This is a genomic window from Luteimonas sp. A501 (assembly GCF_054052085.1).
In genome coordinates, this window is the sequence record NZ_JBSVRI010000001.1 from 1,129,765 (window position 1) to 1,186,373 (window position 56,609).

General features: G+C 70.4%; 48 protein-coding genes (2 of these 48 only partly in view). 14 read left to right on the forward strand and 34 right to left on the reverse strand.

Going from position 1 to position 56,609, the window contains the following annotated elements; genetic code table 11:
* Both ACW7G5_RS05160 and ACW7G5_RS05165 read right to left on the reverse strand, forming a co-directional pair.
* Positions 1-1,132, reverse strand: partial view of a M13 family metallopeptidase gene (locus tag ACW7G5_RS05160; RefSeq protein WP_457002381.1) — the 5' portion only. 872 nt of this gene lie to the left of the window's left edge; the window shows 1,132 of its 2,004 coding nt (coding positions 1-1,132); the start codon lies at positions 1,130-1,132; its stop codon lies off the left edge, out of view.
* Positions 1,133-1,378: 246 nt separating this feature from the next.
* A complete protein-coding gene (locus ACW7G5_RS05165; RefSeq protein ID WP_457002883.1) occupies positions 1,379-3,457 on the reverse strand; it encodes a M13 family metallopeptidase in 2,079 nt (692 codons plus the stop codon).
* A 411-nt stretch (positions 3,458-3,868) separates the two neighbouring features.
* Between ACW7G5_RS05165 and ACW7G5_RS05170 the strand changes: the two genes are divergently transcribed.
* On the forward strand, positions 3,869-5,257 hold the full coding sequence (locus ACW7G5_RS05170; protein ID WP_457002383.1) for a DEAD/DEAH box helicase: 1,389 nt from the start codon (positions 3,869-3,871) through the stop codon (positions 5,255-5,257).
* A 5-nt stretch (positions 5,258-5,262) separates the two neighbouring features.
* On the opposite strand, the gene ACW7G5_RS05175 is transcribed toward ACW7G5_RS05170, so the two are convergent.
* The 3 genes from ACW7G5_RS05175 to trxA all read right to left on the reverse strand — a co-directional run bounded on the left by ACW7G5_RS05175 (position 5,263) and on the right by trxA (position 8,747).
* Positions 5,263-7,314 carry a bifunctional serine/threonine-protein kinase/formylglycine-generating enzyme family protein gene (locus tag ACW7G5_RS05175; RefSeq protein ID WP_457002385.1) on the reverse strand — a complete coding sequence of 684 codons (2,052 nt, stop codon included), beginning with the start codon at positions 7,312-7,314 and terminating at the stop codon, positions 5,263-5,265.
* Positions 7,315-7,389: 75 nt separating this feature from the next.
* Positions 7,390-7,860 carry a DUF4442 domain-containing protein gene (locus tag ACW7G5_RS05180; RefSeq protein WP_457002386.1) on the reverse strand — a complete coding sequence of 157 codons (471 nt, stop codon included), beginning with the start codon at positions 7,858-7,860 and terminating at the stop codon, positions 7,390-7,392.
* 2 nt (positions 7,861-7,862) lie between these two features.
* On the reverse strand, positions 7,863-8,747 hold the full coding sequence (gene trxA, locus ACW7G5_RS05185; protein ID WP_457002388.1) for a thioredoxin: 885 nt from the start codon (positions 8,745-8,747) through the stop codon (positions 7,863-7,865).
* A gap of 101 nt (positions 8,748-8,848) precedes the next feature.
* On the opposite strand from trxA, the gene ACW7G5_RS05190 reads away from it, so the two are divergent.
* Together ACW7G5_RS05190 and leuS are read left to right on the forward strand one after the other, a co-directional pair.
* A complete protein-coding gene (locus tag ACW7G5_RS05190) occupies positions 8,849-9,499 on the forward strand; it encodes a DUF998 domain-containing protein (RefSeq protein ID WP_457002389.1) in 651 nt (216 codons plus the stop codon).
* Between the two features lie 31 nt (positions 9,500-9,530).
* Entirely contained in the window at positions 9,531-12,290 is a 2,760-nt protein-coding gene (gene leuS / locus ACW7G5_RS05195) for a leucine--tRNA ligase (RefSeq protein ID WP_457002391.1), read from the forward strand.
* A gap of 2 nt (positions 12,291-12,292) precedes the next feature.
* Here the strand turns inward: leuS and ACW7G5_RS05200 are convergent, their stop codons facing one another.
* Entirely contained in the window at positions 12,293-12,466 is a 174-nt protein-coding gene (locus ACW7G5_RS05200) for a hypothetical protein (RefSeq protein ID WP_457002393.1), read from the reverse strand.
* Positions 12,467-12,560: 94 nt separating this feature from the next.
* On the opposite strand from ACW7G5_RS05200, the gene ACW7G5_RS05205 reads away from it, so the two are divergent.
* The 5 genes from ACW7G5_RS05205 to rlmH are packed head-to-tail and all read left to right on the forward strand — an operon-like array spanning position 12,561 to position 15,793.
* Complete coding sequence (locus tag ACW7G5_RS05205; protein ID WP_457002395.1) at positions 12,561-13,103, forward strand: LPS-assembly lipoprotein LptE; 543 nt, start codon at positions 12,561-12,563, stop codon at positions 13,101-13,103.
* Between the two features lie 16 nt (positions 13,104-13,119).
* Positions 13,120-14,157, forward strand: coding sequence for a DNA polymerase III subunit delta (gene holA / locus ACW7G5_RS05210; RefSeq protein WP_457002397.1), 1,038 nt, complete (start codon positions 13,120-13,122; stop codon positions 14,155-14,157).
* Positions 14,154-14,831 carry a nicotinate-nucleotide adenylyltransferase gene (gene nadD / locus ACW7G5_RS05215; protein ID WP_457002399.1) on the forward strand — a complete coding sequence of 226 codons (678 nt, stop codon included), beginning with the start codon at positions 14,154-14,156 and terminating at the stop codon, positions 14,829-14,831. Before holA ends, nadD begins: the two co-directional genes overlap by 4 nt.
* A gap of 30 nt (positions 14,832-14,861) precedes the next feature.
* On the forward strand, positions 14,862-15,317 hold the full coding sequence (gene rsfS, locus ACW7G5_RS05220) for a ribosome silencing factor (RefSeq protein ID WP_457002401.1): 456 nt from the start codon (positions 14,862-14,864) through the stop codon (positions 15,315-15,317).
* A 5-nt stretch (positions 15,318-15,322) separates the two neighbouring features.
* Positions 15,323-15,793 carry a 23S rRNA (pseudouridine(1915)-N(3))-methyltransferase RlmH gene (gene rlmH, locus ACW7G5_RS05225; RefSeq protein ID WP_457002403.1) on the forward strand — a complete coding sequence of 157 codons (471 nt, stop codon included), beginning with the start codon at positions 15,323-15,325 and terminating at the stop codon, positions 15,791-15,793.
* A 13-nt stretch (positions 15,794-15,806) separates the two neighbouring features.
* Here rlmH and ACW7G5_RS05230 read toward each other — a convergent pair whose 3' ends face one another.
* Together ACW7G5_RS05230 and ACW7G5_RS05235 are read right to left on the reverse strand one after the other, a co-directional pair.
* The gene (locus tag ACW7G5_RS05230) at positions 15,807-16,517 is read right to left on the reverse strand and encodes an energy transducer TonB (RefSeq protein WP_457002404.1); all 711 of its coding nucleotides are present in this window, start codon (positions 16,515-16,517) and stop codon (positions 15,807-15,809) included.
* 74 nt (positions 16,518-16,591) lie between these two features.
* Positions 16,592-17,335: an SIMPL domain-containing protein gene (locus ACW7G5_RS05235; protein ID WP_457002405.1), complete on the reverse strand. Its 744-nt coding sequence runs from the start codon at positions 17,333-17,335 to the stop codon at positions 16,592-16,594.
* A gap of 122 nt (positions 17,336-17,457) precedes the next feature.
* On the opposite strand from ACW7G5_RS05235, the gene ACW7G5_RS05240 reads away from it, so the two are divergent.
* From ACW7G5_RS05240 to tldD, 4 genes are all read left to right on the forward strand, one after another.
* Complete coding sequence (locus ACW7G5_RS05240; protein WP_457002407.1) at positions 17,458-18,054, forward strand: Maf family protein; 597 nt, start codon at positions 17,458-17,460, stop codon at positions 18,052-18,054.
* The gene (gene rng, locus ACW7G5_RS05245) at positions 18,051-19,550 is read left to right on the forward strand and encodes a ribonuclease G (protein ID WP_457002409.1); all 1,500 of its coding nucleotides are present in this window, start codon (positions 18,051-18,053) and stop codon (positions 19,548-19,550) included. The genes ACW7G5_RS05240 and rng overlap by 4 nt, the downstream gene beginning before the upstream one ends.
* A 27-nt stretch (positions 19,551-19,577) precedes the next feature.
* On the forward strand, positions 19,578-23,513 hold the full coding sequence (locus ACW7G5_RS05250; protein WP_457002411.1) for a YhdP family protein: 3,936 nt from the start codon (positions 19,578-19,580) through the stop codon (positions 23,511-23,513).
* A gap of 63 nt (positions 23,514-23,576) precedes the next feature.
* Positions 23,577-25,019, forward strand: coding sequence for a metalloprotease TldD (gene tldD, locus ACW7G5_RS05255; RefSeq protein ID WP_457002413.1), 1,443 nt, complete (start codon positions 23,577-23,579; stop codon positions 25,017-25,019).
* Between the two features lie 19 nt (positions 25,020-25,038).
* Here the strand turns inward: tldD and yjgA are convergent, their stop codons facing one another.
* Positions 25,039-25,608 carry a ribosome biogenesis factor YjgA gene (yjgA, locus tag ACW7G5_RS05260; protein WP_457002415.1) on the reverse strand — a complete coding sequence of 190 codons (570 nt, stop codon included), beginning with the start codon at positions 25,606-25,608 and terminating at the stop codon, positions 25,039-25,041.
* Positions 25,609-25,688: 80 nt separating this feature from the next.
* Here yjgA and pmbA point away from each other — a divergent pair, with 80 nt between their 5' ends.
* Positions 25,689-27,029: a metalloprotease PmbA gene (gene pmbA / locus ACW7G5_RS05265; RefSeq protein ID WP_457002885.1), complete on the forward strand. Its 1,341-nt coding sequence runs from the start codon at positions 25,689-25,691 to the stop codon at positions 27,027-27,029.
* Positions 27,030-27,137: 108 nt separating this feature from the next.
* Positions 27,138-27,575, forward strand: a complete 438-nt coding sequence (locus ACW7G5_RS05270) for a DUF4870 domain-containing protein (RefSeq protein WP_457002417.1) — start codon at positions 27,138-27,140, stop codon at positions 27,573-27,575.
* Between the two features lie 13 nt (positions 27,576-27,588).
* Here the strand turns inward: ACW7G5_RS05270 and ACW7G5_RS05275 are convergent, their stop codons facing one another.
* The 25 genes from ACW7G5_RS05275 to ACW7G5_RS05395 form a co-directional block, all read right to left on the reverse strand.
* Positions 27,589-28,920: a M48 family metalloprotease gene (locus tag ACW7G5_RS05275; protein ID WP_457002418.1), complete on the reverse strand. Its 1,332-nt coding sequence runs from the start codon at positions 28,918-28,920 to the stop codon at positions 27,589-27,591.
* Positions 28,896-30,755: a CHASE2 domain-containing protein gene (locus ACW7G5_RS05280; RefSeq protein WP_457002420.1), complete on the reverse strand. Its 1,860-nt coding sequence runs from the start codon at positions 30,753-30,755 to the stop codon at positions 28,896-28,898. Before ACW7G5_RS05280 ends, ACW7G5_RS05275 begins: the two co-directional genes overlap by 25 nt.
* A gap of 92 nt (positions 30,756-30,847) precedes the next feature.
* Complete coding sequence (locus tag ACW7G5_RS05285; protein WP_457002421.1) at positions 30,848-31,759, reverse strand: polyprenyl synthetase family protein; 912 nt, start codon at positions 31,757-31,759, stop codon at positions 30,848-30,850.
* Positions 31,752-32,018, reverse strand: a complete 267-nt coding sequence (locus tag ACW7G5_RS05290) for an exodeoxyribonuclease VII small subunit (protein ID WP_457002423.1) — start codon at positions 32,016-32,018, stop codon at positions 31,752-31,754. Before ACW7G5_RS05290 ends, ACW7G5_RS05285 begins: the two co-directional genes overlap by 8 nt.
* 10 nt (positions 32,019-32,028) lie before the next feature.
* Complete coding sequence (gene tilS / locus ACW7G5_RS05295) at positions 32,029-33,441, reverse strand: tRNA lysidine(34) synthetase TilS (RefSeq protein WP_457002425.1); 1,413 nt, start codon at positions 33,439-33,441, stop codon at positions 32,029-32,031.
* Positions 33,442-33,490: 49 nt separating this feature from the next.
* On the reverse strand, positions 33,491-33,775 hold the full coding sequence (locus ACW7G5_RS05300; RefSeq protein ID WP_457002427.1) for a hypothetical protein: 285 nt from the start codon (positions 33,773-33,775) through the stop codon (positions 33,491-33,493).
* A 71-nt stretch (positions 33,776-33,846) separates the two neighbouring features.
* Complete coding sequence (locus ACW7G5_RS05305; protein WP_457002428.1) at positions 33,847-34,806, reverse strand: acetyl-CoA carboxylase carboxyltransferase subunit alpha; 960 nt, start codon at positions 34,804-34,806, stop codon at positions 33,847-33,849.
* 110 nt (positions 34,807-34,916) lie between these two features.
* Entirely contained in the window at positions 34,917-38,495 is a 3,579-nt protein-coding gene (gene dnaE / locus ACW7G5_RS05310) for a DNA polymerase III subunit alpha (RefSeq protein WP_457002430.1), read from the reverse strand.
* 107 nt (positions 38,496-38,602) lie between these two features.
* Positions 38,603-39,259 (reverse strand): ribonuclease HII, encoded by a 657-nt coding sequence (locus ACW7G5_RS05315; RefSeq protein WP_457002432.1) that lies wholly within the window; start codon positions 39,257-39,259, stop codon positions 38,603-38,605.
* Positions 39,256-40,440, reverse strand: coding sequence for a lipid-A-disaccharide synthase (lpxB, locus tag ACW7G5_RS05320; RefSeq protein WP_457002434.1), 1,185 nt, complete (start codon positions 40,438-40,440; stop codon positions 39,256-39,258). The genes ACW7G5_RS05315 and lpxB overlap by 4 nt, the downstream gene beginning before the upstream one ends.
* Positions 40,437-41,222, reverse strand: a complete 786-nt coding sequence (gene lpxA, locus ACW7G5_RS05325; RefSeq protein ID WP_457002887.1) for an acyl-ACP--UDP-N-acetylglucosamine O-acyltransferase — start codon at positions 41,220-41,222, stop codon at positions 40,437-40,439. Before lpxA ends, lpxB begins: the two co-directional genes overlap by 4 nt.
* Before the next feature lies 1 nt (position 41,223).
* On the reverse strand, positions 41,224-41,685 hold the full coding sequence (gene fabZ / locus ACW7G5_RS05330; RefSeq protein ID WP_457002436.1) for a 3-hydroxyacyl-ACP dehydratase FabZ: 462 nt from the start codon (positions 41,683-41,685) through the stop codon (positions 41,224-41,226).
* Positions 41,682-42,704, reverse strand: a complete 1,023-nt coding sequence (lpxD, locus tag ACW7G5_RS05335; RefSeq protein WP_457002437.1) for a UDP-3-O-(3-hydroxymyristoyl)glucosamine N-acyltransferase — start codon at positions 42,702-42,704, stop codon at positions 41,682-41,684. Before lpxD ends, fabZ begins: the two co-directional genes overlap by 4 nt.
* Before the next feature lie 18 nt (positions 42,705-42,722).
* Positions 42,723-45,173 carry an outer membrane protein assembly factor BamA gene (gene bamA / locus ACW7G5_RS05340; RefSeq protein WP_457002439.1) on the reverse strand — a complete coding sequence of 817 codons (2,451 nt, stop codon included), beginning with the start codon at positions 45,171-45,173 and terminating at the stop codon, positions 42,723-42,725.
* A 67-nt stretch (positions 45,174-45,240) separates the two neighbouring features.
* Positions 45,241-46,593, reverse strand: coding sequence for an RIP metalloprotease RseP (rseP, locus tag ACW7G5_RS05345; protein ID WP_457002440.1), 1,353 nt, complete (start codon positions 46,591-46,593; stop codon positions 45,241-45,243).
* A gap of 10 nt (positions 46,594-46,603) precedes the next feature.
* Positions 46,604-47,788: a 1-deoxy-D-xylulose-5-phosphate reductoisomerase gene (locus ACW7G5_RS05350; protein WP_457002888.1), complete on the reverse strand. Its 1,185-nt coding sequence runs from the start codon at positions 47,786-47,788 to the stop codon at positions 46,604-46,606.
* Positions 47,773-48,597 carry a phosphatidate cytidylyltransferase gene (locus tag ACW7G5_RS05355; RefSeq protein ID WP_457002441.1) on the reverse strand — a complete coding sequence of 275 codons (825 nt, stop codon included), beginning with the start codon at positions 48,595-48,597 and terminating at the stop codon, positions 47,773-47,775. Before ACW7G5_RS05355 ends, ACW7G5_RS05350 begins: the two co-directional genes overlap by 16 nt.
* The gene (gene uppS, locus ACW7G5_RS05360; protein ID WP_457002443.1) at positions 48,594-49,358 is read right to left on the reverse strand and encodes a polyprenyl diphosphate synthase; all 765 of its coding nucleotides are present in this window, start codon (positions 49,356-49,358) and stop codon (positions 48,594-48,596) included. Before uppS ends, ACW7G5_RS05355 begins: the two co-directional genes overlap by 4 nt.
* A gap of 11 nt (positions 49,359-49,369) precedes the next feature.
* Complete coding sequence (gene frr, locus ACW7G5_RS05365) at positions 49,370-49,927, reverse strand: ribosome recycling factor (protein ID WP_457002445.1); 558 nt, start codon at positions 49,925-49,927, stop codon at positions 49,370-49,372.
* 69 nt (positions 49,928-49,996) lie between these two features.
* Positions 49,997-50,914: a cation diffusion facilitator family transporter gene (locus ACW7G5_RS05370; protein ID WP_457002446.1), complete on the reverse strand. Its 918-nt coding sequence runs from the start codon at positions 50,912-50,914 to the stop codon at positions 49,997-49,999.
* A gap of 109 nt (positions 50,915-51,023) precedes the next feature.
* The gene (gene pyrH / locus ACW7G5_RS05375; protein WP_457002448.1) at positions 51,024-51,746 is read right to left on the reverse strand and encodes a UMP kinase; all 723 of its coding nucleotides are present in this window, start codon (positions 51,744-51,746) and stop codon (positions 51,024-51,026) included.
* Between the two features lie 103 nt (positions 51,747-51,849).
* Complete coding sequence (tsf, locus tag ACW7G5_RS05380; protein ID WP_457002449.1) at positions 51,850-52,719, reverse strand: translation elongation factor Ts; 870 nt, start codon at positions 52,717-52,719, stop codon at positions 51,850-51,852.
* An 85-nt stretch (positions 52,720-52,804) separates the two neighbouring features.
* Positions 52,805-53,689 (reverse strand): 30S ribosomal protein S2, encoded by an 885-nt coding sequence (gene rpsB / locus ACW7G5_RS05385; RefSeq protein ID WP_457002451.1) that lies wholly within the window; start codon positions 53,687-53,689, stop codon positions 52,805-52,807.
* 279 nt (positions 53,690-53,968) lie between these two features.
* Positions 53,969-54,991, reverse strand: coding sequence for a Csu type fimbrial protein (locus tag ACW7G5_RS05390; protein WP_457002453.1), 1,023 nt, complete (start codon positions 54,989-54,991; stop codon positions 53,969-53,971).
* Positions 54,988-56,609, reverse strand: partial view of a fimbria/pilus outer membrane usher protein gene (locus tag ACW7G5_RS05395; RefSeq protein ID WP_457002455.1) — the 3' portion only. Its footprint extends 766 nt past the window's final position; 1,622 of the gene's 2,388 nt are visible here — the last part of the coding sequence; its start codon lies beyond the right edge, outside the window; its stop codon occupies positions 54,988-54,990. Before ACW7G5_RS05395 ends, ACW7G5_RS05390 begins: the two co-directional genes overlap by 4 nt.

A 56,609-nucleotide genomic window follows, 5' to 3' on the forward strand; every position in this document is an offset into this window, starting at 1 on the left:
CGTCCCCGGCCACCGCTTCGGCGCGGCTGCGGCTGGCCGGCGGCAGGTAGCGGGCGACGTACTCGCGCGCGAGCATCTGCCCGGCGGCGTGGTTGATCGCCTGCAGGACCAGCTGTTCGCGCGACGGCTGCGCGGCCTCGCCGCGCAGCACGCGGCCGCGGAAGTCGAAGGAGGCGTCGCGGAAGCCCTTGGACAGGTAGGGCGCCATCGCGTCGCCCACGTGGAAGCGCAGGTAGGTCTTCCACTGCGCCGGCTTGAGGCTGCCGACGATGCCGTCGAGGGCGGTGAACAGTTCGGGGTTGGCGATCGAGACGCTGTCGTCGGCGACGCCCTGGGCGGCCAGGAACTCGGACAGCTGCAGGCGCTTGTACGCCTTGTCCAGGCCTTCGGTGGGCACCAGCGCGTAGTTCCTGCGCGGGTCGCGCAGCGAGGCCACCGGCAGCGATGCGCGCGCGATGCGCGTCTCGATGTCGATGACCGCCTGCGCCTCGGCCGCGAGGTCGGCCTCGGCGGTGCCGGTCAGCGCCAGGATCTTCTGCACGTAGCTGTTGTACAGGCCCAGCACGGCGCGGGAATCCGCGTCCTCGCGGGTGTAGTACGCGGGGTCGGGCAGGCCCGTTCCGCCCTGGGCGAAGTAGCCGATGTGGCGGTCGAGGTCGGCCAGGTCGAGGTCGGCGCTGAAGTTGAACACCACCGGGATCCCGACCTGGTGCAGTGCGGCGATCGCCGGCGGGATGTCCTTCGCGCGCTTGATTCCGTTGATGCGGTCGAGCAGGGGCGCGATGGGCCGGGCGCCGTCGGCCTCGACCGCGGCCTGGTCAAGGCCGCTGGCCCAGAAGTCGCCGAGCAGCGTCTGCACGGGGCCCTGCGGGGCGTTCATCGCCGTGGACAGCAGTTCGCGTTGCTGCTCGAGCACGCGCGCCTGCAGTTGGCCCAGCGCGGATACCGCGCCGGCGTCCTGGACCGGGTTGGCGGCCAGCCAGGCCTGGTTGGCGAAGGCGTCGAAGTCGCCGCAGGCGGTGGGGCCTGCGGGTGCGCGCGAGGCGCGGCGCTGTGCTTCGGCATCCGGGGACACCAGGCCGATGACGAGGCTGGCGGTGAGCGCGAAGGCGAGCGGGGCGTACTTGGGCATCGTTGGATCCGGCGAAAGGGCGGAGGCAGTCTAGCAAGTGGGCGGGCGCGTAAAGACAACCACCCCGGCCGCGAACAGGAATCGGGGCGGCGAACCGCGACGGGGGTCCGCGCTGCCCGTCCCGCACACAGGGGGTGTGCTCCCCCGGCCTGTCCGAAATCAACCGCAAGCCCCACGCAATCGGGATTAGCGCCACAAAAAAAGGCCCGGCATGGGCCGGGCCTTTTTCGCAGTGCGTGTGCTGCGTTACCAGATCACGACCTGGGACTCGCCTTCGCGGACCATGGCGCTGCCGGGGGTGCACTGGAACGCAGCGGCGAAGGCCGGCAGGTTCGAGGGCGCGCCGATCGCGCGGAAGTTCGCCGGGGCGTGCGGGTCGGTGGCGATGCGCACCTTCAACTCCTCGTCGGTGAAATTGCGGCGCCACACCGTGGCCCAGTTGGCGAAGAAGCGCTGGTCGCGGGACAGGCCCTCGATCATCGGGTCCTCGCTGCCGGCGGTGGCCTTCTTCATCGCGTCGTAGGCCGTGGCCAGGCCGCCGAGGTCGGCGATGTTCTCGCCGAGCGTCAGCTTGCCGTTGACGTGCAGGCCGGGCGCGGCCTCGTAGTCGTTGAACTGGGCGATCAGCTTGTCGGTGCGTCCCAGGAAGCCCTTGGCATCGGCCTCGGTCCACCAGTTCTGGAACTTGCCGCTGGCATCGAAGCGGCTGCCCTGGTCGTCGTAGCCGTGGGTCATTTCATGCCCGATCACCGCGCCGATGCCGCCGTAGTTGAGCGGATCGTCGGCCTCGGCGTCGAAGAACGGCGGCTGCAGGATCGCGGCCGGGAACACGATCTCGTTGGCCAGCGGGTTGTAGTAGGCGTTGACCATCTGCGGCGGCATCGCCCATTCGGTCTTGTCGACCGGCTTGCCGATCTTGCCCAGCATCCACTTGTAGTTGAACTCGTTGGCGGCCAGCACGTTGCCGATGTAGCTGTCGCGCGAGGTCTCCAGGCCCGACCAGTCGCGCCACTTGTCCGGGTAGCCGATCTTGGGCGTGAAGCTGGCCCACTTCTCCATGGCCTTGGCCTTGGTCTCGTCGGACATCCAGTCGAGGTTCTCGATGCGCAGCTTCAGCGCCTCGCTCAGGTTGGTGACCAGGGATTCCATCCGCTCCTTGGCTTCAGGCGAGAACGCGACGTCGACGTACATCTGGCCCAGGGCCTCGCCTGTCTGCTGGCCGATGGTGTCGAGCACGCGCTTGCCGCGCTCCTTCATTTCCTTCTGCCCGCGCATGGTGGCGGAGTAGAAATTGAAGTTCTCTTCGGCGAAAGCGTCGGCGAGGTAGGGCGAGGCGCCGTCGACGGTATGGAAGCGCAGGTAGGACTGCCAGGTCGCGGGGTCGACGTCGGCGATCATGCTGCTGACCTCGGAGTGGAACTCAGGGATCGCGAGCGAGAACTTCTCCGGGATCTCCAGGCCCTGGGATTCGAAGAACGTGGTCCAGGCGAAGTCCGGTGCGAGCGCGTCGGCGTCGGCCGGACTGACCGGGTTGTAGAACAGGCCGACATCGCGCGACATCTCTTCGCTCGACTTCGACACCTTGGCCAGGCGGGTTTCGAACGCGACCACGTCCGCGGCCTGGCTCGTGGCCTCGGCGGCGGGCACGCCGGAGAGCTCCAGGACCTTGGCGACGTGCGCCTGGTAGGCCTCGAGCTTGTCCTTCTTGTCAGCGTCGAAGTAGTAGGTCTTGTCGGGCAGGCCGAGGCCGCCCGGGAAGGCGTAGGCGATGTTCATGGACGAATCCATGAAGTCGGCCTCGGGGCCGAAACCGAAGATGGTGAACTGGCCCTTGGCCGCGCTGCTGCGCAGGTAGTCGGCGATCGCCGCCGGGGCGTCGAGCGCGGCGATGGCGGCAAGCTCGGATTCCAGCGGCGCGATGCCCTGGGCGTTGATTGCCTCCGCGTCGAGGCCGGTCGACCAGATGTCGCCGACGATCTTGTTGACGCCGGTCGCGCCTTCAACCGCCGCGGCCTGGTCGGCCAGCTGGCGCTGGATCGCCTGCGAGCGCTCGTCGAGCATCTCGAAGGCACCCCATGAAGTGCGGTCGCCGGGGACCGGGTTGGCCGCGAGCCACGTACCGTTCACGTACGCGCCGAAATCGGTGCAGGCGTTGCCATTGGGGTCGAAGTCGCTGGCCATGAAGCTGTTGACGCCGGGAAGCGTGGATTCGTCGAGGGTGAACGCGGCGGTGGCGGCGGGCGGGGCGTCGACGGCCGCGGTTTCGGTCGCGGCGTCGCGCTGGCAACCGGCCACCGCAGTGGCAACGGCCAGCGACAACAGCAGGAACTTGGGTGCGGACTTGGAAAAATGGCTCACGGCGAACTCCGCCCTGGTGGGCATGGGTGATGGGATGGATCGGCCACGCGAGCGGGCCGGCCCCTGAATTTACGCCTGCACTCCCGTTGTCGGGGGTGCAGAAGGTCATGGCGGGTCATAGCGGGCATGGCTGCCGCCATCGATCATGCTCCTCCCACATTCATCTTTCTGCCGTATGATGGCGGGGTTGGCGCACGGCAGTCCGTTATCCGGTCATTGCCCAGCCGCGGTCGCCCCAGGCGGCCCGGCCCTTTAACTCCCGCACGTCTCTCGTCGCGCAGACACGGCCCCGGACATCTCCGGTGGCCGTCAAAATTATTGTCCGCCGCGCGGTTCACGGAAAGCGCCGGGCAAGCTGCGAACCAGGAGTTCAAATCCATGTCCGATACCCGGACCTTCGAGACCCTCGGGCTCTCGTCCGCGCTGCTGCGCGCGCTCGATACGAGCGGCTACACCATTCCCACCCCGATCCAGGAGCAGGCCATCCCGCTCGTGCTGGCCGGGCATGACGTGCTCGGCGCCGCCCAGACCGGCACCGGCAAGACCGCCGCGTTCGGCCTGCCGATGCTGCAGCGGCTGGCGAAGGAAACCCCGCCCAAGGGCCCGCGCAAGCCGCGCGCGCTGATCCTGGTGCCGACCCGCGAGCTCGCGGTGCAGGTCGCCGAAAGCATCAAGGACTACGGCCGCCACCTGCGCCTGAACGTCACCACCATCTTCGGCGGTGCCGGCATGCAGCCGCAGATCGACAACCTGCGCCGCGGCGTCGACATCCTCGTCGCCTGCCCGGGGCGCCTGCTCGACCATATGGAGAATGGCCACGCCAAGCTCGACGCAGTCGAGGTGCTGGTGCTTGACGAGGCCGACCGCATGCTCGACATGGGCTTCCTGCCGTCGATCAAGCGGATCATCGGGCGGGTGCCCAAGCAGCGGCAGACGCTGCTGTTCTCGGCCACCTTCGAGCCGCGCATCAAGGCGCTTGCGCTGGACTACATGCAGTCGCCCAAGCAGGTCGAAGTGGCGAACCGCACCAGCATCGCCGACACCATCGTGCATCGCGCGCACCCGGTCGATTCCGGGAGCAAGCGCGACCTGCTGATCGACATCCTCGCCGCCCGCCACACCGATCGGGTGCTGGTGTTCGGCAAGACCAAGCACGGCTGCAACCGCCTGGCCGAGCAGCTCGAGACCGCCGGCCTGCCGGCCGTCGCGATCCACGGCAACAAGAGCCAGGCGCAGCGGCAGAAGGCGCTGGACGCGTTCAAGGCCGGGCGTGCCCGGATCCTGGTCGCGACCGACGTCGCCGCGCGCGGCCTGGACATCCCCAACCTGCCGCTGGTGATCAACCACGACCTGCCGATGGTGGCCGAGGACTACGTGCACCGCATCGGCCGCACCGGCCGTGCCGGCGCGACCGGCGAGGCGCTGTCGCTGGTGTCGCCGGAGGAGGGCGGGCTGCTGAACCAGATCCAGAAGATGCTCAAGGCCGAGATCCAGATGGATGTGGTGCCCGGCTATGAGCCGAGCCGGCCGATCCGGCTGGATGCGCCGATGCCGCCTCAGGGTGGTCGCGGCCAGCGCCAGGGCGCGCCGCGTCCCGGCGGCCAGCGTCCGCCGCGGGCCCCGGGCGCCAAGCCCGGCTACCGCCAGGGTGGCCATGGCAAGGCGCAGCCGGCGATGGCGCATGCCCACGCCGGGCCGAAGGCACCGGGCACCCGCGGACGCGGCGGGCGTGGCCACGGCGGCAGCAGGAGCGGCTCCAGCGCCTGAGCGCGCTAACCGCCGCCGAGGTCGCGGACCAGGCGGAAGCCGAGATCGTCGAAGCCACGCTCGGCTTCGTGGGCCTCGGGGCCGGCGGCGCCTTCGTTGCGCCAGCCGGCACCGCTGACCACGCGCTGCGCGCAGCTGCCGCTGCAGTCGATGTTCCATTCCGAGATGCGGCGGTCGCCAGCGGTTGTCGGCAGGCGGCTCCATTCCGATGCGGTGGCCAGGCGATACGCCAGGCCATCGCGCTTGCCGAGCCACGCCGCATAGGCGCTGGCGTCGTCCCACGACACGCAGACCACGGGGTCGGCTCCGCGCTGGTCGAACCCGGGCGAGCGCCAGTTGCGCGGCGCAAGCATGCGCAAAAGCGATGCCCGCTCGCGACAGCGCGCGGGCTCTCGACGCGTTGCGTCGGCGAAGGCCGCGTACTCATCGCGGCTGACCAGGCGGCGCATCGCGCCCACGCGGATGCCACCCTGTTGCACCAGGACCATGTCGATACCGGGCCCGCCCAGGCGTTCGCCCGGGATGGGAATGGCTCGTGCGCGCTTCTCCAGCGCAGCGAGCGCCGGGGCTTCCAGGCCCATGCGGCGCGCGGCTTCGACCGCGTCGAGGCCGGCGGCCCGATCGAAATCGGCCGCGGCGTGCTCCACCCGCGCAGCGACCACCTTGTCCATGCCCTGTTTGGCCTTGCGCAAGGCCGGACCGTCCGCGCGCGCGGTCCGCGACGCCAGCTGGCTCGCCTGCATGATGCTGGTGCGGGCCGGGTCGGTGCGGCCTGATGCGAAGTCGCGTGCGGCCCTTTCGCCCAGGGTGGTGATCATGGCGTCGATCGCCGGCGCCAGGCGGAGGTGGTTGGGGTCGGCCTGCCAGGCATCGAGCAGGCTGGTGTAGGCGTTGTCGCCCGCGGGCGACGTCAGCTTGCCGGCGCGCAGCTGCCGCTCGGCAAGGACCAGGAAGCGCTCGGCTTCGGACGCGGGTGCGGCGCGCAGGAGTGCATCGTCGGGATTGCCCAGCAGCGTTGCCGGGCGGCGGGCCGGCACCGGATTGCCGGCGGTGGCGGCATCGCCTGTCGCGTTGGCGCGATAGAAGCCGGGCGAGTCGCTGCGATGCTCGAAGTACAGCCCGGCGCCGAGGCTGCCCACGGCCAGCAGGCCGGCAGCCGCCCATGCGCGGGCGGGCAGGGCGCCGAGCCGGGCGCCGAGATCGCGAAGCAGGCCGCCAGCACCGCGTCGCTCCGCGGCTGGAACGCGATCCAGCGCGGCCAGCATCTGTGCCGCGTCGGAGAACCGGTGTCCCGCCGACTTGGCCAGCGCGCGGTCGATGAACGGTTGCCAATGGCGCAATCCGCGCGGCAGGCGCGGGATCGGATCCTGCACGTGCATCACCGCCATCGACAGCGCGTCGGCGGCGTTGTAGGGCAGGGCCCCGAGCAGCATCTCCCAGGCCAGCACGCCGACGCTGTAGAGGTCGGCGCGGGCATCCACGCCTTCGCCGCGCGCCTGTTCGGGCGGCATGTAGGCGGTGCTGCCCACGGCCAGGCCGGCGGTGGTCACGCGCGAGCCGTAGCCGCGCCGCAGGGCGATGCCGAAGTCGGCCAGGAGGGGCCGGCCGGTGTCGTCGAAGAGAACGTTCTCGGCCTTGACGTCGCGGTGCACGATGCCGCGCGAGTGCGCGTACTGCAGCGCCGACAGCAGGCTGCGCAGGATCTCGCGCGTCGCGGCTTCGTCGCCGCGCAGGTCGCGCTGCCCCAGGTGGCCGCGGGCCAGGTAGGGCATGGAGTAATAGGGCAGCCCGTCGCGGGTGCGGCCGACGTCATGGATGCCGACGATGTTGGGATGGTCGAGGCGGGCGATGGTGCGGGCTTCGTTCTCGAAGCGGCGCCGGCTGACTTCATCGCCGAGCGCTTCGGGCAGCATCACCTTGATCGCCACCTCGCGGTTGAGCGAAAGTTGCTCGCCAACATAGATCGTCGACATGCCGCCGGCGCCGACTACCCGGTTGATCCGGTAGCCGGCAATGTCGGGCAACGGCGTGTCCGCGCTGCGTGTCCTGTCGTGCATGTCCCGACCCCCCTCAGGCGTGGACGAGGATAGCGCCCCCGCGTCGGGATGTGATGAACGCCGGTGCGACGCCGGTCACGGGCCTGCGTCGGAGGGTTGGCTGGCCGGCTTGCGGCGGACGTAGACCTGCTTGCGCACCGCGGCGACGACATCTCCGTCCGCGTCGCGCACTTGGGTGTCGAACCAGTGCAGGTACTTGGCTCCGGTCGCGGTGGCGGTGCGCATCGCGTCGAGCACCTCATCGCCGAGATCGAAGCCGGCATGCACGGTGCCGCGGCCGGGCTTGAGGAAGCGGATCTCGGCGGCCTGGTCCCAGACGTAATAGTCACGCCCCAGCGAACGCATGGTCAGCAGCATCCAGAACGGATCGGTCATCGCGAACAGGCTGCCGCCGAAGTGGGTGCCGACGTAGTTGCGGTTGTACCAGCGCTGGCGCAGCTCCACGTGGGCGTGGCGGAAGTCGTCGCTGATCGCGGTGATGCGGATGCCGGCGAACAGGAACGGTGGCCACGCGTTCATGCCGCGGCGCAGGGTCGATGCGCGCACGCTCAGGACAGCAGCAGTGCCGACATCTGCCTGCGGTAGCGCGAGACCAGCCCGGGGTCGTCGATCACCCGGAAGGCTTCGATCAGCGCCTTGCGCGGCAGGCCGTCGTCGAAGTCGCGGTCGTGGCGCAGCATGGCCATGAATTCCTCCAGCGCGGCCTCGTGGCGGCCGGCGACCATGTGATGGGCACCAAGGAGGTGGCGCGCGCGCAGGTCCGCGGGATCGGCGGCGAGCGCGGCCTCGAGCACGGCTGCCTGGGGTGCGTCGCGGAGCAGGGCGGCGAAGCCCAGCGCGGCACGCGCGCGCAGGGCACGGTCGTCGGTGGCGAGGTTGGCCGGCAGCCCGTCGAGCAGCGGGCCGGCCTCGGCGGTGGCGCCGGTGGCAAGCAGGGCGACGGCCAGGTCGAGCTTGAGGCCGTCATTGTCCGGCGCGGCCTCGACTTCGCGACGCAGGCGCTGGACTTCCGCCTGCGGGTCGACGGGCGCGACGGGTTCCGCATCGGCCGCGGCATCGGCATCCGCCGGGGCGTCGGCGGGCACGATGCCGTGGCGGGCGAGGAACTCGCGCAGCTCGCCTTCGGGCAGCGCGCCGGGGAAGCCGTCGACCGGCTGCCCGTCCTTGACCAGGATGATGGTCGGGATCGAGCGGATCTGGAACGCGCCGGCAAGCTGCTGCTCGCTCTCGACGTCGACCTTGGCCAGCAGGAAGGCACCGTTGTAGTCGGCGGCGAGCTTTTCCAGCACCGGACCGAGGGTCTTGCACGGCCCACACCATTCCGCCCAGAAGTCGATCAGGACCGGCGTCTGCAGCGAACGATCGAGGACTTCGGCTTCGAAGTTGTCGGTGGTGACATCGAGGACGTGGGGTTTGGCGTGTTCGGGGGACATTGCGCGATCCGGTATGCGATGAACCGGAGATTGTGCCAGCGCTTGCCGATTGCAAGCCCGGGAGGCGAGGATGCCGGGCCTTGCCAGGAGCCCGCGTGCGCATGATCGAAGCAGTGGAAGCATCCCGGGCACCGGGGACCAGGGCGCGATGTGCGGCGGGCTTTGCCGCGGGCATCTGCTTCGCGCTGGCGCTCGCGGGCTTCGGTGCCGCGCTCACCGGCTACGGGCAACTGCACTATCCGGTGGCACTGCTGGGAGCTGCCGGCGTTCCGCGTGCGACCGCGTTCAACCTGCTTGGATTCCTGTTTCCCGGGTTGCTGGCGGCGTTCGTCGCCCTGCATCGTCGCGGCGGGCTGCCGCCTTCGGCACCGCTGTCTGCGCGCCTGGGCTGGACAATGGCGCTGTTCGCAGCGCTGGCGTTCGCGGCACAGGGCCTGTTGCCGCTTGATGGCTCCGCGCCCGATGCCGGCCGGGGCCGCCTGCACGGCGTGGCCTGGGGACTGTGGGGCATCGCATTCGCGGCGGCGGCGACGGCGCTGTCCATGGCGGCGTTGCGGATGTGCAGATGGCGTGCGGCCGCCGGCCATTTCATCGCGGGCGCCCTCGTTTTCAGCCTGGCGTGGCTTGCCGCCGACCTGGTGCCGGCGCCCTTGGCGCAGCGCGCGGCGTTCGCCTGCTGGTTCGCATGGATCGCCTGCGTCGGCCTTGCCGGATCCGGCGGCGCATGGCGGTGGCATCGTCCACTGCGGTAGGCTTGACGGCCCTGTTTTGCTGGCGCCCGACGTGTCCGAAACTCCCGCTGCGACCGACCCGACCTCCTACCGTCCCGCCGACGTCGAACGCGCGGCCCAGGGCTTCTGGGAGCGTACGCGCGCGTTCGAAGCAACCGAGGACCCGGGCCGGCCGAAGTATTTCTGCCTGGCGATGCTGCCGTACCCGTCCGGCGCGCTGCACATGGGGCACGTCCGCAACTACACCATCAGCGACGTCATCAGCCGCCACAAGCGCATGGGCGGCTTCAACGTGCTGCAGCCGATGGGCTGGGACGCCTTCGGCCTGCCGGCTGAAAACGCCGCGATCAGGAACCGCACCGCACCGGCGAAGTGGACCTACGCCAACATCGACCACATGCGCGGGCAGCTGAAGATGCTGGGCTACGCGATCGACTGGTCGCGCGAGTTCGCCACCTGCAGCCCGGACTACTACGTCCACGAACAGCGCATGTTTACCCGACTGATGAAAAAGGGCCTCGCCTACCGCCGCAATGCGGTGGTGAACTGGGATCCGATCGACCAAACCGTGCTTGCCAACGAGCAGGTGATCGACGGCCGCGGCTGGCGCTCCGGCGCGCTGGTGGAAAAGCGCGAGATCCCGCAGTGGTTCCTGCGCATCACCGACTATGCCCAGGAGCTGCTGGACGGGCTGGACACGCTCGACGGCTGGCCGGACTCGGTCAGGACCATGCAGCGCAACTGGATCGGCCGCAGCGAGGGCCTGGAAATCCAGTTCAGGGTCGATGGCGAAGACGAGCCGCTGACCGTCTACACCACGCGCCCGGACACGCTGATGGGCGTGACCTTCATCAGCATCGCGGCCGAACATCCGCTGGCGCTCAAGGCGGCGGACAAAAACGCGGAGCTCGCGGCCTTCATCGACGAGCTGCGCAAGGGCGGCGTCTCCGAGGCCGAGGTCGAGACCCAGGACAAGCGCGGCATGGCGACCGGCCAGTGGGCGATCCATCCGCTCACCGGCGAGGACGTGCCGGTCTACGTCGCCAACTTCGTGCTGATGGGCTACGGCACCGGCGCGGTCATGGCGGTGCCCGCGCACGACCAGCGCGACTGGGAGTTCGCCAAGATCCATGGGCTGCCGGTGCGGCCGGTGGTCGTGCCGCCGGGCGTGGCCGACGCGCTGCGCGAGGTCAGCAGCGACGTCGCGCACGATGTCGATCCCTTCCAGGCGGCGCTGGCCGGCGGAACGGTCGACGCCTACGACACCTCGGCGGCGGTAGCCGTGGTCCGCGACTATTTCGAATCGATCCGCAGCGGGGGCGCGTACACCGATCGCGGCATCCTGGTTGCCTCGGGCGAGTACAGCGGCATGGATTTCGACGCCGCCTTCGATGCGCTGGCCGCGCGTTTCGACGCCGACGGCAACGGCCGGCGCCGGGTCAATTTCCGCCTGCGCGACTGGGGCGTGAGCCGCCAGCGATACTGGGGCTGCCCGATCCCTGTGGTGTACTGCGACGGCTGTGGCGCGGTGCCCGTGCCCGACGACCAGCTGCCGGTGATCCTGCCGGAAGACGTCGAGGACGCCTTTGCATCCGGGACCGTGCAGTCGCCGATCAAGGCCGATCCCGAGTGGCGCAAAACGACGTGCCCGGAGTGCGGCGGCAAGGCCGAGCGCGAGACCGACACCTTCGACACCTTCATGGAGTCGAGCTGGTACTACGCACGCTACACATCACCGGGCGCGGCCGACATGGTCGACGCGCGCGCGAAGTACTGGACGCCGGTCGACCAGTACATCGGCGGCGTCGAGCACGCGATCCTGCACCTGCTGTATTTCCGCTTCTACCACAAGCTGCTGCGCGACCAGGGCCTGGTGGACAGCGACGAACCGGCGGTGAACCTGCTCACCCAGGGCATGGTGGTGGCCGACACCTACTACCGCGAGGACGCCAACGGCGCCAGGGAGTGGTTCAACCCCGCCGATGTCGACGTCGAGCGCGACGAGCGCGGTCGCATCAGCGGCGCGCATCTCGCCGCTGACGGCCAGCCGGTGCGCGTGGGCGGCATCGAGAAGATGTCGAAGTCGAAGAACAACGGTGTCGACCCGCAGTCGATGGTCGACAAATACGGTGCCGACACCGTGCGCCTGTTCTCGATGTTCGCCTCGCCGCCGACGCTGTCGCTGGAGTGGAACGAGGCCGGCGTCGAAGGCATGTCGCGCTTCCTGCGGCGCGTCTGGCGCCTGGTCCAGGAGCATGCGGCAACGCTCGCGGCCGCGCCCCCCCTTTCCCTGTCCGCGGGCGACCTCACCTCCGAACAGAAAACCCTCCGCCGCCACCTGCACGAGACCATCCAGAAGGTGGGCGACGACTATGGCCGCCGCCACAGCTTCAACACCGCCATCGCGGCGCTGATGGAAATGCTGAACCACCTGGTGAAGTTCAACGACGCCAGCGAGGCGGGCCGCGCTGTTCGCCACGAAGTGCTTGAAGCGATGGTGCTGATGCTGAACCCGGTGACGCCACACACCTGCCACGCGCTGTGGCAGCTGCTGGGCCACGCCGAGCAGGTGGTTGACGCTGTCCCGTTCCCGGTCGTCGACCCGGAGGCACTGGCGCGCGACGCGATGACGCTGGCGGTGCAGGTCAACGGCAAGCTGCGCGGCACGATCGAGGTCGCCGCCGATGCCGCGCGCGATGCCATCGAGGCCCGTGCACTGGCCGAGCCGGGCGTGGTGAAGGTGCTCGAGGGCCTCACCGTGCGCAAGGTGATCGTGGTGCCGGGCAAGATCGTGAACATCGTCGCCGGCTGAGTTCAGTCGCCGTCGCAGGGCGCGCTGGTCAAGGTGCGCCGGGCCAGCGGCTTGCCCGCGTTCGACACCAGGGTGGCGGTCAGCCCGTCGCTCGCCCATGCGCCGGTGTCGGCTTCGCCCACGTGGGTGGTGGCCCGGCGCCAGCTCTCCATGGGCTTGCCCGGGCCGTTGACCATCAGCGATGCCGGCGGCCGCGCCGTGGCACGCCTGGCTGCCCGGGGCGCCGGGATTGTTGATAAGCAGACGCCGCGTCGTTCACACTGCGGCACTATGAAACGACTCCGCACGTTGCTTGCCGTCGCCCTGGTCCTGCTGCTGCCGGCCTGCGGCTTCCATCTCCGCGAACCGCTGCAGTTGCCGCCGGAGCTCACTGGCGTGCAGGTGACGGCGCGCAACCCCTACAGCCCCCTGCGGCAGTCGCTCACGCGCACGCTCGAGCGCGCCGGCTTCGATGTCTCCGAGCGCGCGGGCGAGGGTATTGCACGGCTTCAGATCCATTCCGAGCGCTGGGAGTCGCAGGCGATCAGCGTCGACCAGTTCGGCCGCGCCCAAGAGTTCACCCTGCGCTATGCGGCCGTGTTCAGTCTGCTGGATGGCGACGGTGAGGAACTGGTGCCGGAGCAGGTGATCGAGCTGTCGCGGGACTACGTGTCCCTTCCGGCGAATTCCTCGGGCTCGGAAAGCGAGCGCGAGATGCTGTCGCGCGAGATGGAGCGCGAGATGGCGGCCGCCGTGCTGCGCCGGATCGATGCGGTGAACCGCGCGCAGCAGCAGGACCAGGTGCCGATGCCGGTGCCGCCGGCCGGCGGCTGAGCGGCCACGCCCGGCAATGGCTCGCGACCTGAGTCCCGAACAGCTGGCCGGTGGCCTTTCCCGCGGCCCATTGGCACCCGTGTACCTGGTTGCCGGCGCAGAACCCTTGCGCGTGCTGGAGTGTGCCGACGCGATCCGCGCCGAGGCTCGCGCGCAGGGCTATGCCGAGCGCGAAGTGTTCGAGGTCGAGACGCGCGACATCGACTGGGACGGTCTCGAGGCCAGCCTGCGTGCGCCCAGCCTGTTTTCGTCGCGTCGACTGATCGAGGTCCGCCTGCCGACGGCGAAGCCGGGCAAGCGCGGCGCGGACGTGATCGCCGGCTACTGCGCCGCGCCGCCGCCCGACACCTGCATGCTCGTCACCGGCGGTGAGTGGAGCGGCAAGCACGGGGGCAAGTGGAGCCAGGCGATCGCCGCGGCCGGCGCGGTCGCGGTGGCCTGGCCGGTGAAGCCGCATGAACTGCAGGGCTGGCTTGAAGCGCGCCTGCGCCGTCAGGGCGTGCGCGCCGACCGTGGAGCGGTGCAACTGCTGCTGGAACGCGTGGAAGGCAACCTGCTTGCGGCCGCCCAGGAAATCGACAAGCTGGCCCTGGTTGCCGGCGACGACACCCTGGACGCGGCGCGGATGCAGGCCCTGGTGGCCGACGCCGCGCGCTACGACGTGTTCCGGCTGGTCGATTCCGCGCTCAACGGCGAGGGCGTGCACGTGCTGCGCATGCTGGCCGGGCTGCGCGCCGAGGGCGCCGCCGTGCCTGCGCTGATGGGCATGGTGGTGATGGAGCTGCAGCGTGCGGCGGCGCTTGCGCGGGTCAAGGCGCGCGGCGGCAACCTGGGGTCCGAGTTCAAGGCCCAGCGTATCTGGGATTCAAAGGAGGCCGCCTACCGCCGCGCCCTGGATCGCCACCCGGCCGCGCGCTGGGAGCGCTTCGTCGCGATGGCGGGCGAAGTGGACCGGGTCGCCAAGGGCCGCGGCGACGGCGACGAGTGGCTGATGCTGGAACGGCTGCTGCTTGCGGTCGCCGATCCGCGCGCGGTTCCGCTGCTGGTGGCATGAACCTGCTGGCCTGCTACGGCGGCAGCTTCGACCCGGTCCATCTCGGCCATATCGCAGTGGCGCTTGCGGTGCGTGACGGTCTCGGGGCCGAGGTCGCGCTGGTGCCGGCCGCTGATCCGCCGCACAAGGACGCGACCCACGCCACGGCCGCCCAGCGCGTGCGGATGCTCGAACTGGCCATCGCCGGCAAGCCTGCGCTGCGCGTGGATGGGCGCGAGCTTGACCGCGAGGGCCCGTCGTACACCGTCGACACCCTGCGCCTGCTGCGGGCGGAGCAGGGCCCGCATCGCCCGATCGCCTGGGTGGTGGGTGGCGACTCCCTGCTGCAGCTTGACCGCTGGCACCGCTGGCGGGAAATCTTCGCCCACGGCCACGTGCTGGCGGTCGCGCGCCCCGGCTCGCCGCTGGGCGAAGACGAGATCGCCGCGCGCGCGCCTGCGGTTGAGCGCCAGCTGGGCTTCCGGCGCAGGCCCGTCGCGGCGCTGGCGCGATCCCCCGCGGGTGGCTTCGCGACGCTTGAACTGCCCCGCCTGCGCCCCGAGTCCTCGACCGGCGTTCGGCGGCTGATCGACGATGACGGGGACTGGGAGCCTATGTTGCCGCCGGCGGTGGCCGGATTCATCCGCGAACACCGCCTGTATGGATACGGGGCCGCGACGCCTCCTTCGCTATAATCCACGTCCCCGCCAACGAGCCACCGTCCCTTGTCCAGCCAAGCGCAAGTCATCAAGACCAGCCTCCCCAGCCCGCCGCCGTCCGTGGATGTCCTGCTGTCCACGGTCCTGGAGGCCGTTGCCGAACTGAAGGCGGTGGATGTCACCGAGATCGACGTGCGCGGCAAGACCAGCGTGTGCGACTACATGGTGGTCGCCTCCGGCACGTCGACCCGCCATGTGAAATCGATCGCAGATGAAGTGGTGAAGTTCGCCAAGCGCCTCGGCTGCCAGCCGCTGGGCGTGGAGGGCGAGCGCGAAGCCGAATGGGTGCTGGTCGACCTCGGCGACGTCGTGGCGCACATCATGCTGCCGCGGGTGCGCGAGTTCTATGCGCTGGAGCGGCTGTGGACGGTTGGCGACGAGCCGCCGGGTGGCGGCGATGATGGCGACGAGTTCGACCATCTCCGCGGCCAGGGCCGCAACCCCGGCCGCGACGACGGCTGAGGCCGGTGAAGGCGCGCCTGGTCGCCGTGGGCGAACGCCCGCCGGGCTGGGTCGCGGAAGGTTTCGCCGAATATCGCAAGCGGCTGTCGCACTGGCTGCCGCTTGAGCTCGTGGAAGTCGCCCCCGGCCTGCGCGGCAGGGGCCGCGACGCCGTGCGCGCCACCCATGATGAAGGCCAGCGCGTGCTGGCGGCGCTGCCGCGTGACGTGCACGTGGTCGCGCTGGATGGCCGCGGCCGCGCCTGGGATTCGGAAGCGCTTTCGACGCGACTGGAACACTGGCGCGGGCAGGGCCGCGACCTCGCGTTCCTGGTCGGCGGGCCCGAAGGCCACGCCGACGACGTGTTGGCCCGCGCCGACGAATCCTGGTCGCTGGGTCCGCTGACCCTGCCGCACATGCTGGTGCGGCTGGTGCTGGCCGAGCAGCTGTACCGCGCCGCGGCGCTGCTCGCCAACCATCCCTACCACCGGGCCTAGGCCCGGGTCGCGCTCAGCCGCGGTCGAGCCTGAAGTCGATGGGGACCAGGCCGATCGCCTGTACTGCGTGGCCGTCGCGCATCGCCGGCTGGAAGCGCCAATGCCGCTGCACGTGGCGGCGCGCGGCCTCGTCCAGCTGGCGATGGCCGCTGCCTTGCTGCACTGCGACCCGCAGCGGCCGGCCATCGACGTCCACCAGGACCTGCAGCATCACCGTGCCCTGCAGCCCCGCGCGCAGCGCCTCGCGCGGGTAGGGCGGTGCGCTGGCCTCGGCATAGGCCAGGCGCATGCCGGTCAGCGGGCCGGACGCCGGCGGTGCGATGTCGGCACCGCCGTGCTCCAGCGGCGGGGCCGGATCGGCGGCGATGGTTCCGCCATCGACCAGCGGGGGCGCGACCGGGGCCGGGTCGGGCGCGACCACGCGTTGCGCGGGAGCGGTCGGCGTGGATGGGACGACCGGACGCTCCACCGGCACGATCTCCGGCGGTGGGGGCGGCGGCACCGGCCTGGCCTCGAACCACTCGGTCTCGAGGCCGCGCGGCGCCGCGGGTTCGGAGGTGGGCCGGGACAGCGGGACCAGCATCAACAACAGCAGCGCACCGTTGAGCAGCAGCGTGCCGGACACCCCGGCGATGCGCACCGGATCGGGCCGGCTGGCGGCATGCGGCTCGTGGCGCGCATGCGGGACGGACGACGGACTGCGGACTTCGGGCTGCAGGACCATGGACCACCTCCTCGTTGTACCGGCACGGTGCCGGTTGCACGGGGGCCAACGCGCGGCCGGCGGCCGCGGGGTTGTCAGCGCCCCAGTTCGAACACTACCTCCAGATTGACTCCCAGGGTGTTCTCGCCCGTCGCCACCGGGGTCGACTCCGCGTCCATGGCCACCCTCGCGCGCATGGCATACATCGGCCGCGGCTGCGGGATGCTGCCGCCTTCGCTGATGCTCACGATGCGGCGCACGCGCAGGTCCAGCGCCTTGGCATACATGTCGGCACGGGCGCGGGCGAGTTCGAGCGCCTTGCGCCGCGCCTCGTCGTAGACCACCTCTGGCTGGTCGATGTCGAAGCTGGGGCCGTTGACGTTGTTGGCGCCGCTGGCCACCAGGGCATCAAGCACTTCGCCAAGCTTGGCGATGTCGCGCACCGTCAGGTTCACCGTGTTGCTGGCGTTGTAACCGGAGATCCGCGGCTCTTCGTTCTCGACGTGCCGGTAGCTCGGATGGATGTTGATGCCGGAGGTCTGGATGTCCTTTTCGGCCACGCCCGCGGCGCGGATCGCAGCCATCACCCGCGACATCTGCGCGGCGTTCTCGCGCATCGCCGTATTGGCGTCGGCGGCCTGGGTGACCACGCCGGCCGAGGCAGTGGCGATGTCGGGCGCGCGGCTGGATTCGCCGCGGGCCGAAACCGAGAGCAGGGTGCCGTCGCTGCTGGCTCCGGCGTAGGTGGCTTGCGCGGACGCGGTCATGGCAAGGCTCCCGAAGGCAAGGGCGGTGGCAAGGGCGGCGGCGGATGCCGTACGCAGGATGGCTGGGCTCATGTGGATCTCCGGAAGCGATGGAAACAGGGTCGAGGCGTGGGAGTGAACGGGTCGTGAGCCGGAACGGGGTTGCGGCCGCGGCGCGCCGGCTGGCCGCATCCCCGGCACGGTATCCTTCCGGGATGCTCCACCTTGCCTCCAAATCACCCCGCCGACGCGAACTGCTGGCGCGCCTGGGACTCGACTTCGGCGTGCTCGACGTCGACGTGCCGGAGGAGCGTGCGCCCGGCGAATTGGCGGAAGGCTATGTCGCCCGCGTTGCCCGCGACAAGGCCGGCGCCGGGCTGCTGCGCGTGGTCGCGGTTCCTGGCGCGGTGGTGCTGGGCTCGGATACCGAAGTGGTGCTCGACGACGAAGTGTTCGGCAAGCCTGCCGATGCAGCCGCGGCCGAGGCCATGCTGCGCCGCCTGTCGGGCCGCACGCACCGGGTGCTGACCGCCGTGTCGCTGGTGTCCGCCGGGCGCGAGGCACGGGTGATGGTGGCCAGCGAGGTCGCCTTCGCGCCGCTGTCAGACGATGACATTGCCGACTACGTCGCCAGCGGCGAGCCCATGGGCCGCGCCGGTGCCTATGCCATCCAGGGCGGCGCCGAGCGCTTCGTCAGCCGCCTGGCCGGCAGCTATTCCGGGGTGATGGGCCTGCCCTTGCACGAGACCGCCGCGCTGCTGCGCGAATTCGGCATCCACGCGTGCACGCCGCGCGCGGATGGCGGCACATGAGCGAGGAGATCCTGGTCAACGTGACCCCGCGCGAGACCCGAGTGGCGGTGGTCGAGAACGGAATGCTCCAGGAGCTGCACATCGAGCGCGGCTGGAGCCGCGGGGTGGTCGGCAACATCTACAAGGGCCGCGTGCAGCGGGTGATGCCGGGCATGCAGGCGGCGTTCGTCGACGTCGGCCTGGAGCGCGCGGCCTTCCTGCATGCCAACGACGTGCTGCGGCCCGGCCGCGCCGAGGGCCTCACCGTGGAAGAACCCGGCCCGGGTCCCGCGCAGCCGGCGCCGCAGGCCACCCCGCCGATCAGCGAGCTGCTTCGCGACGGCCAGGAAGTCGTGGTGCAGGTGGTGAAGGATCCGATCGGCGGCAAGGGTGCGCGCCTGACCACACAGATCAGCATTCCTTCGCGCTACCTGGTGTTGCTGCCGCAGTCGCGGGTGATCGGCGTCTCGGCGCGGATCGAGGATGAAGCCGAACGCGCGCGCTTGAAGTCACTGGTCGGTGAACGCGCACTCGTGAACGGCCACGGCTACATCGTGCGCACGAACGCGGAAGGCCAGCCGGCCGAAGCGCTGGCCGAAGACATCGCCTACCTGGCGCGTGCCTGGGCGCTGGTCGAGCGCGGCGTCGCCGGGGCCCGCGTGGGTGCCTGCGTCTACGAGGACCTGACCTTGCCGATGCGCGCGGTGCGCGACCTGATGCGCCGCGACGTGGAAAAGGTGAAGGTGGATTCGCGCGAGACCTGCGACCGGCTGAAGGCCTTCGCCGCGCAGTACATGCCGGAGCTGGCCGAGAAGATCGAGCATTACAGCGGCGCCCGCCCGGTGTTCGACCTGTACGGGGTGGAAGACGAGATCGGCCGCGCGCTGGAAAACGAAGTGCCGCTGAAGTCCGGTGGCTACCTGGTGATCGACCAGACCGAGGCGATGACCACGGTGGACGTCAACACCGGTTCGTTCCTGGGCCAACGCAACCTCGAGGAGACGGTGTACCGCACCAACCTGGAGGCCGCGCAGGCGGTGGCGCGCCAGCTCAGGCTGCGCAACCTGGGCGGCATCATCATCATCGACTTCATCGACATGACCGATCCCGAGCATCGCCGCCAGGTGCTGCGCACGCTGGAGAAGTCGCTGGCGCCGGATCATGCCAGGACCACGGTCTACGACTTTTCGCCGCTGGGCCTGGTGGAGATGACGCGCAAGCGCACGGTCGAAAGCCTGGAGCGCCAGCTCAGCGAGACCTGCCACGAGTGCGGCGGCCGCGGGATGCTCAAAACCGCGGAAACGGTCACCTACGAGGTGTTCCGCGAGATCGTGCGCGCGGTGCGCCAGTTCGACGCCGAGCGCCTGCTGGTGATCGCCTCGCCCAAGGTGGTGGTGCGGATCACCGAAGAGGAGTCGGCCGCGGTGGCCGAGCTCGAGGAGTTCCTCGGCAAGAGCATCCGCTTCCAGGCCGACGAGCAGTACCTGCAGGAGCAGTTCGATGTCGTGCTGCTCTGAGCCCCGCGCACGGCGCGCAGGCCGCTGATGCCCGGCCGGCTCCGCCGCGGCCTGCGTCGCGCGCGGCGCGGCGCCTGGTATGTGTCCGCCGTCGGCCTGGTGCTGATGGCGCTGGGCGCCGGCCTCACCAGCCAGCTGCTGCCGCTGGCCGAACGCCATCCCGACCGGATCGCGGAGTGGCTAGGCAAGCGTGCCGGGCGGCCGGTGTCATTCGACGGCCTGGAGACGGCGTGGACGCGGCGCGGCCCGCTGCTGCGCCTGGACGGACTGCGCATCGGCGAGGGGCCCGACGCGATCCCGGTCGGCGAGGCCGAAGTGCTGGTGGCGCAGTACGCCGGCCTGCTGCCCGGGCGTTCGTTCACCGAGCTGCGCCTGCGCGGGCTCGAGCTCAGGCTGGAACGCAGCGACGACGGTCGCTGGCAGGTGCGTGGGCTGCCCGGCGAAGCGCAGTCCGACGGCGATCCGTTTGCCGCCCTGGAAGGCCTGGGCGAACTGCAGGTGGTGGACGGGGTGCTGGAGGTGTCGGCGCCGGGCCTGGGGATTGCATCGCGCCTGGGCGAGGTCGACCTGCGCCTGCGCGTGGACGGCAACCGTGTGCGCGCTGCGGCGCGCGCCTGGATGCGCCCGGGGGTATCGCCCCTGGACATCACCGCCGAGCTTGATCGCGACAGCGGCGATGCACGCGCCTGGATGGCGCTGCGCCGTGCGGACTTGTCGGCATGGTCGGAACTGCGCGCCGGCGGCATTGGTCCGGTGTCGGGCTCGGGCCGGATCCAGGCCTGGGCGCGCCTGCGCGGCTATCGCGTGGAGTCGTTGACGCTGCGCGCAGGGCTCGAGGGGCTGCGCCTGGATGGTGGCGGCGATGCCGGCGACCCGCGGCGCGAGGTGGGCATCGGGCCGCTCGATATCGACGCGCGCTGGACCGCGCTGGACGGCGGCTGGCGCCTCGATGCGCCGCGGCTGCGCCTGGGCAAAGGCGGGCAGGAGCAAATGCTCGACGGGCTGCTGCTGGCGGGCGGCGCGCGCCGCGCGCTGGTCGCCGATCGCGTCGATGCCGGGGCATTGCTGTCGTTGGCGCCGCTGCTGCCGTCGATGCCGTCCCCGCTCGTGGACTGGCTGCGCGAGGCGCGGCCGGCAGGCGTCCTGCATGAGGTGGACGTGGCCGGCGAGGCGGGCGGCGCGCTGCGCGCAAGCGCGCGCATCGAGGGGGTCGGGTTCCTGCCACGCGGCGGCGCACCCGGCGTGTCCGGGCTGGCCGGCAGCGTCCGCGGCGATGCAGCCGGGCTGGTCTTCACTTCCGATCCGGAGGCGACGGTGCATGTCGACTGGCCGATGGGCTTTGGTCCGCCGCCGCATGCGATCCGGCTGCGCGGCGAGGTGGCGGCCTGGGCTGCCGACGGTGGGTGGCAGGTGCACACCGCCGCGCTGCGGATCGATGGTCAGGGCTATGGCGCCGACGTCCGCGGAGGCCTGGCGTTCGAAGGTGATGGAACCCGGCCGCGCATCGACCTGGCCGCCGACATCGACGCTGCACGCGTACCGGTGGCCAAGCGCTTCTGGGTCCGCCACATCATGCCCGCGGCGGCGGTGGACTGGCTGGACTCCGCCCTGGTCGACGGCCGCGTGCTCGATGGTCGCGCAGTGGTGTCGGGCGACCTTGATGACTGGCCATTCGACTCCGCGGACGGCTTGGCCGGGCGCGGGCTGTTCCACGCATCGGGCAGGCTCGAGGACGCCGTGGTCCGCTTCGATCCCGACTGGCCAGCCGCGGAGGCGCTCGCGGGGCGCGTGGACTTCATCGCCAATGGCTTCACGCTCGAAGGCAGCGCGGAGCTTGGGGGCGTGCCCATGGAATCGCTGCGCGCCGGCATCGCCGATTTCGGACAGGCGCCGCTGCGGCTGTCGGCCGAATTCGCGTCGGACGCGGCACCCGTTCTGGCGCTGCTCCGTGCCAGTCCGCTCCGCGAGGGGCGCGAGGAGCTGCTGGACGCGCTTGATGTTTCGGGGCCGCTGAGCGCCACCTACGCCATGACGCTTCCACTGGGTGATGGCGACGGTGGGGACGGATTGCAGGTGTCCGGCCGGGTGGCGCTGGCCGGCGCGAAGCTCGCGGAAACGCGATGGGAAATCGCCTTCGACGATGTCCACGGCGAGGCCCGCTACGATGAGTCGGGCTTCGCTGCCGATGGCCTCCGGGTGCGTCGCGAGGGCCAGCCGGGCCGCCTGTCGCTGCGTGCGGGCCAGCCGCATGTGCGCGACCATGCAATGGCCTTCGAGGCCGAGCTTGAGGCGAGCGTGGCGTCGTCCGAACTCGCCGCGCGCGCGCCGGAGCTGGCGTGGCTGGGCGCGCACATGGACGGACGCTCTTCGTGGACGGTGGCCCTGGGCCTGCCCGGGGACGCCGGCAGCGATGGCGCCGGCGGCAGGCTGCAGCTGCGCTCGGACCTGGTGGGGACGCGGCTCACGCTGCCCCGGCCGCTGGACAAGCCGGCCACCCGGCCGCTGGCCACGCGCATCGAGCTGACCCTGCCGATGGGCGAGGACGACATCGACGTAGTGCTGGGTGACCGTGTCGCACTGCGCGCGCGCAGCCGCGCCGGGCGCACGGGCGTACTTGCGGTGCTTGGCCGCGATCGCGTCGACGCGGCGCCGCCCGATTCGGGCATCCGGATCGAGGGCCGCACGCCGATGCTTGATGCGATGGAATGGGCGGGGATGTTCAGCGGCGGCGGCCAGGGCGGCACCGATGGCCTCGCGCTGCGCGGGATCGACCTGGTCGCCGGCAGGCTGCAGCTGCTGGGCGCGAGCTTTCCGGAGACCCGCGTGGTGGCGCGGCCGGAGCGCGGGGCCACCGCGGTCCGGTTCGATGGCGAGGCACTGGCCGGCAGCCTGCGCATCCCGCATGCCGAGGGCGCGGTGCTGTCGGGCCATCTGCAGCGGCTGTACTGGCGCAGCGCCGACGGAGCGGAGCGGACTGCAGGCACCGCCGGGCCCCGCGACCGGCGGTCAGGCGCGGCGGATCCCGATGGCGCGCTTGCTGCAGATGCCGACATCGACCCTGCAACCATCCCGCCACTGGCGCTTGTGATCGACGAACTGCGGGTTGCGAAGGCATCGCTCGGCAAGCTGGACCTGCGCACGCGCCCGATCGCCAACGGCCTGCAGGTCGAGTCGCTGCAGCTGCGTGCACCAGAACAATCGATCGATATCGAAGGCGCCTGGACCGGCCGCGGCGCCCAGGCGTGGACCCGGGTGCAGGTGGCCGTGGACAGCGGCGATTTCGGCGCCCTGCTTGACGGCTTCGGCTTGGCCGGGCGCATGGACGGCGGCAACGGCACGGCGCGCTTCGAGGGTTCCTGGTCCGGTTCGCCGGCGGGCTTCAGGATAGGCGGGCTCGAAGGCCGTCTTGCGCTCACGATCAAGGATGGACGCCTGGTGGAGGTCGAACCCGGTGCGGGCAGGGTCCTGGGCCTGCTGAGCGTTGCCGAGTTGCCGCGGCGGCTGATGCTTGATTTCCGCGACTTCTTCTCGCGCGGCTTCGCCTTCAACCGCATCGGCGGCGGCGTCGAGTTCGCCGATGGAATGGCGCGCGGCGACGAGCTGGTGATCGAGGGGCCTGCCGCCGAGATCCGCATCGGCGGCAGCGCCGACCTGCGCGCGCAGGCCTATGACCAGGTGATCGACGTGTTCCCGCGCACCGGCAGCCTGCTCACCGCGGTCGGCGCGATCACCGCCGGCCCGGTCGGTGCCGCGGTGGGTGCCGTGGCCAACGTCGTGCTCGAAAAGCCGCTTGGCCGCATGGGCGCGCGCCGATACCACGTCACCGGGCCATGGAAGGATCCGAAGGTCGTGGTCGAGGGCCGGGAGATGCCGGCGCCAGCGGAGGATGCACCCGTGCCCGGGCCGGAGCCTGCGCCCGGGCCGGAGCCTGCGCCCGGGCCGGCCGATGACCCGCGGCCTTGATCCGCGGGCCAGCGCCCGCACGTCTATGTGATGACTTCCCGTGACCCCGAGCCGGACCCGACCATGAGCCAAGCCCTAGCGATTGCCGAATCACGCCTGCTGCTGCCCGCGGGCCTCGACGGCGGCGGCCTGGACCGCGCCTTCGGAACCCTTCTGGGCCCGGGCATAGATTTCGGCGACATCTATTTCCAGCACGCGCGACGCGAGAGCTGGACGGTCGAGGACGGCATCGTCAAGGACGGTGCGCATTCGATCGAACAGGGCGTGGGCGTGCGCGCGATCAGCGGCGAGAAGACCGGCTTCGCCTATGCCGACGACATCAACGCCGAATCGCTGCTGTCGGCGGCGGGCTCGGCGCGGGCGATTGCCCACAGCGGCGCCGAGCAGCGCGTGCAGGCACTGGTTCCGGCCGGCGCGCGTGCGCTGTATGCGCCCGAGGACCCTGTCGACGGCATGGCCAATGACGCCAAGGTCGAGGCCCTGCGCCGGGTCGACCGCCTGCTGCGCGCCGCCGACCCGCGGGTGAAGCAGGTGATGGTGAGCCTGTCGGGCGGCGTGGACACCATTTTCGTGGCGCGCTCGGACGGCGTGATGGCTGGCGACGTGCGGCCACTCGTGCGGCTCAACGTGCAGGTGATCGTGGAGCAGGGTGGCCGCCGCGAAAGCGGCTACGCCGGCTACGGCGGGCGCTATTCCTACGCCGAGCTGCTGGGCGACGGGCAGCCGGAGAAGTTCGCGCGCGAGGCGCTGCGCCAGGCGCTGGTGAACCTGGAGGCGATCGACGCGCCCGCAGGCGTGATGCCGGTGGTGCTCGGTTCGGGCTGGCCCGGCGTGCTGCTGCACGAAGCCGTCGGCCATGGCCTGGAAGGCGACTTCAACCGCAAGGGAACCAGCACCTATGCCGGGCGCATGGGCCAGCGCGTGGCGGCACCGGGCGTGACCATCGTCGACGACGGGACGCTCGACAAGCGCCGTGGATCGCTCAACGTCGATGACGAAGGCACGCCCACGCAGTGCACGACCCTGATCGAGGACGGCGTGCTGGTCGGCTACATGCAGGACACGCTCAACGCGCGGCTGATGGGCGTGGCGCCGACCGGAAACGGCCGCCGCGAATCCTTCGCGCACCTGGTGATGCCGCGCATGACCAATACCTACATGCTGGCGGGGAAGGATGATCCGGCCGACATGATCCGCTCGGTGAAGAAGGGCCTGTACGCGGTCAATTTCGGCGGTGGCCAGGTCGACATCACCAGCGGCAAATACGTGTTCTCGGCCACCGAGGCCTATCTGATCGAGGACGGCAGGGTGACGGCGCCGGTGAAGGGCGCGACGCTGATCGGCAGCGGGCCGGAGACAATGCAGAAGGTGCGCATGGTCGGCCACGACATGGCGCTTGACGACGGCGTCGGCATCTGCGGCAAGGACGGCCAGAGCGTTCCGGTCGGCGTCGGCCAGCCCTCGTTGCTGATCGACGGCATCACCGTCGGCGGCACCAGGGCCTGATGCCCGCCACGCCAATGGGTCAGTCGGTGGCGGTGGCGTCGGCGTCGTCCGCGCCAGCGGCTTCGGCCTGGCTGTCTAGCAGTGCGCGGATTTCGCGGTACAGCTCGCGGAAGGCGCGCGGCGGCTTGGTCGCCTTGCGCTCGGCCAGTGCGTTGCGCACCAGTTGCCGCAGGCGCTGGCTGTCGGCGCCGGGGAATTCGTCGATGAGCGCCGCCAGTGCGGCATCGCCTTCGTCGCCAAGCAGCCGCTCGCGCCATTCCTCGGCGCGGTGCAGGCGCGCGGTATCCAGGCGCGCGGCCTCGCCGCCGACGTCGAGCGCGTCATGCAGCGCGTCCAGCGCCTTGTCGTCTTCGCGGCGCAGTTGCTTGGCCAGGAAGGCGATCTCGCGCTTGCGCGCGATGTGCGAGCTGATGCGCCGCGCCTGCGCGATATGCGGCAGCATGTGCTCGCCCAGCGGCAGCTTCGCCAGCTTGCCCGGGTCCAGGTCGACCAGTTGTTTGGCCAGTTCCAGCACGTCCAGCGCCTCGCGGCGCTGCGCGCTGCGGCTGGGGCCGAGGAATTCGCCGCTGTCTTCGTCCTTGCCGCGCATGTCGTTCCAGCCGCCCGTTGAACCGTTTCAAGAAACCCAAGGATAAGGCATTGACCACCGCGATCACCGACGCCAGCCCCATGAACGACGACAGCCGCGAGCGCCTGGCGCGGCTGGAGGCCATCGCCGGGCAGCTGCTCGACCGCTGCCGCGATGCCGGAGCGACCCAGGCCGAGGTCTCTTCAAGCGAGGACCGCGGCCTCAACGTCAACGTGCGCATGGGCGAAGTGGAATCGGTGGAATCCACCCGTGACCGCGGCATCGCGGTCACCGTGTACTTCGGCAAGCGCAAGGGCAGCGCCAGCACCGCCGACCTGCGCGAAGAGAGCCTGGCGGCGACCGTCGAACAGGCCTGTGCCATCGCGCGCCACACCGAAGACGACGCCGCCGCCGGCCTGGCCGACGCTGCGCTGATGGCGCGCGACTTGCGCGACTTCGATGCCTGGCATCCGTGGGACATCGATGCGCAGGGCGCGGTCGCGCTGGCGCTGGCGGCCGAGCAGGCCGGTCGCGACGCCGATGCCAGGATCACCAACTCCGACGGCGCCGGCGTCGGCAGCGGTACTTCGCTGAGCGTGTACGCGAACTCGCACGGGTTCATCGGTGCCGAGCGCGGCAGCCACCACAGCGTGTCCTGCGCCTTGATCGCCGGTCGCGGTGAAGACATGCAGCGCGACGGCTGGTACAGCTACGCCCTGGCCGCGGACGACCTCGAACCCGCGGCCGCCATCGGCCGCGCAGCGGCGCAGCGCACGCTCGCACGCCTGGCCCCGGCGCCGTTGCCCACCGGCCGCTACCCGGTGCTGTTTTCGGCCGAAGTCGCACGTTCGCTGGTCGGCCACCTGCTGGGCGCGGTGTCCGGCGGTGCGCTGTACCGCGGTGCCAGCTTCCTGGTCGATGCGGCCGGCACGCAGCTGTTCCCGGACTGGTTCGCGATCCGCGAGCGCCCCTTCCTGGCGCGCGGCCTGCGCTCCGCCTCTTTCGATGCCGAAGGCGTGGCCACGCGTGAATCGGCCCTGGTCGACGCCGGCGTGCTGCAGCGCTACGTGCTCGGCAGCTACTCCGCGCGCCGGCTTGGCCTGGAGACCACCGCCAACGCCGGCGGCGTGCACAACCTCGAGGTCGCGGCGAACGCCGGCGGCTTCGACGAGCTGGTCCGCGGCATGGGCCGCGGCCTGGTGGTCACCAGCCTGATGGGGCAGGGCGTGAACACCATCACCGGCGACTATTCGCGCGGGGCGTCAGGCTTCCTGGTCGAGGACGGAGCCATCGTGCGTCCGGTCGACGGCATCACCGTGGCCGGCAACCTGCGCGACATGTTCACGGCGATCGAAGCGGTGGGCAGCGACGTCGATCCGCGCTCGCACATCCGCACCGGCTCGATCCTGGTCGGCGGGATGACGGTCGCGGGCAGCGACTGAAGCCGCGGCGTCATCGCAGCCGGGCCTGGCCCATCAGTTGGGTTGCCTGCGCACGCCGCGACCCCATCATTGCCTCGGGCCGGACTGTTTCCGGCTGGAGCCGGACCAATGGGTAATCCACTTCCTCTCGTCACCAGCACGCCGTCGGAGCGCCAGTGGGCCGCATTGGCGCATCTGGCTGCGCTGGTCCTGGCCCTGTGCACGGGCTGGATCGCAGGCGCGGCCGGCATGCTTGGTGCGGGCGCGATCTACCTGTTCAAGCGCGGCGAGTCGGAGTTCGTTGCCACCCATGCCCGCGAAGCGCTGAACTTCAACCTGAGCATGTTCATCTATGCCTGCGTCGCCACGGCGATCGGCATCGTGCTGGTCGGCGCCACCGTGCTGACCCTGGGCCTGGGTGCGATCGTGACCCTGCCCGCGGGACTGCTGCTCCTGCTGGCCTACTGCGCGATCGCGATCATGTGGCTGGTCTGCAGCGTGATCGCGATCGTCCGCGCATGGAACGGGCAGGCCTATCGCTACCCGTTGACGCTGCGCCTGCTCTGACCCCTGCCGACGCTCAGCGCCGGCCGCCGCGTTCGGCACCCCGGTCCAGCCGGTCCATGCGCTCGTCGAGCGGCGGGTGGGTGCGGTAAAGCTGGGCCAGGCGCGCCGGACGGCTGCCGAACGAAGCCATCTTCTGCAGTACCGAGTAGAACGCCAGCGGATCGAAACCGGCGCGTTGCAGATAGACCCCGGCCGCCGTGTCGGCACGATACTCGGCCTCACGGTCGAGATCGGTCAGCAGCACCGCGGCACCGTGCCGGTCGACGTAGTCCTTCACATGGGCCGCGGCGCCGGGCGCGCTGACCTGCGACAGCGCTACGTCCTTCCCGGCCTCGCGCACCTGCTGCCTGCGGATCACATCGAAGTGATCGCGCTGGACCACGTGCCCGAGCTCATGGGCGATCACCGCGGCCACCTCGGCATCGTCGGCAAGCAGCCCGTACAGGCCACGGGTCAGCAGGATGTATCCGCCGGGTGCCGCGTAGGCGTTGATCTCGCCGTCGTCGATGATGCCGAACGTCCAGGGCAGGCCGGGGCGCGATGTCTGCGAGGCCACCCAGCGCCCGATCAGGTTGACGCGGCGCTGCGCGGCATCGTCGTTCCACAGCGGTGCCGCGCCGAGCACGCGAGCGCTGACGGCGGGGCCGAAGGCCCGCTCTTCTTCGGCGATTTCCTGGTTGGACTTGCCGATCGCACGGTCCGCGATGCGGCTGCTCGCGGAGTCGCTGATCATGCCGCCACCGAGCTTGGACAGCAGGCCGCGCGCGGCCTTGAGGCTGCTGCGCTTGTCGGCCTGCGTGGCCTGGGTTCCGGAGACATCGAGTTCCTGCGCTTCACCCGGCAGGGGCACGCTGCGCGCCTGCCAGCCCTGCGCGCGTGCGTGCGCCGCGGCGGTGCCGGCATCGATGCGATGGGCCTCCAGCCGCGCCAGGCCGGCGGCGTCGTGGCGGCCAGCGGCCAGGACGCTGGCATCGATGCCGCGCACGGTCGCGGTTTCGGTGACGCGACCCTTGCCCGCCGTGCCCTGGAACAGCGCGCGCCGTCCGTCTTCATCGGACTCCTGGCCGGCCTGGGCCACGCGCACCTCGTTGATGCGGACATAGCCGCTGCGCCCGCCATCGAGCGCCAGCCGGTACCAGAGGCCCTGTTGCGCGCTGATCGCGACCGGTGCGTCGCGGCCCAGGGTGGTGATGGCCGGTGATTCGAAGTCGGGTGCCGCGCGCACTTCGACCGAGTGCTTGTGCACCACGGCGGGAAGATCCGCGGCGTGCGCGGGTACAGCCAGGCAGGCGGCCGCCGCGAACGCCAGCAGGCCCAGGCTCAGGGATCGGATGTTGTTTCGCATGGAGTTCCCTCCTCGGGCAACGGGTTTGGATGGATCCAGGTGTTGTGTTTCGCCAACGGCCAATGCGGGAGGCGGTCCAGGTCCTGGCCAAGCAGCGCGCGCAAGCGCAGCCGCCGGTCGCGAACGCCCTGGATGCCATGGGCCTTGCGGTCCTCGATCGTCGTCGTGGCGGCGCAGGCCATCACCCGCCCGATGCCGTCCCCGTCCAGGCGTTCGCCGCCAGCATTGAGCAGGGCGTGGAGCGCATCGAGGTCGGCCTGCGCCATCGCGCGCGCGGCGGCTTCGCCCTCAGCAGCCCAGGCCAGCAGGACCAGGTCGTCGAGCAGCGCCTGCATCCAGTGCTTGCGCTCGATCACGCCTTCGATCATCACGATGCGATCGCTGGAATGGACCAGCCTGCGCAGCCTGCGCCGGTATTCCCGGCGCGCGCGCTTGGCGCGCTGCGGCGACAGCGAGGGATCGGCTTCGAAGCGCAGGCGCGCAAGCAGCAGCCAGGGGCGCGCGGTGGGGTCGTATTCGCGCAGGTAGTCGGAGTTGCCGGTGGCGCGTCCGCGCTGCACCGCCGCGTAGCCCCGGCACAGTCCGAAGCACAGTGCGCCGAACGCGAGGCTGGCGAAAATGTCGATGAACCAGCCGAACAGCGTCAAGCCGACGAAGGCGACGGCAAGCAGCACCAGGTTGAGGGCGACGAACACCGGGTCGACGTCCTGGTGCGGTTCGCCGCGCCAGAAGACGAAGCAGGACAGCAGGACCAGGATCGCGGCCAGGGCGTATTTCAGCCAGCCGGGCGGCATCCGGATCCAGCTGCCGGTGAGCAGGGCCTCGGCGGCTTCGGCAAGGATCTCGACCCCGGGCATCGCCATGTCCACCGGCGTTGGCTTGCTGTCGTTGATCCCGGCGGCGGTGTGCCCGACCAGCGCGACCGCATCGCGCAGCGGTGGCAGCCCGCTGCCGCAGACCGGGACGCCTTCGATCAGGTCCGCGGCGCTGGCATAAGGCAGGCGCGAGCGCTCGCGCCAGTTGATGCGCAGTGCGCCGCCGCGTGCGGCCACGGCATCGGCGGTATCCGCGCCCGCGGCCTGTGACACGCGCAGCGCCATGGCCGGGATCGCCCAATCTCCGGCGGATTCGTACAGGCGGACGTCGCGCAGCACGCCATCCCTGCCGCGCTCTATGTTGACCAGCCCGGAATGCCGCGTCATGGCGGCACCATAGGGCTGGATCAGTGCGACGCCCGGTCCGGGCGTGGCGGCATCGGCAACGCGCCGCACCGCGCCTGGTGCTTCGGCGGCGGGCAGCGTCGCCAGGGAGTCGAAATCCGGGTGCATGCGGCTGGCCGCGAAGACGAACCTGCCGTCGCCGGCCGCGGCCATGGCTTCAAGCATGGCGTCGCCCACGGGGTCGGCGGGAGCGCGGTCGGCGTACAGCACGTCGATTCCGACTGCGCGAACGCCCGCGCGGTCCAGCGCATCCAGCAGGTCGGCATGGCGCTCGCGGCTCCAGGGCCAGCCGCCTTCGCCGCGGGCGCGGTAGTAGTCGATCGAGCAGTCGTCGATTTCGACCACCACGGTGCGCCCGCTGGGCACCGGCTCGATCGGCCGCCAGCCGATGATCTGGTCGAACACCGCGTCTTCCGCGGCGTCGAGCGCGCGCGCGTGCTGCATGTCCCAGCCCAGCCAGCCCAGCATCAGCACGGCCAGCAGGGGATAGAAGGCGAAGCGCAGCCGCTGCGAAATCCACGCCAGGGGTCGCCGGTAGCCACGTTCCACCACCGCCCACGCATCCATGAAGCTGATGCCGGCGCTCGCCATCATGCTGTCGATGGCAGCGCGCACCCTATGTCCGAACGACCCTCTCACCCCTGTCGCTGCGCCTCTTGCACCGGTTCAGGGGGTATACGACAAACGCGGGAGAAACCCGCCAGTGATCAGTACGAGCGGTGGATCGCCAGCGTGGCCAGTGCGGCCAGTGGCGCGGCGCGAGGGCCGATCGGCGCGAGCGCGGCGTCCATGACCGCGGCCAGCTCCGCGAGCCGCGCGCGTGATGCCGTGGCGCCGATCAGGGCGGGGAAGGTCGCCTTGTCCTGCGCCGCGTCCTTGCCGGCGGTCTTGCCGAGCACGGCGCTTTCGCCCTCGACGTCGAGCAGGTCATCACGGATCTGGAAGGCCAGGCCGAGGGCGCCGGCAAAGGCGTCCAGGTGCTGGCGCCGGTCGTCGCCGGCGTCGGCCGCGATCGCGCCCATGCGCAGCGCGGCGCGGATCAGGGCACCGGTCTTGAGCGCATGCAGGCGCTCGAGGGCCTCGAGGCTGGACGCGGAGCCAGTGCCGGTCGCTGCCAGGTCCAGGGCCTGGCCACCGCACATGCCGGCTGCGCCGGCGGCCTGCGCAAGTTCGCGCAGCATCGCCACGCGGGCGGCGTCGCCGACATCGGGATGGGCGCCGGCAAGCACGGCGAAGGCCAGCGACTGTAGGGCGTCGCCGGCCAGGATCGCGGTGGCTTCGCCATACGCGACGTGCACGGTGGGCTGGCCGCGGCGCAGGGCGTCGTCGTCCATCGCAGGCAGGTCGTCGTGGACCAGGGAATAAGCGTGGACCAGTTCGATGGCCGCCGCGGGCGCATCAAGCGCGGACTCCGCTGCGCCGAATGCGGTGCCGGCGGCGTAGACCAGCAGCGGGCGCATGCGCTTGCCACCGAGCAGCACGGCGTGGCGCATGGCTTCGCCCAGGCGCTGTTCGGCCGCGGGATGATCGGCGAGGGCGGCTTCGAGCACGCCGTCGATGCGCTGCCGCCAGTCCTCGAGCCGTGCCGCGGTGGCGCCCGCGGCGTTGGCGTCAGGCATCGTCGCCGCTGGCCGGGAATGCCGTGGCCGAGTCCGGCTGCTGGGGATCGGTGAGCAGGCGTACGCGCAGCTCGGCCGCTTCCAGCGCCTGCTGGCAGCGACGGTACAGGCCGACGCCGCGTTCGTAGGCGGCGAGCGAGTCTTCCAGGCTCATTTCGCCGCGCTCCATCTTTTCGACCAGCTGCTCGAGCGAGTCGAGCGAGACTTCGAAGTCGGCGACGGGGGACGTGGCGTTGGCGGGTTCGGGCGTGCTTGGCATGGGTGCCAGTTTACGCCAAGTCCCGCCAGCGCAGCCTGGCACCGCGCAGCTGCAGCCAGTCATGCAGCGCAGCGTCGAGGAACCGGTTGCCGGCGGCGAGCAGGCGACCGTCGGCAGCGGACAGGAGCGGCATGCGGGCGCGCTGCCACGGCGGAATCCCCGCGTCCTGGAGCAGGTGCTTGAGCGCGTGCGAGTGCATGCGGCCCGGCAGGCGGATGCGTTCGCCGCCGCGGCGGGCATGGGCGTGCAGCGGCTCCCCGAAGGCATCGGCGCCTTCAAGCGCGAGGCTTCCGCCCCCGGGCAGGGGCAGCGGCGCGCGACCGTCCCAGTCCTGAATCCAGTCCGCCCGGAGCGGCGCCAGGGCCTGCAGCGGCAGGGCGTGGAGCCGGCCGCGCCATGCGCGCAGGCATGAGTCCGCCCAGCGGTACATGGCGGCGCTGTCGCTACCGGCGTCAAGCAGGCCGGTGATGCCGGTGATGGCCGATGCCGGCAGCGGCGGCAGGCCAAGGTCTGCGACCCAGGCGCGGAGCAGGCGTGCGCGCTGCGCGGATGGCAGCGTCTTCAGCGGGCCGATCGGCAGGGTCCGGTCGTCGCGATTCCGGTCACCCCCGCGGTCGTCGTCGCCGGCCGCGGCGTCGCGCCCGTCGCTGTCGGTCGGTGTGGCCATCAGGCCGTCCAGCGCGGCGGCATCATGCACGGCGAGCAGGTCCGCCGCCTCGGCGCTCAGCGCGGCGCTGCGCGCCAGCGCCGCATCGGCGCTCGGCCAGCGCTGGCGCAGCAGCGGCAGCACGGTCCGGCGGAGAAGCGTCCGGTCGTGCATCGGGTCGGCGTTGGCCGGATCTTCGATCCAGGCCAGGTCGCGGCCACGCGCCCAGGCTTCCAGGCGTGCGCGTGGCAGGCGCAGCAGCGGGCGCCACATCCATCCGGCGGCGAAGCGGCGCCAGGGACGCATCGCCGCCAGTCCATCGGGGCCGGAGGCGCGCAGGGCGCGCAGCAGGAAGGTTTCGGCCTGGTCGTCCTGGTGGTGGGCGAGCGCGAGCACCTCGTCCTTGCCGAGGGCTGCGGCGAAGGCCGCGTGTCGCGCCGCGCGCGCCGCGCCTTCGAGGCCCAGGCCGCTGTCCCGTTCCACCGCGACCCGCTGCACCGCCAGGGGCACGTCCAGGGCGGCGCAGGTCGCGATGCAGTGGGCGGCCCAGGCATCGGCATCGGGATGCAGGCCGTGATGTACATGGAGTGCGCGCAGGCCGCGCGCGCGGATCACGGGCAGCGCCGCAAGCCGGTGCAGGAGCACGCTGGAATCGAGCCCGCCGCTCAGGGCGACGGTGATCGCTGTGCCGTTGCCGGTGTCGTGGTCCGGGACCGTGAACACATGCTCCGGGAGCAGGCTTTCCGGTAGCGGGCCATCGGGCAGGTCGTGGTTCATCGGGTGCGCCGCGGCACGCGACGGACAGGCCGCCGCGTGCCGCGCCGTTTCACTCGGTTTCGACGCGGATGCCGCCGATGAAACCGGCCGCCAGGTTGTAGATGAGCGCCTGGATCGCGCCGCCGACGAAGCCGAAGATGCCGTACATGATCGGCAGGACGATGATCCCCATGAATCCGCCGACCGCGGCGAAGATACCGCCACCGTCACCCATCAGGCTGCCGAACAGGCTGCTGAACAGGAACATGATGACGCCTGCGAGCAGGCCAAAGGCCGCCGCGATGATGCCGGTGATCTTCGCCGCTGACAGCACGTCGATACGCTTGATGATCATTCATTTTCTCCCCTTGCCGGCGGATTGCCGGCAGGGGAAGTCTATGCGATCAGGCGTGGCAGGCCAGGCGCTCAGGCGGCTTCGTAGGCGCCATAGCCGCGCAGGCGCCGGTAGCGCTTTTCCAGCAGGGCGTCGACGGGCAGGCCTTCCAATGCGTCGATTTCGTTGACCAGCACCGCCTTCAGGCGAAGCGCCATCTGCCGGGGATTGCGGTGCGCGCCGCCGATCGGCTCGCGCACCATCTTGTCGACCAGGCCCAGGCCCAGCAGGCGCTTGGCGGTGAGGCCCAGCTGCTCGGCCGCGTCCTTGGCCTTGGCCGCGTCCTTCCACAGGATCGAGGCGCAGCCCTCGGGCGAGATCACCGAATAGGTGCTGTATTCCAGCATCACCGTGCGGTCGCCGACGCCGATCGCCAGCGCGCCGCCGGAGCCGCCTTCGCCGATCACGGTGCACACGATCGGCGTGCGCAGCTCGGCCATCTCCATCAAGTTGCGGGCGATGGCCTCCGACTGGCCGCGCTCCTCGGCGCCGATGCCGGGATAGGCGCCGGGGGTGTCGATGAAGGTCAGCAGCGGCAGCTTGAAGCGCTCGGCCATCTTCATCAGGCGCAACGCCTTGCGATAGCCCTCGGGCCGCGGCATGCCGAAGTTGCGGCGCACCTTGGCCTTGGTGTCGCGGCCCTTCTGGTGGCCGATGATCATCACGCTGCGGCCGTTGATGCGGCCGATGCCGCCGACGATGGCGGCGTCGTCGGAGTAGGCGCGGTCGCCGGCGAGCTCATGGAACTCGTCGCAGACGTAGCGGATGTAGTCGTTGGTGTAGGGCCGCGCGGGGTGGCGCGCAAGCTGCGACACCTGCCAGGGACTCAGGTCGCGGAAGATCTGCGCGGTGCGCAGGCGCAGCTTGTTCTGCAGGGTGCGGAGCTCGGCATCGATGTTGACGCCGGGGCCGGAACTGGCCTGGCGCAGATCCTGGATCCTGGCTTCCAGGTCCGCGATGGGCTGTTCGAAATCTAGGTAGTTGGGATTCATCGGCGGCTGCGGTCGTGAAAGGGGCCAGTCTAGCGGAGTCGCTCCCGGGAGGCCGGGAAGCATGCTTTTGTGGGAGCGGGAACTCCAACTGCGTTGATGCTTGCAAGTGCTCAGCTGGCCCAGGGGCGGGTACCCATGGCGACGTGCACGGCGCGCACGCCGGGTTCCACGCGCAGCTGGCCCAGGAGGTCCGGTTCGACGCGCACCGAGCCGGCGCCGTCGATGTCGAGGCTGCCGGCGGCACCGGTCGCCAGCAGCAGGTCCAGGCGCAGCGGCGTGGTCCCCGGGCGGTGGCTGGCCAGCAGCGTGTCGATGCGGTCGAGGACGCCCATGGACTTCAGGTCCAGGCGCAGTGACAGGCGCTGTGCGGACTGCCTGCAGACCTCGTGGAAATCCCAGGCCCGGCGCGCGCGCAGCGAGAAGCCGCCGCTGAACTCGTCCTCGCGCAGGCCGCCTTCGACGATCACGATGCGGTTGCCGCCCAGCAGCGATGCGTACTCCACCCAGGCTTCCGAGAAGAACGCGCACTCGATGCGGCCACGGCCGTCTTCAAGCTGGACGAAAGCCTGGCTTTCGCCGCGCTTGCGGATGCCCATGACCTGGCCGGCGACGATGGCCGTGACCTCCTGCCGCCAGCCGCCACGGCCGCCTTCGCCATTGCCGTTGCCGCCCTTGCGCATGCTGCTGCCCGACTCCCAGAGCTGGTCGAGCTGGCCGAGGTCGGCGCCCACCAGGGTCTTGAGTTCGCTGCGCCATGGATCCAGCGGATGGCCGCTGAGGTAGTGGCCGAGGGTGTCGCGTTCGCCGGCGAGCTTCTGTGCCAGCGGCCATTCGGCGACCTCGGGCAGGGTGATCTGCGCCGCGGCGGCCGCGGGCTCGGCGAAGCCTCCGAACAGCGAGGCCTGGCCGGCCTCGCGCTCGCGCGCCAGCTGGTCGGTGGCCTTGAGCACTTCGGGTAGCTGCAGCATCAGCGAAGCACGGTTGAGCCCGAGCGCATCCAGCGCGCCCGCGTTCACCAGCGCCTCGAGCGTGCGCCGGTTCAGGCGCGCGGATTCGATCCGGCGGCAGAAATCCATCAGGTTGGCGTACGGGCCATCGCGCTCGCGCTCGGCGGCGATCGCCTCGCAGGCGCCCTGGCCCACGCCCTTCACCGCGCCCAGGCCGTAGCGCAGGGTGCGCGCGTCCATGGCTTCGAACATGTAGCCCGAATGGTTCGCGTCCGGAAGCAGTACTTCGAGCCCGAGCGCGCGCGCCTCGGCGAGGAAGCCGACGACCTTCTCGGTGCTGTCCATGTCGCTCGACAGCACCGCGGCCATGAACTCGGCCGGATAATGGGTTTTCAGCCACGCGGTCTGGTACGACACCAGCGCATAGGCGGCGGCGTGCGACTTGTTGAAGCCGTAGCCTGCGAATTTCTCGAGCAGGTCGAAGATGGGCCCGGCCACCTTGGGCGCGATGCCGTGGGTTTCCAGCGCACCGGCCTCGAACTTGGCGCGTTCGCGCGCCATTTCCTCGACCTTCTTCTTGCCCATCGCCCGGCGCAGCAGGTCGGCGCCGCCCAGCGAATAGCCGCCCAGGATCTGCGCGGTCTGCATCACCTGTTCCTGGTACACCACCACGCCGTAGGTCGGCGCCAGCACCGGCTCCAGCAGCGCGTGCGGATACTGGACCTCGGCGCGCCCGTGCTTGCGCTCGATGAAGTCGGGGATCAGGTCCATCGGCCCCGGGCGGTACAGCGACACCAGGGCGATCAGGTCGTCGAAGCGGTCGGGCTTCGCGCGCTTGAGCAGCTCGCGCATGCCGCGCGATTCGAACTGGAACACCGCCACGGTGTCGCCGCGCGCGAACAGCTCGTAGGTCCTTGCGTCGTCGAGCGGCAGCTTGGTGATGTCGACCAGCGCCGGGGCGTCTCCGCCCGCCGTGGCCTGTCCGGCCAGGCGCTTGTTGATCGCCTTCACCGCCCAGTCGATGATCGTCAGCGTACGCAGGCCCAGGAAGTCGAACTTCACCAGGCCCACGGCTTCGACGTCGTCCTTGTCGAACTGGGTCACCGGGTTGCGGCCGCCGCCGTCGCCGTCGTGTTCGGCGAACAGCGGGCAGAAGTCGGACAGCGGCGAGGGCGCGATCACCACGCCGCCGGCGTGCTTGCCGGCGTTGCGGGTCAGGTTCTCGAGCTGCAGCGCAAGGTCGATCAGGTCGCGGACATCATCCTCGTCCCGGTAGCGCGCGATCAGCTCGTCGGAGCGCCAGGCGTCGTCCTTGCGTCCCTTCTCGGTGAGGCCCAGCGCGTCCTGCAGCGACACGCCCAAGGTCATCGGCACCAGCTTGGCGATGCTGTCGACCAGCCCGAAGGGATAGCCCAGCGCACGCCCGGCATCGCGCACGACGGCCTTCGCGGCCATGGTGCCGTAGGTGATGATCTGGCTGACGCGGTCGCGGCCGTACTTGGCGGCGACGTAGTCGATCACCTCGTCGCGCCGGTCCATGCAGAAGTCGATGTCGAAGTCGGGCATCGACACGCGTTCGGGGTTGAGGAAGCGTTCGAACAGCAGGTCGTAGGGCAGGGGGTCGAGGTCGGTGATCTCCAGCGCCCAGGCCACCAGCGAACCGGCGCCGGAACCACGGCCGGGGCCGACGGGAATGCCCTGTTCCTTGGCCCAGCGGATGAAGTCCGAGACGATCAGGAAGTAGCCCGGGAAGCCCATCCGGATGATGACGTCGAGCTCGGTCTCCAGGCGCGCGTCATAGCTGGCGCGGTCGTGGCCAGCGGCCAGCGGCGCGTGCTCAAGCCTGCGCGCAAGGCCGGCGCGGGCCTCGCTGCGGATCCAGGAGTCGAGCGTGTGCTCGCTGGGCACCGGGAACGCGGGCAGGTGGTAGGTGCCCAGCCGGAGTTCGAGGTTGCAGCGCTGCGCCAGCGCCACCGTGTTGGCCAGCGCGTCGGGCACGTCGGCGAACAGCGCCGCCATCTCGTCATCGGACTTCAGGTACTGCTCGGCGGTGTAGTCGCGCGGCCGGCGCGGATCGTCCAGCACGCGCCCCGACGAGATGCAGACCCGCGCTTCGTGGGCGTCGAAGCCCTCGCGGTCGATGAAGCGCACCTCGTTGCCGGCCACCACCGGCACCGAGCACAGCGAGGACGCCTGCAGCGCGAAGTCGTTGAATGCCGCCTCGTCGGCGAAGCCGCAGCGCGCCAGGGCCAGGTGCAGGCCGTCGTCGAACACGCCGCGCCAGTCCTTCACCCAGGCCTCGGCCTGGTCCGGCCGGCCGGCGGCGACCAGGCGACCGGCTGGCGACTGGCGCCCGGCGAGGGCGAACAGGCCGCCGTGCACCTCGCGCAGCCATTCCGGACGGACCACCACGCCGTCGTGGCGCTGGCCCTCCATCCAGGCGCGCGTGAGCAGCCGCGACAGCGACAGGTAGCCCTCGTGGTCGCGGCAGAGCAGGGTGAGCGTCGCCGGCGCCTCGTTGCCTTCGGCGATGCTGATGTCGGCACCGGCGATCGGCTTGATGCCGGCGCCCTCGGCCGCACGGAAGAACTTCACCAGCGAAAACAGGTTGTTGCGGTCGGTCACCGCCACCGATGGCTGGCCCAGGGCCACGCAGCGCTTGACGAGCTCCGGGATGCGGATCGTCGAGTCGGCGAGGGAATACTCGCTGTGGAGCGTCAGATGGACGAAGCGTCGGGACATCGTGGGGCCGGAGTTGCAGCCAAGCAGGTTAGGTCCCAGCCACCGCGCGGACAAGGCTTGACAGCCCTGCCCGCGCGGTCCGGCGTTCCAGGACGGAGCTGCCCGACTCAGCGCGGCTCGAACAGATCGGGTACGCCGGCCGCGTGCACCGGCGCGAAGCTCCTGCGGTGCTGGGGGCAGGGCCCGTGCGTGCGCAGCGCGGTGAGGTGGGCGGGCGTGCCATAGCCCTTGTGTTCGTGGAATCCGTAGGCGGGATAGTGCCCGTGCAGCTCGTGCATGGCGCGATCGCGGGTGACCTTGGCCAGGATGGATGCGGCCATGATGCTGCGATCGCGCGCATCACCGCCCACCCAGGCTTCGGCCGCGCAGGGCAGGCCGGCGGGGATCGCGTTGCCGTCGATGCGCGCCATGCCGGCCACGTGCGCCACGGCTTCCATTGCCAGGCGCATGCCGAGCATGGTGGCGTGGTAGATGTTGATGCGGTCGATGTCCTCGACGCCGATCGCGACCACGTGCCAGGCCAGGGCGCGGTCGATGATGCGTTCGTAGAGCTCGTCGCGGCGCGTGGACTTCAGCGCCTTGGAATCGTCCAGGCCGTTGATGCGCGGGCGCGCCGGGTCGAAGACGACGGCCGCGACCACGACCGGCCCGGCCAGCGGGCCGCGGCCGGCCTCGTCGATGCCGGCCACCAGGTCGGACACCGCGGTCGCGCCCGGTGGTCCCGGCTGCGCGCGGACCCCCGCCAGCGCAGGCCGCTGCCTCATGGCGCGGCGCCGGCGTCTGCGGCGAGATGCCGTGGGTCGAGCAGCTCGACCACGGCCGCGGCCGCTTCGCGCGAGGCGTCGCGGCGAAGCAGGATGTGCAGCTCGCGGTAGCGCGGCTCGAGCGCCTCGATCGCGGCGGGATCGGAGAACCAGGCAAGCACAGCTTCGGACAGTTGCAGCGGCGTGCAGTCGTCCTGCATCAGCTCGGGCGCGATGGTTTCGCCGGCAAGCACGTTGGGCAGGGCGTAGCGGTCCACCTTGAGCATGCCCAGGCCCTTGACGATGGCGTGGGTGGTGGGCGAGATGCGATAGCCCACGACCATGGGGCGCTTGGCGAGCATCGCCTCCAGCGTCGCCGTGCCCGAGGCCAGCAGCACGACGTCGGCGGCGACCATGGCGGCGCGTGCGGAGCCGTCCAGCAGGCGCACCGCAGTCGCGTCCGCGGCCGGCAGCATCGCCGCCAGCGCTTCGCGGCAGGCTGCGTTGGCGGCGGGCACCAGCACCTGCAGGCCCGGGATGCGTTCGGCCACCAGCGCCGCGGCCTGCAGGAAGGCGGGACCCAGGCGCTCGATCTCGCCCAGGCGCGAGCCGGGAAGCACCGCCAGCACGGGCGCGTCCTGGTCCACGTCGAGCGCTGCGCGGGCTGCGCGGCGGTCGGGATTGAGCGGCATGGCATCGGCCATCGGATGACCGACGAAGCGCGCGTCGACGCCGTGGCGGGCGTAGATCGGCGGCTCCATCGGGAACAGGCAGAGCACGCGGTCGGCGCTGCGCCCGATCTTCGCCGCGCGGCCCTGGCGCCAGGCCCAGACCGAGGGGCTGACGTAGTGCACGGTGCATACGCCGCGCGCCTTGAGCTGGCGTTCGAGGCCGAGGTTGAAGTCGGGCGCGTCGATGCCGATGAAGGCGTCGGGCTTCCAGTCGAGGATGCGGCGGCGCAGGCCGCGGCGCAGGCGCAGCAGCCGTGGCAGGTGCGAGAGCACTTCCGCCAGGCCCATCACCGCCAGCTCCCCGGCGTCGTGCCAGGTATCCATGCCGGCGGCGCGCATCGCGTCGCCGCCGATCCCGGCGAACTCGGCATCGGGAAAGCGCTCGCGCAGGCGTTCGACCAGCCCGGCGCCGAGCAGGTCGCCGGACGCTTCGCCGGCGACCAGCGCGAAGCGCGGCCCGCCGCCGGTCACCGCAGCAACGGCCGTTCGCCGCCGTCGATGAAGTCGAGCATCAGCCGCACGTCGTCGCTGCCCGATGCCAGCTCCGCGAGCTTGCCGCGGGCGTCATCCAGCGTTTCGCCCGACATGTAGACGGCGCGGTAGGCGCGGCGGATGGCCGCGATCCGGTCCTGGTCGAAGCCGCGGCGCTTCAGGCCTTCGGCGTTGATCCCGCGCGGCCGGCCGTAGCCCTCCTGCGCGACCATCAGGAAGGGCGGTACGTCGCCGTTGACGAAGGCCCCCATGCCGATGAAGGCGTGGTCGCCGATGCGGCAGAACTGGTGGATGCCGGCGAACCCGCTCAGGATCACGTGGTCACCGACCACGACGTGCCCGGCCAGCGTCGCGTTGTTGGAGAAGATGCAGTGGTCGCCGACGATGCAGTCGTGCGCCACGTGGGTATAGGCCAGCAGCCAGTTGTCGCTGCCGATGCGGGTGATCCCGCCGCCGTCGCCGGTGCCGCGGTTGATGGTGGTGAACTCGCGGATGACGTTGCGGTCGCCGATCTCGAGCCCGACGCGCTCGCCGCGGTACTTCTTGTCCTGCGGCTCGCCGCCGATCGCGGCGTGGCCATGGATGCGGTTGTCGCGGCCGATGCGGGTCGGCCCTTCCACGCTGCAGTGCGGACCGACCTGCGTGCCCGCGCCGATCTCGACGCCGGCGCCGACGATCGTGAACGGCCCGATCGTGACGCCCTCGCCGATCACGGCGGACGGGTCGACGACCGCACTGGCGTGGATCGACGCCGCGGCCATGTCAGGCATCGACCTCGGCACAGAGGATGTCGGCGCTGGCCACCTTTTCGCCATCGACGGTCGCGACGCCGCAGTACAGGGTCATGTTGCGGATCTCGCGCTTGATCGTGACCTCGATGTCGAGGCGGTCACCCGGCACGACCATGCGCGCGAAGCGTGCGTTGTCGACCTTGACCAGGTAGGACAGGCGGCCGACGTGGCTGGCGCCGCCGCGCGCGATCTGGGTCAGCAAGCCGCCGGCCTGCGCCATGGCCTCGATCACCAGCACGCCCGGCATCACCGGCCGATCGGGGAAGTGGCCCTGGAAATAGCTTTCGTTCGCGGTCACGTTCTTGTACGCAAGCACGCGCTTGCCGTCCTCGAAGGCCACCACGCGGTCGATCAGCAGGAACGGGTACCGGTGCGGGAGCATCTCGCGGATGCCCTCCACGCCGATGGGAAAGCTCAGGGTGCCCGCCGTCATGTCTTCTCCTTTTCCAGCGCCTGCACCTGGCGGGCGAGCGCGTCGAGTTGCTTGAACCGCGCCGCGCTCTTGCGCCAGCTGCGGTTGTCCATGATCGGCGTGCCCGACGAGTATTCGCCGGGCACGTCGATCGAATGCGTGACCAGGGCCATCGAGGTGACCACGACCCGGTCGCAGATGGTGAGGTGGCCGAGGATGCCCGCGCCGCCGCCGATCAGGCAGTAACGCCCGATGACGGCGCTGCCGGCCACGGCGGAACATCCGGCCATGGCCGTGTGCGCGCCGATGCGGACGTTGTGTCCAATCTGGATCTGGTTGTCCAGGCGGACGTCCTCTTCGAGCACGGTGTCCTCGATGGCGCCGCGGTCGATGGTGGTGTTGGCACCGATCTCGCAGTCGTCGCCGACCAGCACGCCGCCCTGCTGCGGGACCTTGATCCAGCGCCCGGCATCCATCGCCAGGCCGAAGCCGTCGGCGCCCAGGACCGCGCCGGGGTGGACCAGCACGCGTTCGCCCAGGCGCACGCGGCGCACCAGGGTGGCGCGCGCCACCAGCCGGCTGCCGGCGCCGACCACGCAGTCATCGCCGATGACGCAGCCCGGGCCGATGATCGCGCCGGCGCCGATGCGCGAACGCGCGCCGATGCAGGCGAGCGGACCGATCTCGGCCGATGGGTCGACCTCGGCCGAAGCGTCCACCACCGCGGAGGCATGCACGCCGGCGTTGGCACGCGGCGCCGGATCGAACAGTGCCGCGATCTTCGCGAACGCCACGTATGGATCGCGCGCGACCAGCACGGTCCGGTCAAGTCCTTCGGCGTCGCCTTCGCGGACCACCACCACGCCCGCGTCCGAGCCGGCCAGCTGGCCGCGGTAGCGCGGATTGGCCAGGAAGGACAGCTGCCGCGGGCCTGCGCCGGACAGCGTCGCGACCGAGTCGACCGCCACCCCGCCGTCACCGCACAGGACAAGGCCGAAGCGCTCGGCCAGTGCCGCCGCCGTTTGCGTGGTCGCTGCCATCATTCCGTGCCCGGGCGGCTAGAACGCGCCGCCGAAGGTGAACTGCAGGCGCTCGAGTTCGTCGCCGTCCTGTTCGCGCAGCGGCATCGCGTAGCTGATCGAGATCGGCCCCACTGGCGCGCGCCACATCAGCGCAACGCCCGCCGAGGCGCGAAGCTCGCCGGCGTCGAAGGCATCGACGTCCTTGAACACGTTGCCGAAGTCCACGAAAGCGGACACGCGCGCGGCGGGCGAATCGAACAGCGTGGGGAAGAACATCTCGAACGAGCCCACGGTCTTCACCGCGCCGCCGATGACCTGCTGGTAGCTGCTGTTCCAGGCGGCCTCGCGCGGGCCAAGGGTGTTGTCGCGGAAGCCGCGCACCGAGCGCGCGCCGCCGGCGTAGAAGTTCTCGAAGAACGGCAGGCCGTCGGCCATCGCGGCGCGGGCTTCCGGCAGGTCATCCGTGTCTTCGGGGGAGTCCGGGTCGTAGACGGTGCCGTAGCGCGCATCGCCGTAGCTGTCGCCATAGCCGAACTCGAAGCGGGTGTTGAGCACCAGCGCGCGGGAAATCTGCCAGTACTTCGAGAACTCGTAGTTGAGCTTGTAGTACTCGGCGGTGGAGCCCGGCAGGGCGACTTCCATGGACACGCGCTGCAGGGTGCCGCGCGTCGGCTGCAGGAAGTCGTTGCGGGTGTCGCGGGCCCAGCCCAGCTCGGCGCGCCAGGCGTGGAAGGTGCGCTGCCCGATCACGTCGATGTAGTCGACGATCGACTGCGGTGAACTGCCGCGCCAGGCGAAGATCTGGTTGCTGTCGATGCCGAACATCGCGGTGATGGTGTCGTGCTCGGTCAGCGGGATCCCCAGCACCATCTGCGCCGCGCGGCTGGTCGAGGAGTATTGCGCGGTGTTGTACTCGGAGTTGTCGAACTCGCGCCACCACAGGTTGTAGCCCAGCGACAGGCCGTTGTCGCTGAAGTACGGATTCAGGTACGAGAACGAGTAACGCTGCAGGTAGACGTTGCGCTGGGCCTCGACCGAGACGCGGTTGCCGCTGCCGAGGAAGTTGTTCTGCGACAGCTGCACCGAGGTGGTCATGCCGCTGAGCTGCGAGTAGCCCACGCCGAACATGAAACTGCCGGACGTGGTCTCGGTGACGCTGTACTCGATGTCGACCAGGTCGTTGGTGCCGGGAACCGGCTTACTCTCGACGTTGACGCTGCCGGATTCGAAGAAGCCCAGGCGCTGCAGGCGCACCTTGGAACGGTCGATCGCCGCCTGCGAATACCAGGCGCCCTCGAACTGGCGCATCTCGCGGCGCAGCACTTCGTCCGCGGTGCGGGCGTTGCCCTTGAACACGATCCGGCGCACGGTGACGCGCGGTCCGGGCACGACCTGCAGGTTGATGTCGACGCGGCGGTTCTCGCGGTCCACTTCCGGGATCACGTTGACCTGCGCGAAGGCGTAGCCGATGTTGCTCAGCGTGGACGCGATCTGGTCCGAGCTGAACTCGAGCAACGCGCGCGAAAAGGTCATCTCGGGCTTGATGTACACCAGGCGCTCGATGTCTTCCTTCGGCAGCACGGTGTCGCCGGTGACCTCGACCGTATCCACGGTGTACACCTCGCCCTCGGTCAGGCCGGCGGTGATGTACATGTCGCGCTTGTCCGGGCTGATCGCGACCTGGATGTTGTCCTCGCTGAAGTCGATGTAGCCGCGGTCGAGATAGAAATTGCGCAGCTTCTCGCGGTCGCCTTCGAGCTTCTCGCGCGAATACTGGTCGTCGCGGCGGTACCAGCTCAACCAGTTGCTGGTGCCCGACTCCCAGGCCCCGGTCAGGGTCTCGTCGTCGAAGCTGTCGTTGCCCACCAGGTTGATGTGGCGGATGCTCGCCGCCTTGCCTTCGTCGACCTTGATCGTGACGTCGACGCGGTTGCGGTCCAGCGGCGAGACCGTGGGCGTGATCGCGACGTTGTACTTGCCGCGGTTGTTGTACTGGCGGGTCAACTCCTGGGTCACGCGGTCGAGCGCCAGGCGGTCGAAGGTCTCGCCCTCGGCCAGGCCAATGTCGCTCAGGCCCTTGGTCAGGTCCTCGGTCTTGATGTCCTTGTTGCCGGTGAGCGTGAGCTTGTTGATCGCCGGGCGTTCGGTGACCTCGACCACCAGGATGTCGCCCTGGCGGCCCATGCTGACGTCCTCGAAGAAGCCCGTGGCGTACAGCGCGCGGATGGCTGCGCCGACCCGGCCGGAATCGATGCTGTCGCCGCGTTCGATCGGAAGATAGGTGAACACGGTGCCGGCGCCGATGCGCTGCAGGCCGTCGACGCGGATGTCGGAGACCGTGAATGCGCCGGGGGCGAGGGCCGTGGCGGTTTGGGGCGGCATGCCGAAGGCGGCCAGCGGGTCGGCCGGCTGCTGGGCCCAGGCCGGCGCGGCGAGCGTCGAGGCGAGGGCGATGGCAAGCAGGCGGCGTTTCGGGAGTCGCGTCATCAATGGCGTCCGGGTCGGGCGTTTCGTGGGGGTGCGGCGCTGGGCGCGGCGGTGGTACATGCGGGCATCAGCGCACCAGTTGCAGGATGTCGTTGTAGAACGCCAGGCCCATCAGGCCTGCGAGCATGGCCATTCCGACATATTGCCCGGCGACCATCGCGCGCTCGCTCAAGGGGCTGCCCTTGACCAACTCGATAAGGTAATACAACAGGTGACCGCCGTCCAAGATCGGGATCGGCAGCAGGTTGATGATCGCCAGGCTCAGCGAGAGCAGGGCGAGGAAATTCAGGAACCAGGCGGCGCCCATGCCGGCGGACGCGTTGGCATAGCGGGCGATGGTGATCGGGCCGGAGACGTTTTCCATCGAGGCCCGGCCGCTGGCCATGCGCCAGACCATGCCCAGGGTATCGCGGGTGAGGCGCCAGGTCTCGGCGGCGGCTGCGGGAACGGCGGCCAGCGGGCCATGGCGCAGGGTGGCGTCGTGGACGGCCGAGCGCGGGGTGGGCTCGATGCCCAGGGCCCAGAAGGGTTCCCGCCCCTCCGCTTCGGCCAGCGTGGGCGCGATCTCCAGCGCCAGCCGCTCGCCGTCGCGCTCGACCTCGATCATGCCCTTTCCGCCCTGGGTGCCGAGTTCCTGCACCAGCGGGCCGATGTCGGCGAAGGCGTGCACGGCCACGCCGTCGATGGCGGTGATGCGGTCGCCCTCGGCGAGCACGCCCCAGGCCGCGCTGTCCTCGCGCACCCGGCCCACGTCCGGCGGCAGAACGAAGGCCTGCGGAAGCATGCCGATCGCCGCGATCGTGCGCCGGGCCTCGAGGTCCTCGGGCAGCGCGGACAGGCGCAGCGTGCGGACCGCCTCGCTGCCCTGGGCGGTGCGCATGCGCACCTCGACGTCGGAGCGGTCCATGGCGGCGGTGGTCAGGGCCATCGCCGCCTCGCTCCAGGTCGGGGTCGGTCGGTCGCCGATCCGGAGCAGGGTGTCGCCGCGCGCCAGGCCCGACTCCGCGGCGATGCCCTGGACCTGGCCCAGCACCGGCTGGTAGTCGGGCCGGCCGATCACGAACATCGCCCAGAGCAGGGCGAGGCACAGCAGCAGGTTGGCGATGGGTCCCGCGGCCACGATGGCGATGCGCTGCCAGACCGATTTGCGGTTGAAGGCCGCCCCGAGTTCGGACTCCGCGACGTCGCCCTCGCGCTCGTCGAGCATGCGCACGTAGCCGCCCAGGGGCAGGGCGGCGACCACGTACTCGGTGCCGTCGCGACCCACGCGCTTCCACAGCGGCCGGCCGAACCCGACCGAGAACCGCAGCACTTTCACGCCGTTGCGCCGGGCCACCCAGAAGTGGCCGAACTCGTGGAAGGTCACCAGCACGCCCAGGCTGACGATCATCCACCACACGGAACCCAGGAAAGTAGTCATTGCGTGCTCGTCAGTGGGCTTGGCGGGCGAGGGCGCGCCGGGTCACGTCGCGGGCGAGCGCGTCGGCCTCGCGCAGCGCCTCGAGGGACGCGGCGGGCCTGGCCGGCAGCGCTGCCAGCGCTTCTTCGACCAGCGCGGGAATGGACAGGAAGCCGGTGCGGCCCTGAAGGAAGGCTGAAACCGCCTCCTCGTTGGCGGCGTTGAGCACTGCGGGCGCCGTGCCGCCCGCGGCCAGTGCGTCGAAGGCCAGGCGCAGGCAGGGGAAGGCTTCGGTATCCGGTGGCTCGAAGTCCAGGCGGCCGTGGGCGAGCAGGTCGAGCCCGCCGACGCCCGATTCGATGCGCCGCGGCCAGGCCAGGCCGACCGCCAGCGCGGTGCGCATGTCCGGCAGGCCGAGCTGCGCAAGGGTCGAGCCGTCGATGAACTCCACCAGCGAATGCACCAGGCTCTGCGGGTGCACCAGCACGTCGATGCGGGCCGCAGGCAGCCCGAACAGGTGGTGGGCCTCGATCACCTCCAAACCCTTGTTCATCAGGGTGGCGGAGTCGACCGAGATCTTCGGGCCCATCGACCACTTGGGGTGGGCCACGGCCTGGGCGGGCGTGACGTCGGCGAGCGACGCGCGGTCGCGGCCGCGGAACGGGCCGCCGGAAGCGGTCAGCACAAGCCGGCGCACGTCCGTGCAGGCGGCATCGGGCGGCAGGCACTGGAAGATGGCGCTGTGCTCGCTGTCGATCGGGATGACCTGCGCCCCGTGCTCGCGGGCGGTGGCCATCACCAGCTCCCCGGCAAGCACCAGCGACTCCTTGTTGGCGAGCAGCAGGCGCTTGCCCGCGCGCGCCGCGGCAAGCGTCGAATCCAGGCCCGCGGCGCCCACGATGGCGGCGACCACGGTGTCGGTTCCACCGTCGGCGGCAAGGTCGGCGATCGCGGCCATGCCGGCGTGCGCGCGGGTCGGGAGCCCGGCCTCGCGCAGTCCGTCGCGGAGCCGGGGATACGCGGCTTCGTCGGCGATCGCGGCGTCGTCGGGACGGTGCTGGCGGCAGGCCTCGAGCAGCGCCTCGACCTTGCTGCCGGCGGCGAGCGCGCTGGCGCGCATGGCCTCCGGGTGGCGGGCGATGACGTCCAGCGTCGAAGTGCCGATCGAGCCGGTGGCGCCGAGGACGGCGACGCTGCGCATCAGAAGCCCAGCCAGATCTTGCCCAGCGCGAACACGGGCAGTGCGGCGAACACGCTGTCGAGGCGGTCCATGATCCCGCCATGGCCGGGAATCAGGTTGCCGGAATCCTTGGCGCCGACGTGGCGCTTGAGCAGGCTTTCAAACAGGTCGCCCACCACGGAAAACAGCACGGTAAGCAGGGCCACCAGCGCCACCAGCGGCAGCACGGGAATCCCGACGCCGATGATCCATGCGCCCAGGGTCGCCGCCAGCACGCCGCCCGCGGCACCGCCAACCAGGCCGGCCATGGTCTTGTTGGGGCTGATCCGCGGCGCCAGCTTGCGCTTGCCGAACGCACGCCCGGCGAAATAGGCACCGGTGTCGGTGGCCCAGACGGTCATCAGCACCAGCAGCAGCCAGGCGGGGCCGTCGTTGTGCAGGAGCGCCAGCGCGCACCACGCCGGGACCACGGCGAAGGTCGCCGCGGCAAGCTTGAACACGCGCGCGTTGGTGTCGTGGTCGGAGGCGAAGTCGTAGTGCACCAGCCACAGCATGGCCAGCAGCCACCAGATCACGCCCAGCACCACAGCAAGCTTGAACAGGACAAGCGTGGCGGCAGTGCCGCCGGTGCCCCAGACCAGGGCCACCATCAAAAGCAGGTTCAGCACCAGCAGAGCACTTCGCGCGAGCGAATCTTCGATCTCGGCCAGCGCGAACCATTCCCATAGCGCGGCGAGGAAGACGATTGCGGCAGCCAGCATCATCCACGGCGTGGGCAGCAGCAGAACGGCTGCGATGGTCCCCGGAGCCATGACGAGGGCGGCAAGGATTCTGGTGCGGGTCATGGGGTGATGGTATCCGTGGTTGCGCTGGAGGCCAGCTGCTCACCGGTGAGGCCGAAGCGTCGCTCGCGGCGGGCGAAGTCGTCGAACGCCTGTTGAAGCGTCGCTGCGTCCAGGTCGGGCCACAGCAGGTCGGTGAACCAGAGTTCGGTGTAGGCAAGCTGCCAGAGCAGGAAGTTGCTGATCCGCAGGTCGCCGCCGGTGCGGATGAACAGGTCGGGGGCCGGCAGGTCGGCCAGCGCCACGCGCGCGCCCAGCGCCGCCTCGTCGATGTCCTCGGGACGCAGGCGGCCTTCGGCAACGTCCACGGCCAGCGCACGCGCGGCGCTGGCGATGTCCTGGCGGCCGCCGTAACTGGCGGCGATCGAGAGCGCCAGGCGGTCGTTGCCGGCGGTGAGTCCCTCGGCGGCGTCCATGCGCGCGGTGATCGCGGCGTCGAAGCGGCTGCGGTCGCCGATGAAGCGCACGCGTACGCCGCGGCGGTGGAGCTCGCCCACCTCGCGGTCCAGCGCGTTGAGGAACAGCTTCATCAAGGCGCCGACTTCGTCGGCGGGGCGGCCCCAGTTCTCGCTCGAGAACGCGAACAGGGTGAGGGCCCCGACGCCGCGCTCAAGGCAGAAGTCGATGCACAGGTTGACCGCGCGCGCGCCGGCGCGGTGGCCGATCATGCGCGGCCGGCGGCGGCGCGCGGCCCAGCGGCCGTTGCCGTCCATGATGATGGCGACGTGGCGCGGGATGCGTGGCGTGGCGGGCGGTGCGTTCATCGCGACCCCCGTCAGACCGCCATCAGCTCCTGCTCCTTGGCCTTGACCACTTCATCGACGTCCTTGATGGCGTCGTCGGTGATCTTCTGGATCTCGCCCTCGACGCGGCGCTCGTCGTCCTCGCTGATCGCCTTTTCCTTCAGCAGGTCCTTGACCTGCTGGTTGGAGTCGCGGCGGATGTTGCGGATCGCCACCTTGGTGGACTCGCCCTCGGCGTGAACCAGCTTGCTCAGCTCGCGGCGGCGCTCTTCGGTGAGCGCGGGCAGGTTGATGCGGATGGTGGTGCCGGCGGTGTTCGGCGTCAGGCCGAGGTCGGAGGCGAGGATCGCCTTCTCGACCGCCGCGACCATGGGCTTTTCCCAGGGCGTGATGGTGAGCGTGCGCGCGTCGCTCACCCCGACCGAGGCGACCTGGGTGAGCGGCATGTCCGAGCCGTAGTAGTTGACCCTGAGGTGGTCGACCAGCGCGGTGGACGCGCGGCCGGTGCGGACCTTGGTCAGGTCGTGGCGCAGCGATTCCACGCTCTTCGCCATGCGCGTCTGCGTGTCTTTCTTGATCTCGTTGAGCATGGGCCGCGGGCTCCTGTTCGCAATCGGCGGATTATAGGCGAAGCGCGACGACCGCGACGCGCCGGAGCCTCACTGCGCTGCGTGACCGCCGCATGCACCGTCGCCGCGTTCGACCTGGAGGGTGGCGTGGTTGATGCCGAAGCGCGCCTGCAGGGCTTCGGCGGTGGCGCGCATGAACGCGTCGTCGTCGCCCTGCGGGCGCACCAGGTGGGCCGTCATCGCCACCCCGCCGGCGCCCAGCGACCAGATATGCAGGTGGTGCACCGAGGCGACGCCCGGCTGCGCGGCGATGAAATCACGCACCTCGGACGTGTCGATGCCCGGCGGTACCGCGTCCATCGCGGCGTTGAAGCTGTCCCGCAGCAGGCCGACGGCGCCCACCGCCACCACCACCCCGATCAGCAGCGCGGTCACCGGGTCCAGCAGCGCCCAGCCCCAGGCCAGCATGCCGGCGCCGGCGAGCACGGTGGCCAGCGAGATGCCCGCGTCGGCCATCAGGTGCAGGTAGGCGCCGCGGCGATTGAGGTCGTGGGCATGGCCGCCGCTCACCATCAGCGCGGTGCCGAAGTTGACGGCGATTCCGATCGCGGCGACCACGATGATGGTCATGCCCGGGACTTCGGGCGGGGCCCACATCCGGCGCAGGGCCTCCCAGGCGAGGGCTCCCGACAGCCCCACCAGCAGCACCGCGTTGGCCAGTGGCGAGAGCAGGGTGGCGCGGCGCCAGCCGTAGGTATGGCGCTCGGTCGGCGGCCACTGCGCGATCACCGCGGCGCCCCAGGCCATGGCCAGCCCGAGCACGTCGCCAAGGTTGTGCAGGGCATCGGACAGCAGGGCCAGGGAACCGGTCAGGAAGCCGTAGGCCGCCTCGACCACGGTGTAGCCCAGGTTGACCAGGGTGATGACGGCGAAGGTGCGCGTGGCCGTTCCCGGCGCAGGCGCGTGGTGGTGGCCGTGATGGCCATGGTCGTGGTGGTGGCGATGCATGCGCTCAGGCTGGCACGGGCCGCGCGCGGACACTATTCCAGCCGGCATGCCGCAGTCTTCCCGCGTGGCCGGATGCGGGAGCAGCCATGGCCGCTCCCGGAAGAAGGCCTCAGCCCCGGCCCTGGACCAGGGTGCCGATCGGCTCGCCCTTGAGGATGCGCAGCAACTGGCCGGGCTGTTCCATGTCGAAGATCCGCAGCGGCAGGTCGCTGTCGCGGCACAGGGCGAACGCCGCGGTATCCATCACCTGCAGGTCGCGACGGATGACCTCGTCGTAGCTCAGGCGGTCGAAGCGCACGGCGTCGGGATTCTTCTTCGGGTCGGAGTCGTAGACGCCATCGACCTTGGTCGCCTTGAGCAGCAGGTCGGCACCGATCTCGATCGCGCGCAGCGCGGCGCCGGAGTCGGTGGTGAAGAAGGGATTGCCGGTGCCGGCGGCGAAGATCGTGAGCCGGCCCTTTTCCAGGTGGCGGATCGCGCGGCGGCGGATGTAGTCCTCGCAGACGTCGTTGATCTTGATCGCGCTCATCACGCGTACCTTGGCGCCGAGCTTTTCCAGCGCGTCCTGCATCGCCAGCGCGTTGATCACCGTGGCCAGCATGCCCATCTGGTCGCCAGTGACGCGGTCCATGCCGCCCGCGGCCAGGCCCGCGCCGCGGAAGATGTTGCCGCCGCCGACCACCAGCGCGATCTCGGCCCCGGCCTGCTGCGCCTCGATGATCTCAGCCGCCAGGCGGTGCATGATCTTGGGGTCGATGCCGTAGTCCTCGTCGCCCATCAGTGCCTCGCCGGACAGCTTGAGGAGGATGCGGCGATAGGCGAGTTGCGACATGGTGGGTCTCCGGCGGTAATCGCGGGAATTCTAGCGGAAAAAAGCGAAGGGCCGCGGATTGCTCCGCGGCCCTTCGTGCGTGCATCGCGGTCCGCGGCGCGCGTCAGGCCAGGCCGGCCTGCTTCATCACTTCGGCGGCGTAGTCCTCGACCACCTTCTCGATGCCTTCGCCGACGGCCAGGCGCTCGAAGCGGATGACGTCGGCGCCGGCGGCCTTCAGCACCTGCTCGACGCTCTTGTCGGTGTCGAGCACGTAGGGCTGGCCGTACAGCGTGACCTCGTTGACGATCTTGGCGATCTTGCCGCTGATGATCTTCTCGAGGATCTCGGCCGGCTTGGCGCGGTCCTTGTCGCTCATCTTCGCCAGCTCGATTTCCTTTTCCTTGGCAAGGAAGTCGGCCGGGACGTCGGAGGCCTTGTTGTGCGGCGGGTTCATCGCCGCCACGTGCATGGCCAGGCCACGGGCGAGCTCGGCATCGCCGCCCTTCAGCTCGATCAACACGCCGATGCGGCCGCCGTGGACGTAACCGGCGACGGTGTCGGCGCTCTCGATCGAGGCCATGCGGCGCACCTGCACGTTCTCGCCGACCTTGGAGATCAGCGCAGCGCGGGTTTCCTCGACGGTCTGGCCGTCGAGGCTCGCGGCCTTGAGGGCCTCGACGCTGTCGACGCCCAGCGCGGCGGTGGCCACGGCTTCGCAGAACGCGAGGAAGTTCTCGTCCTTGGCGACGAAGTCGGTTTCGGAGTTGATCTCGACCAGCGCGGCGCGATTGCCCTGCTGGGCGAGGGCGACGCGACCTTCCGCGGCGACGCGGTCGGCCTTCTTGTCGGCCTTGGCCAGGCCCGACTTGCGCAGCGCCTCGGCGGCGGCGTCGATGTTGCCGCCGGCCTCGGTGAGCGCCTTCTTGCACTCCATCATGCCGGCGCCGGTGCGCTCGCGCAGTTCCTTGACCAGGGAAGCGGTGATTTCCATTGGGGACCTCGAATCTGTGGGTTTTCAAAGTTCGCGGCCGCGCATGGTGGCGCGGCCGCGTGTCAGGCGTGTGATGCCTGGCGCGTTACTCGGCGGCTTCGGGCTTGCTCTCGGCCGCCTCGGGCTTGGCCTCGACAGCTTCGGGCTTCGCTTCGGCGGCCTCGGGCTTGGCGGCTGCGGGCTTGGCTTCCGCGGCCTCGGCCTTCTTGCGGGCCGGCGCGCGGCGCGGCTTGTCGCCTTCGCCGCCTTCGCTGAACTCTTCCTCGCGCACGGTCGCGGCGCTCGGCGCGGCGGCCTTGCCCTCGAGCACGGCGTCGGCCGCGGCGCGGGCGTACAACTGCACGGCGCGGATGGCGTCGTCGTTGCCGGGGATCGGGTAGTCGACCAGGTTGGGGTCGTAGTTGGTGTCGACGACCGCGATCACCGGGATGCCGAGCTTCTTGGCTTCCTTGATGGCGATGTCTTCATGACCGATGTCGATCACGAACAGGGCGTCGGGCAGGCGGTTCATTTCCTTGATGCCGCCCAGCGAGGCCTCGAGCTTGTCGCGCTCGCGGCGCAGGCCCAGGACTTCGTGCTTGACCAGCTTGTCGAAGCTGCCGTCGGTCTCGCCGGCTTCCAGCGTCTTCAGGCGCGAGACCGAGCCCTTCACGGTGCGGAAGTTGGTCAGCGTGCCGCCCAGCCAGCGCTGGGTCATGTACGGCATGCCGCAGCGCTCGGCCTCTTCCTTCATCGGCTCGCGCGCGCTGCGCTTGGTGCCGAGGAACAGGATCATGCCGCGCTTCTGGGCGATGCCGGAGATGAAGTTCATCGCGTCCGAGAACAGCGGGACGGTCTTCTCGAGGTTGATGATGTGGATCTTGCCGCGGGCACCGAAGATGTACGGCGCCATCTTGGGATTCCAGTAGCGCGTCTGGTGGCCGAAGTGGACGCCGGCTTCCAGCATCTGGCGCATGGTGATCTGGGACATTGTGGTCATTCCTGATGGGGAACCCGGCCGCCGGAAGGGTGTGGCGGCTCACCGTCGCGGCCCGGGAGGGCGACAATCGGCGAAAGGTTCCGGGGTTGGGCCTCCCCGCTGCCTCCGTATCCAGATCCTTTGCCCTTGCAGGCTCGGGACACCCCGGAACGGGTGTTTGCAGCGGGTGTGTATTCGACGGTGTCGCCCGTCGTGGGCGGTGGGCGACACGGGGGCCGGACCACAACCGCGCGAGTATAGGGGCTGCGCGACCTGCCTGCAATTTTCCGGTCAGTAGGTGACGGTAACCGTCACCACATCGCGATAGGCGCCGGCGGGCACGGCCTGCCCGGCCGGGACGCGCCCGAATACCGTCAGGGTCTGAGCGCCCCCGGTGCCGGTGCCCTGCACGGTGTCGACGCCTGGCGTGGCACCCCAGCGCTGGGTGCGCGCAGCGTTGCGGTAGAGCTCGTAACCGACGTAATCGCCGCTGGTTCCCCGGCGCATGCGGCGTGCGGCGCCAGCCGCGTTCTGACCCTGGTCGAGCGCCATGTTCCAGGCCGTGCGACCGGTGCAGGTCATCGTGACCGAAGAATTGCGGTCGCGATTGGTGCCGATCAGTCCCGGCACGGCGCCGAAACTCAGGTTGGTCGCCGTGGAGATGACGCAGCGGTTGGGCACCGTGGCGCGTGCGAGAAAGGGAAAGGCGGACGGAGTTCCAGCCGTACCGCCAGTGCTGCACGACGCGGGGAAATCCGGTGTTCCGAGTATCTGTTCGTTGTACCGGTACTCGATGAGGGTATGCCCGGCGCCGAAGTTGTTGCTGAAGGTGCCGGCCGCCGCCGCCTGCGGCGCGATCCGTCCGTAGAGGGTGAATGTCTGGGTCTGGTTTCCGCCCAGCAGCGGGACCGCATAATCGAACTGGGCGGTGACCGGCGTAGGCGCTGCGGGCACCGGCCGTGATCCCCAGACGAGTGTGCGTGCGGGATCCCGATACACCTGGAATCCAAGAATGTCCCCCTGGGGGCTGACCAGGCGCCTGGGATTGTACTGGCCGGAGCCGGACGCGCCGGCCCCCAGGTTGAGACACATCAAGACCCGCGCGCGGGCGAGCAACGAGAGGCCGAAGGTTCGGCAGGTCACGCTGAAACTGCCCTGCACGTCGGTGGTGCCATCCGTAGCGACCGAACCGAAATCGAGGGTCGGCTGGGTGGCAGTGCACTCCGTGGTCGCCTGCGCGTACGGTGCGTACATCCAGAGCGCCGCGAGCAGTATCCAGCCTGCGTGGAGCCGTGCCCTTTCTGCGTGTTTCATGGTGCGCCTCCTGCAATGCAGCGCAGCGGTCCGATCCGCGGAATACCGGCGGCCGCTGTCGTTGGGTAGTCGAAATCCACTGAACACAGGTGCCCGGCGGCGTCTACCCGCAGGCTGTTGCGTGTCTCCAGGTGTTCGAAGTACGCCTCGCCGTCATAGCCCACGATCGCGTCGCCCGAGGCGCCGGCGAGCCTGGCGCGGGTGCCCAGCGGCATCGGGACGCCGTGTGCGTCGTGCAGTACGACCACGGCGGCGCGCACCGGCGTGAGTTCGAATTCGACGCGGGTCCCGGAGCGGTCGGCGGGGGAGGCGATCTGCTCCACCGCACCCACGCGGATGTCGGCGGGCAGGTCCATCGGGTCGATGGACAGCTGGTTGCGCTGCCACGCGTTCAGGCGCGTCACCAACAGCAGGCCGCGGTGGTCGGTATGGCCGACCAGGCTGTTTTCGAGCATCACCGGCACGCCGGCCTGATCGCCTGTGGACACCAGCGCGAACGCGTCATGGATGTCGCGAGCGGCGAAGGTCGCCCCGCCAAGCCGCACCAGGCTGCCGCTGGCCTGGGCGTAACCGTGCTGGTAATCGTCGAAACGCGCCACGCCCGCGCCGACGCGCAAGGCGTCACCTTGCCAGCCGAGCTCGGCCAGGCCGCCCGCGCCGTCTCCGGTGCGCGCCTGCAGGCGCCAGCCGTAACCGCCATCCGAGGGGACCGGACGCGACAGGTCGGCGACCAGTTGGTCACGACCGCGGTCGCGCTGCCAGTATGTAGACGCCTGTCTGTCAGGGCCCAGTGGCACCACGATGCCGAGGCTCAGGCTGCGGTCGGCACTATCGTCGAGGTTCTGGTTCACCGACGCATTGACAGACCACGCGCCTGCGAAGCTCGTGCTCCAGAACAGGCCCGCGTAGCGCGAGGTCTCGATTTCGCTCGGCTGCGGATGATCGAGCCGGACATAGCTGAGGCTGATGCTGCCAAGTGCGCTGCTGGTATGGCCGAGCATGGCCCGCTCGCTGCGTCGCGACGGCGGCAGCCCGTAGAGCGACGCGATGTCACGGTAGCGGCCGTTGGTGCGGCTGGTATCGAGCGAAGCATGGAAATGGCGGTTGCTCCACGCGTAGCCGAGCGTGCTCTGCGAGCCGCTGTCCGCGTCGTGCCGGCTTCGCGCGTGCGATGCGCCCAGCACGCCGCCCAGGCCAAGCAGCCAGACACCGCCGAGTCCCGCGTTGCTCAGGCTGTCGCCGACCTCTCCATGCGCTTCGAGCGTGAAGCGGTCGCTGAGGCCGCGGCGGTAGTTGCCACTGGCCATCGGCTCGCTGGCGTAGTGGAACGAGCGCACGCCATAGGCCTCGCGCACCACGCCCAGGCCCACGGACCAGTCGGACAGCCCGCGAGCGAGCAGCCGCTGGGTGGAATAGAACGGAAAGTCGAGCGTGCGCACGCGTCCGAACGCGTCCGTGATCACCATCTGCGCGTTGCCCGCGCCGGACACGCCCGGCGCCAGGCCCAGTTGGAACGGCCCCGCCGGCGCACTGCCGCTGTACTGGCGGATGCCGTTGACGTAGAGCTCGATGTCCGACGGCACCGACACTTCCCCGAGAAACTCCGGGAGCGGGGCGG

What these genes read in the sequence shown, in the direction of transcription:
- ACW7G5_RS05170 (WP_457002383.1), top strand. Translation starts at nt 3,869, where the DNA reads ATGTCCGATACCCGGACCTTCGAGACCCTCGGGCTCTCGTCCGCGCTG.
- ACW7G5_RS05175 (WP_457002385.1), bottom strand. Translation starts at nt 7,314, where the DNA reads ATGCACGACAGGACACGCAGCGCGGACACGCCGTTGCCCGACATTGCC.
- trxA (WP_457002388.1), bottom strand. Translation starts at nt 8,747, where the DNA reads ATGTCCCCCGAACACGCCAAACCCCACGTCCTCGATGTCACCACCGAC.
- ACW7G5_RS05190 (WP_457002389.1), top strand. Translation starts at nt 8,849, where the DNA reads ATGATCGAAGCAGTGGAAGCATCCCGGGCACCGGGGACCAGGGCGCGA.
- ACW7G5_RS05200 (WP_457002393.1), bottom strand. Translation starts at nt 12,466, where the DNA reads ATGGTCAACGGCCCGGGCAAGCCCATGGAGAGCTGGCGCCGGGCCACC.
- ACW7G5_RS05205 (WP_457002395.1), top strand. Translation starts at nt 12,561, where the DNA reads ATGAAACGACTCCGCACGTTGCTTGCCGTCGCCCTGGTCCTGCTGCTG.
- holA (WP_457002397.1), top strand. Translation starts at nt 13,120, where the DNA reads ATGGCTCGCGACCTGAGTCCCGAACAGCTGGCCGGTGGCCTTTCCCGC.
- nadD (WP_457002399.1), top strand. Translation starts at nt 14,154, where the DNA reads ATGAACCTGCTGGCCTGCTACGGCGGCAGCTTCGACCCGGTCCATCTC.
- ACW7G5_RS05230 (WP_457002404.1), bottom strand. Translation starts at nt 16,517, where the DNA reads ATGGTCCTGCAGCCCGAAGTCCGCAGTCCGTCGTCCGTCCCGCATGCG.
- ACW7G5_RS05235 (WP_457002405.1), bottom strand. Translation starts at nt 17,335, where the DNA reads ATGAGCCCAGCCATCCTGCGTACGGCATCCGCCGCCGCCCTTGCCACC.
- ACW7G5_RS05240 (WP_457002407.1), top strand. Translation starts at nt 17,458, where the DNA reads ATGCTCCACCTTGCCTCCAAATCACCCCGCCGACGCGAACTGCTGGCG.
- rng (WP_457002409.1), top strand. Translation starts at nt 18,051, where the DNA reads ATGAGCGAGGAGATCCTGGTCAACGTGACCCCGCGCGAGACCCGAGTG.
- ACW7G5_RS05250 (WP_457002411.1), top strand. Translation starts at nt 19,578, where the DNA reads ATGCCCGGCCGGCTCCGCCGCGGCCTGCGTCGCGCGCGGCGCGGCGCC.
- tldD (WP_457002413.1), top strand. Translation starts at nt 23,577, where the DNA reads ATGAGCCAAGCCCTAGCGATTGCCGAATCACGCCTGCTGCTGCCCGCG.
- yjgA (WP_457002415.1), bottom strand. Translation starts at nt 25,608, where the DNA reads ATGCGCGGCAAGGACGAAGACAGCGGCGAATTCCTCGGCCCCAGCCGC.
- pmbA (WP_457002885.1), top strand. Translation starts at nt 25,689, where the DNA reads ATGAACGACGACAGCCGCGAGCGCCTGGCGCGGCTGGAGGCCATCGCC.
- ACW7G5_RS05270 (WP_457002417.1), top strand. Translation starts at nt 27,138, where the DNA reads ATGGGTAATCCACTTCCTCTCGTCACCAGCACGCCGTCGGAGCGCCAG.
- ACW7G5_RS05275 (WP_457002418.1), bottom strand. Translation starts at nt 28,920, where the DNA reads ATGCGAAACAACATCCGATCCCTGAGCCTGGGCCTGCTGGCGTTCGCG.
- ACW7G5_RS05285 (WP_457002421.1), bottom strand. Translation starts at nt 31,759, where the DNA reads ATGCCTGACGCCAACGCCGCGGGCGCCACCGCGGCACGGCTCGAGGAC.
- ACW7G5_RS05290 (WP_457002423.1), bottom strand. Translation starts at nt 32,018, where the DNA reads ATGCCAAGCACGCCCGAACCCGCCAACGCCACGTCCCCCGTCGCCGAC.
- tilS (WP_457002425.1), bottom strand. Translation starts at nt 33,441, where the DNA reads ATGAACCACGACCTGCCCGATGGCCCGCTACCGGAAAGCCTGCTCCCG.
- ACW7G5_RS05300 (WP_457002427.1), bottom strand. Translation starts at nt 33,775, where the DNA reads ATGATCATCAAGCGTATCGACGTGCTGTCAGCGGCGAAGATCACCGGC.
- ACW7G5_RS05305 (WP_457002428.1), bottom strand. Translation starts at nt 34,806, where the DNA reads ATGAATCCCAACTACCTAGATTTCGAACAGCCCATCGCGGACCTGGAA.
- dnaE (WP_457002430.1), bottom strand. Translation starts at nt 38,495, where the DNA reads ATGTCCCGACGCTTCGTCCATCTGACGCTCCACAGCGAGTATTCCCTC.
- ACW7G5_RS05315 (WP_457002432.1), bottom strand. Translation starts at nt 39,259, where the DNA reads ATGAGGCAGCGGCCTGCGCTGGCGGGGGTCCGCGCGCAGCCGGGACCA.
- lpxA (WP_457002887.1), bottom strand. Translation starts at nt 41,222, where the DNA reads ATGGCCGCGGCGTCGATCCACGCCAGTGCGGTCGTCGACCCGTCCGCC.
- fabZ (WP_457002436.1), bottom strand. Translation starts at nt 41,685, where the DNA reads ATGACGGCGGGCACCCTGAGCTTTCCCATCGGCGTGGAGGGCATCCGC.
- lpxD (WP_457002437.1), bottom strand. Translation starts at nt 42,704, where the DNA reads ATGGCAGCGACCACGCAAACGGCGGCGGCACTGGCCGAGCGCTTCGGC.
- bamA (WP_457002439.1), bottom strand. Translation starts at nt 45,173, where the DNA reads ATGACGCGACTCCCGAAACGCCGCCTGCTTGCCATCGCCCTCGCCTCG.
- rseP (WP_457002440.1), bottom strand. Translation starts at nt 46,593, where the DNA reads ATGACTACTTTCCTGGGTTCCGTGTGGTGGATGATCGTCAGCCTGGGC.
- ACW7G5_RS05355 (WP_457002441.1), bottom strand. Translation starts at nt 48,597, where the DNA reads ATGACCCGCACCAGAATCCTTGCCGCCCTCGTCATGGCTCCGGGGACC.
- uppS (WP_457002443.1), bottom strand. Translation starts at nt 49,358, where the DNA reads ATGAACGCACCGCCCGCCACGCCACGCATCCCGCGCCACGTCGCCATC.
- frr (WP_457002445.1), bottom strand. Translation starts at nt 49,927, where the DNA reads ATGCTCAACGAGATCAAGAAAGACACGCAGACGCGCATGGCGAAGAGC.
- ACW7G5_RS05370 (WP_457002446.1), bottom strand. Translation starts at nt 50,914, where the DNA reads ATGCATCGCCACCACCACGACCATGGCCATCACGGCCACCACCACGCG.
- pyrH (WP_457002448.1), bottom strand. Translation starts at nt 51,746, where the DNA reads ATGTCGCAACTCGCCTATCGCCGCATCCTCCTCAAGCTGTCCGGCGAG.
- tsf (WP_457002449.1), bottom strand. Translation starts at nt 52,719, where the DNA reads ATGGAAATCACCGCTTCCCTGGTCAAGGAACTGCGCGAGCGCACCGGC.
- rpsB (WP_457002451.1), bottom strand. Translation starts at nt 53,689, where the DNA reads ATGTCCCAGATCACCATGCGCCAGATGCTGGAAGCCGGCGTCCACTTC.
- ACW7G5_RS05390 (WP_457002453.1), bottom strand. Translation starts at nt 54,991, where the DNA reads ATGAAACACGCAGAAAGGGCACGGCTCCACGCAGGCTGGATACTGCTC.